The following is a 56,663-nucleotide window of genomic DNA, read 5'->3' on the forward strand; positions in this document are numbered from 1 at the left end:
CAACTCCAATGAGGTTCCGCATTCGTGTGGGCTCTCCGATCTTTGAAACCACGGCAGGAGACTGCGCGTGGACGGAAACATTGGGAGGGCCCCTGGCCGGAGGGGTATCTACAGACGAAGCTTGCCTTCCTCGCTCCAAAACCTTAGCTCCTGTACAACGACACCCAAGATTCCCGATGGCGCAGAAAACCTCTCTTTCCCGGCTCAAGCTCACCGATTTCCGCAACTATGCGGAAGCGACGCTCGTTCTCGACGGGCGCCACGTGGTGCTGGCGGGCGAAAACGGCGCCGGCAAGACCAATCTCCTGGAGGCGGTCTCCTTTTTCTCGCCGGGCCGCGGCTTACGCCGTGCGGTCCTGACCGATGTCGCCCGCGTCGGCGCTGCCGGCAGCTTCACGATCTTCGCCGATGTCGACGGGATGGAAGGCGAAGTCTCGATCGGCACGGGCATCGAACCTGCCGATGGCGAGAACGTCACCCGCAAGCTCAGGATCAACGGGACGCCTGCGAAATCAACGGAGGAACTGTCCGACCACCTGAGCGTCCTGTGGCTGACGCCGGCCATGGACGGACTTTTTACCGGCCCCGCCGCCGACCGGCGGCGCTTCCTGGACCGGCTTGTACTGTCTCTCGATCATGCCCATGGCCGCCGCGCCAGCGATTTCGAGCGCGCCATGCGAAGCCGCAACCGCCTGCTCTCCGAAGGCCGTTTCGATCCCGCCTGGCTTTCCGCGATCGAAGCGCAGATGGCGAGCCTCGGCATTGCCATGGCCGCTGCGCGACAGGAGATGCTCGGCCTCCTCAGGACATTGTCGGCCGGTTCCGGCGAGACGCCCTTTCCCACACCGGTGCTGGCGCTCGAAGGCTTCATGGATCACGCCACGGAGCGGCCCGCCGCCGAACTGGAGGACGAATATCTGCAGATGCTGCGGAATAGCCGCGGGCGCGACGCTGCTGCGGGTCGTACGCTGGAAGGGCCGCATAGATCCGATCTGCTTGTCCGCCATCGCGAAAAGGACATGGAAGCCGAACGCTGCTCGACCGGCGAACAGAAAGCGCTGCTGATCGGCCTTGTGCTTGCCCATGCCCGTCTCACCGCCGACATGACCGGTCATACGCCGATCCTGCTGCTCGACGAGATCGCCGCACATCTCGACGAAGGCCGGCGCGCGGCGCTGTTCGATCTTGTCCACGGGCTCGGCGGCCAGTCCTTCATGACCGGCACGGACAAAAGCATGTTCTCCGCTCTCGCCGACCGGGCGCAGTTTTTTACCGTCGCACATGGCAGCGTCACATCCTGAGTTACACGCCTCGTCTCGCGATGATATGATACCTTCATGGAAACCTTGACACCTGACGAGATCGAACGTTACCGCCGCCACATCCTGCTGCCGGAAATCGGCGGCACCGGTCAGCAGAAGATGAAGGACGCGCGCGTTCTGGTAATCGGCGCCGGGGGGCTCGGCACACCGGTCCTCGAATATCTCGCCGCGGCCGGCATCGGCACGATCGGCATCGTCGACGATGATCTGGTCTCGCTCTCAAACCTGCAGCGGCAGGTGATCCACGATACCGGCACGATCGGCGAGATGAAGACGAGAAGTGCCCGCGAGGCGATCGCGCGGCTCAACCCGCATGTGCGCGTCGTGGATTTCGAGGAGCGCTTTTCGCTCGAATGGGCGTCGCGGAACCTGTCCCGCTTCGACCTCCTCATCGATGGCTCGGATAATTTCGATACACGCTATGCGGCGGCGGACGCGGCGGAACTTGCGAAAATCCCGCTGGTGACGGGCGCCGTCGGGCGTTTCGACGGGTCCCTGACCGTGCTGAAACCCTATGAGACCGGCCCGGACGGTGCGCCTAATCCCACCTATCGCGATCTTTTCCCGGAAAAGCCGCCGGAAGGACTGATCCCCTCCTGCGCCGAGACCGGCATCGTCGGGGCACTGACCGGTGTCATCGGCACGCTGATGGCCATGGAAGCGATCAAGCTTATCGTCGGGATCGGCGAACCGCTGGTCGGCCGGCTGATGCTCTACGATTCGCTTGTCGCCCGCTTCGACATCATCAAATACAAACGCCGCACCGCAAGGGCTGCCGCCGAATGACCGACATCATCCGCATTGGAGAAGACTTCGGCCGCTTCGACGAACTTCTGGCGCTCATCCTCTCCTCCTTCGCCTATATGGACGGCGTCATCGACCCGCCCTCCTCCGCGCATCGGCTGACATTGGCGTCATTGGCCGAAAAGGCGAAAGATGAAATCGCCTTCGCCGCCGTCGAGGATGGCAAGCTCGCGGGCTGCGTCTTCCTGAAACCGGAGCCCGGCTTCCTCTATCTCGGCAAGCTCGCTATCGCGCCGGAATGTCAGGGCAAGGGTCTCGGCCGCCGGCTGCTGGCAATTGCCGAAGATGTCGCCCGAAAAGAGGGACTGCCTTCGCTCAGGCTCGAAACCCGCATCGAACTCGCCGGCAACCATGCGACATTCGCCAGATGGGGCTTTTCGAAAACCGCCGAAAATTCCCATCCGGGCTTTGAGCGCGTCACCTCCATCGAGATGCAGAAGCGGCTTGCATGATCAGTTGCGGCCCGGCAGCACCCGGTTCGGCGGACGGTGGCCGTCGAAGAAGGTGCGGATATTGATGATCACCTTGTCGCCCATGTCGATCCGCCCCTCGATCGTCGCCGAGCCCATATGCGGCAAGAGCACGACGCGGCCCTGATGGGCAAGCTTGATGAGCTTCGGGCTCACCGCCGGTTCGTTCTGATAGACGTCGAGGCCGGCGCCGGCGATCTTGTTGTCGCGCAGAAGCTGGATCATCGCCGCCTCGTCGATGATGTCGCCGCGGGCGGTATTGACGATGATCGAGCTCGGCTGCATCAGCGCCAGCCGGCGAGCCGAAAGCAGGTGGAAGGTCGCCGGCGTCGAGGGGCAGTTGACCGAGACGACGTCGACGCGGGCAAGCATCTGGTCGAGGCTGTCCCAATAGGTCGCCTCCAGTTCCTCTTCCGTCGCGGGATTGGCGCGCTTCCTGTTGTGATAGTGGATCGACAGGCCGAAGGCCTTGGCCCGACGCGCAACGGCCGTGCCGATGCGACCCATGCCGACGATGCCGATGCGCTTTCCCCAGATGCGGCGGCCGAGCATCCAGGTGGGGCTCCAGCCCGCCCAGTCGCCCGGATGATCGGTGAGCACGCGCGAACCTTCGACCAGCCGCCGGTTGACCGCGAGAATCAACGCCATGGTCATGTCGGCAGTATCTTCGGTCAGCACATTCGGTGTATTGGTGACGGTGATGCCCCGCTTTGCGGCCGCATCCACATCGATATGATCGAAGCCGTTGGAGAAGCTGGCGATCAGCTTGAGCTGCGGCCCGGCTTCGGCAATCAGCGCTTCGTCGATCCTGTCCGTGACCGTCGGCACCAGCACGTCCGCAAGCTTCATCGCGGCCGCCAGTTCGTCCCTCGTCCTTGGCGTATCGTCGATATTGAGCTCGGCATCGAACAGCTCTCGCATGCGGGTTTCCACCGCATCCGGCAGCTTGCGGGTGATATAGACCTTGGGTTTTTTCTTTGCGGTCATGAGTTTCGCTATCCGGCGCCCTTTAGGATGTCCTTAACCAAGTCGCGCGATATTCGGTTCATCCAGGGCGTTTTCTACCAGACCCGTCGGCGAAGACAAACAAAACCTCGCAGGGTCCGCGTGGCGCCCCACGGTCTTTCAGCCGGAACCAACCCATGCGCCGCGTTATCCTTCGTTCCTTCATTGCCCTGACTCTCGGTCTTGCCGCCTGCCTGTCCGTTTCCGCGCCAGCTTACGCTCAAGGCGCGAAGGGGCCTAGCGGCCTGCCGCTCCCCCGGTTCGTCAGCCTCAAATCGAAGAAGGTGAATATCCGTATCGGTCCGAGCACGGATTATGCCGTCTCATGGATGTATATGAAATCCGGCACGCCGATGGAGGTCATCCAGGAGTACGAGAACTGGCGGCGCGTCCGCGATGCCGACGGCACCGAGGGCTGGGTGAACCAGGCGCTGCTTTCCGGCGAGCGCACCGCACTCGCGGCACCCTGGATGCGCGGCAAGGGCAAGGACATCTACGTCAACATGCGCCGGGACCCGCAGAACAGCGCCGCCATCGTCGCAAAGCTGGAGCCAGGCGTCGTGCTCAAGATCAACGAATGCAATGGCGACTGGTGCCACGCGGAAGCGAGCGGCACCGAGGGCTGGATCGCACAGGGCGAGGTCTGGGGCGCCTATCCCGGCGAGGCCTTCAAATAAGGCTTTCCCGGCGAGGCCTTAAACAAGGCCTTCGCTTGCCGCCGCTTCCTTAAGCGATTCCATCGGACGCGGGCCTATCTGCTGAATGCAGATGGCGGCTGCCAGGCAACCGAGCTTGCCGCAATCTTCAAGCGAGCGTCCCTGGGTATAGCCGTAGAGGAAGCCGGCGGCGAAAAGGTCGCCTGCACCGGTCGTATCGACCAGTTCCCGGATCGGGTAGGCAGCGACCTTCACGCGCTCGGCGCCGCGGATGATGATCGCGCCCTCCTCGCTGAGCGTGACGGCAGCAAGCTTGCAGTCCTTGCCGATCTTTTCAAGAGCCAGCTCGAAATCATCCGTCTCGTAAAGCGAGAGCGCTTCCTGCCGGTTAGCGAAGACGATGTCGACCGTGCCGGAACGCATCAGGTCGAGGAATTCCGCACGGTAGCGGTCGACGCAGAAGGGGTCGGAGAGCGTCATCGAGACTTCGCGACCGTTCGCATGGGCGATGCGGGCGGATTCGCGGATCGCCTCCTTGGCGCGCGGCGGGTCCCAGAGGTAGCCCTCGAAATAGGTGACTTTGGATTCGGCCACCACATCCGCCTCGACATGCTCCGGACCGAGATCGACACAGGCGCCGAGGTAGGTGTTCATCGAGCGCTCGCCGTCCGGCGTGACGAAGATCATCGAACGGGCGGTCGGCGGATTGGTGCCTTCCGGCTTGGTCTGGTAGTGCACGCCCTGGGCGCGGATGTCGTGCTGGAAGATCTGGCCGAGCTGGTCTTCGGCGACCTTGCCGAAATAGGCAGCCCTGCCGCCGAAACCGGCAATCCCGGCCGCGGTGTTCCCGGCCGAACCGCCGGAGGCTTCCACCGCCGGCCCCATCTTCGAATAGAGAAGTTCGGCGCGCTCGGCATCGATCAGGTTCATCGCTCCCTTGATGATCGCATTCTCGCTCAGGAAACTGTCCTCACAGCGGGCAAGGATATCCACGATAGCATTACCGATGGTCAGCACGTCGAATTTGGGCATCCGGTCTTGATCCTCTTCAACAGGTTAGTCCGGGAAAACCGGTATTCGGGTTTTGACGTGATTGGAAGCGAAAATAACGACAATGCCCGTAAAACCAGGCCTTCCACCATCCGTCACGTCCCTGTCACGATCTACGTTTATGTGTTTGCCCATCCGGTTGCGTTGCCGACCACGGATGAACTGGCGGCAGACTTCCGGAATCCCGGCTGAGACCGGGAACGAAAGCGGGGATTGCCCCGCTTTTTTGTTTGGCACCCAGGCCGTCTCATTTCCTCCCTCGAAAGGCTCTTCTGCGGTAAACGCATTTGTCCTCACCCGCGACATGCGTTAGACGCATAAAACCTCCCTCTGCCGAAAGCCTCCTCCGTGTCCTCCGTCTTCGTGAATGTCGTGCCCGTCTTCGTCCTGATCCTCATCGGCTGGATGTCGGCGAAAACCGGAATATTGAAGGAGGAGACCGGCGACGCGCTCGGTGAATTCGTCTTCAAGATCGCCGTGCCCATGCTGATCTTCCGGACGCTGGCGGATGCGCATTTTGAAGGCGCTTCGCCGTTCCGGCTCTGGGCGGCCTATTTCCTGGCCGTCGCCGTCACCTGGACGGTCGGCCATCTCATCGCCACGCGCATCTTCCGGCGTGATGCGAAAGTCGGTGTCATTGCCGGAATGTCCGCCTCGTTCGCCAACAACGTCTTCATCGGCCTGCCGCTCGTCGCCCACATCGTCGGGAAAGATGGGTTGGTGGCGATCTCGATCCTGCTCGCCATTCATCTGCCGCTGATGATGGTGGCCGGCACCATCCTGATGGAGGGTGCCGCCTCGAAGGTCGATGGAGGGGAGAAACGCAGCATTCCAGCCATCCTGATGCAGATAGGCTCGAATCTTGCCCGCAACCCGCTGGTGATAGGGCTTTTTGTCGGCGTGGCCTTCAATTTGCTCGGCCTGCACCTGCCGCAGGCGGTTGCCGTGGTCGTGGACCAGATTTCCGCAGCGGCAAGTCCTGTCGCACTGATATCGATCGGCATGGCGCTGACGAAATATCCGATCCGCGGCGATATCGGGCTTTCCGGGATGTCGGCCGTCCTGAAGCTCACCTTGCTGCCGGCCGTCGTCTTTCTCATGAGCCACCTTCTGGGTCTTCCACAGGATTGGACCGCAGCACTCGTGCTGACCTCCTCGGTGCCTACCGGTATCAATGCCTGGCTGATTGCCCAGCGCTTCCGTTCCGGCCACAGCCTTGCGGCATCGGTTATCAGCATCACGACGGCCTTCGGCGTGATTACCGTCAGCTTCTGGGCCTGGCTGCTGAGTTGAGCAGCCCCAAATCGGAGACCCTCAACCACAAACGCAAAATGCCCGGGCGAAGCCGGGCATTTTCATTGGAAAACATGCCTGAACCGATCAGTTCGTCGCAGGCGGAGCGGCCGGCGCTGCATTCGGGTCCGGAAGCGGAGCCGGGCTGTCAGATTGTTCGCGCAGATAAGCGAGCAGGTTGGCCCGTTCGGTATCGTTCTTGAGACCCGCAAAGCCCATGGCCGTGCCCTTGATGAAGCTCTTCGGAGCCGTCAGGAAATGGTTGAGGTTGTCGAAGGTCCAGTGCTCCGAACCGCCCTTGGAGAAATCCTTCATGGCAGCCGAATAAGCGAAGCCTTCATGCGAAGCGACCGGACGGTCGACAACGCCCCAGAGATCGGGGCCGACCTTGTTCGGACCGCCCTTCTCGATCGAATGACAGCTCTGACACTTCTTGAAAACCGTCGCGCCGGCTGCTGCATCGGCACTTGCAAGAAGCTGTCCGACCGGAACTGCCGCCGGCGCCGCCTCAGCCGCTTCGCCCCCTGCAGGCTCCTCGGCCGCAACAATGGCAAAGCCTTCCTTTTCAGGGGTCGGTGAATGAAAAATGCCTTCCGAGGCAATCGACACCGACATCATGACGAAGACCGTAGCAAGCAGGGCGCCTGCCGCCATGTTTACGTAGGGGTTCATCCGCAACCGCTCCTTCGCAACCGCCTGTCCTAAGGCGAGCCATCTTGAAATTGCGCGGAACCTATGTCTTTTGCATCATTGTTGCAACACGATATTCATCCCGCGCGTGAGACTTTTTGACACTTTTCCCGCCGGGACAGAAGGGTCCCCCATGAAGAATTCGGCTTTTGACCGAACGCTGGTGCTGATCCCGGCCCGAATGGCCTCGACGCGCCTGCCAGGAAAACCTCTGGCTGATATTGCCGGATTGCCGATGATCGTCCAGGTAGCAAAACGCGCCCAGGAAGCGGAAGCCGGCCGAATCATCGTCGCGGTCGACCATCAGGACGTCTACGACGCGGTGGCGGCCGCCGGTTTCGACGTGGTGATGACCCGCCAGGATCATCAATCCGGTTCCGACCGCATCTTCGAAGCCGTCCAGAAGGCCGATCCGGACGCGAAGATGGATTTCGTCATCAACGTCCAGGGCGACCTGCCGACGATCGAACCGGAGGCGGTCCGTGCCTCGCTCCGCCCCCTCGAAAATTCCTCGACCGATATCGCGACGCTGACGGTCGAGATCACCGACGAACACGAGAAAACCAATCCGAATGTCGTCAAGATCGTCGGCTCTCCGCTTTCCGCCACGCGGCTGAGGGCGCTTTATTTCACCCGCGCGACGGCCCCATACGGCAACGGCCCGCTCTATCACCATATCGGGCTCTATGCCTATCGCCGCGCCGCGCTCGAAAAATTCGTGTCGCTCGGACCGTCGGTGCTCGAAAAGCGCGAATCGCTCGAACAGCTCCGGGCGCTCGAAGCGGGCATGCGCATCGATGCCGAAATCGTTGACTCCGTGCCTCTGGGTGTCGATACTCCGGCCGACCTTGAAAAGGCGCGCGCGATCCTTTCCGCCCGCGCTTCCTGACGGATGTTTCCCATGAACGCTCCCACCAATAGCATCGCCTTCCAGGGCGACTTCGGCGCCAATTCCGACATGGCCTGCCGCGACATGTTCCCGACCATGGAACCGCTGCCCTGCGCAACCTTCGAGGATGCCTTCCAGGCGCTCGAAAACGGCGACGCCGATCTGGCGATGATCCCGATCGAGAACACGATCGCGGGCCGCGTCGCCGACATCCACTATCTGCTGCCCGAATCGCGGCTGCATATCGTCGGCGAATATTTCATGCCGATCCGCTTCCAGCTCATGGTGCTGCCGGGCGTGAAACATGAGGAAGTCCGCACCGTCCACAGTCATATCCATGCGCTCGGCCAGTGCCGCAAGATCATCCGCGCCAATGGATGGAAGGCGGTCGTGGCGGGCGATACGGCAGGTGCTGCCAAGCTGATCGCGGAAAAGGGCGACCGCTCCATGGCCGCGCTCGCGCCCCGGCTTGCGGCGGAACTCTACGGCCTCGAAATCATGGCCGAGAATGTCGAGGACACGGAAGACAACATCACCCGTTTCGTGATCCTGTCGCGCGACGAAAAATGGGTGCAGCGCAACGATCCGACCGATGTGATCGTGACGACGTTCGTATTCAACGTCCGCAATATTCCGGCCGCGCTCTACAAGGCGCTCGGCGGGTTCGCGACGAACGGCATCAACATGACCAAGCTCGAAAGCTATCAGCTCGGCGGCAAGTTCGTGGCCACCCAGTTCTATGCGGATATCGAGGGCCATCCGGACGACGCTCCGGTGCGCCGGGCGCTGGAGGAACTCCGGTTCTTCTCTGAAAAGGTCCGCATCCTTGGGACCTACAAGGGCCATCCGATGCGCGGAGCACTGCAGAAGGGATGACGAACGGTCCGGCGTGAACTCGTGCATAACAAAGGACGGATTCCCCCCTTGGCGACAGTCGGAATTTCAAGTTCGGCCGGGACACGTCGGGTGCCTTGATTTAAGTTTTTATAAGTGACACACGACGTGTCCCGTTCAGTGTTCTTGTGCTGCGCAACTCCGGTTCCTCTGCGGCGATATGGTCTTACGTCCTTGCAGATGCCATACCGGGTTGGGTGCGACACACGCACGCCCCGCCTTGAGGCGAGAGGGGGACCATTTTCTGCGCAGCCCCTGACGACCCGCCTGCATCAACGGCAGACCGAAAGGGCACCGGTCCCATCTCGCCGGCGATGCTTGAACCGGTGTAGCCGAAACGGGACGCGAAGATTGTAGGCATGGGTTGAAAGGGCGGGGATGAACGGGAGTGATTTTTCCTGTCGATTTTTGCCAAGGTTTTGATTTGCCTCGCCATACCCCCTCTGCCCTGCCGGGCATCTCCCCCACGGGTAGGGAGATCACAAGTGGCGTGATCCTCGCTTCCAAACTGCCGTTGCAAACGCGGGACGCTCACTCGGGACACTCGATGAAAGGCTGTGAGCAGGCGTCCAGCCAATCTCCCCCCTTGTGGGGGAGATGCCCGGCAGGGCAGAGGGGGGTGCCACGCCCGCCGCTGCCGAGCGCCTTTCGCGCTTACTCCGCGCTCATCGAATAGACCCGCAGGCGATGGCCGTCCGGATCGGTCATGACGAAGGTGTAGCCGAAATCCATCTGCACCGGCGTTTGCAGCACCCGCATGCCGCGTTTCGCCCAATCCGCATAGATTCTGTCGACATCGGCCGCATTTTCGCGCCTGAAGCAGATCTCCATCCCGCCGCTGCCGTCTGTGACAAGCGGCTCAGCCGTGTGCCGTGACCAGAGGCCGACCTTGAGACCGGTCGGCAGGACGAAAAGGGCGAAAGTCGCCGAACGTTCGACGGGATCGACGACGAAGAGAGACTGATAGAATTCCGCGCTTGCGAACGGGTTGTCGACGAAGAGAATAACGAAATCGGGATGAACCATGTCAGTGCTCCTGTGCTTGAGACCGACGCAACGCTATCGCACCCTGCTGTCAGATAATGGCAGCAGCGATCACCGCTCTTCGGGAATCCCCTGCATCTCGCGCCACGCCTTCACCAACACCTGCCGGCGGCGGGGATAGCGCTGTTCCGTCGACGTGACGGAAATCATACGATCGGTGCGGAAATGCCGAAAATCCTGCCTGAGCTCACACCAGGCAACCAGAACCCGGACGCTGTCGAAGAAGCCGAGCGCGAAGGGCCAGACTTTCCGGGTCGTCAGTGTGCCTTTGTCATCCTCATAGGAGAGTTCGAGAATGTGTTCGGCCCGTATCGCCTTGCGGATCAGGCCGAGATCCGCCTTGTCCTCCTGCCGGCGCGGCGCGCCGACAAGCAGGGTCGAGGTGTCGAGCTCCTGCTTGAGCTCAGGCGGCAGGACAGCGGCGATCTTGGCAAGCGCATCCACGGCACCGGCGGCCAATCGCGGATCGGCTGTCTTCGCCACCCAGCGGGAGCCGAGCACCAGTGCCTCGATCTCCTCTTCGGAAAACATCATCGGCGGCAGCATGAAGCCCGGCTTCAGCACATAACCGAGGCCCGCCTCCCCCTCGATGAAGGCGCCCTGTGCCTGAAGGCTGGCAATGTCCCGATAGAGCGTGCGCAGGCTGACGCCGGTTTCGGCAGCGAGCTTCGCACCGCTGACCGGCTGGCGATAGCGGCGGAGCACCTGAAGGAGAGCAAGCAGACGTTCCGAGCGGGCAATGGTCATGAAGTTGAAACCTCAACGAAGGCAAAGGGCTAGATTGCCACCCCCCTCACCAACAAAATCTAACACTTAGCTAAAGCTAAGATGTTGATTTTGTAACCTCTCCCACCAAGGGAGAGGTAGGCCCGCGGCGGCGCGGCATTTCTATCTCTCCCCCTGTGGGAGAGAAAGCAATTTCAGCACCTTAGCAAAGCTAAGTGCTAGAAATTGCAAGTGAGGGGGTAGAGAGCAGTCAGGCATAGCCTGACGCTCTGCCCTTCGGAATGATTCACCTGATCATTCCGTAGGCTGCGCCTGACCGCTCCAGCCCTTCGCTTGAGCTCAGGGCGTTCCTCGCTGCAATCGATCCAGTGAATCGATTGCTCAGGCTGCGCCTGACCGCTCGTCACTCCACTCGATCCAGTCGCGCAGCAGGCGGTGGGCGATCGCGCCCTTCGCCGGGGCAAAATGGGGGCTGTCCGGCCCGGCATCCAGCATCGCGGCGACCTCCGCGCGCTCGAACCAGCGGACGTCCGCCATTTCCTGCGGATCGATCTTGATCTCGGTGGACGTCGCTTCGGCATAGCAGCCGATCATCAGCGAATGCGGCATCGGCCAGGGCTGGGAGGCGTGGTAACGCACCCTTCCCACCTCGATGCCGGATTCCTCGAAGGTTTCGCGGCGGACCGCGTTCTCGATCGTTTCGCCCGGCTCAACGAAACCGGCAAGACAGGAATACATCCCTTCCTGGAAATGGTGACTGCGGCCAAGCAGGCAACGGTCCCGCTCGATATCCACCGTCAGCATGATCACCACCGGATCGGTACGCGGAAACGTCATATGCTGGCATTGGGTGCAGACGCGCTTGTAGCCGCCGATCTTCGGCTCAGTCGGAGAACCGCATTTGCCGCAGAAGCGGTTGGCGCCGTTCCAGTTGAGGAGCGCTACGGCCTGCGCGATCTCGCCCTGCAGTTCGCCCTCGATCAACGAATCACGGAAGAGTGCCCGCGCCTCCGTCGGTTTGTAATGGCTCGCCAAGTCCTCGACCGGGATCAATACCGGCACGGCAATCCGCGGCTCACCATTCTCCTTGTAGCCGAGCAGAACGGCGTTATCGAAATCAGGTTCGAGTTCAGCGAGTTCGTAAGGCGCGAACAATGGATCGAGGATCTGGCCGTCGTGCTTCAGGATCAGCCGGCTGCCGGTGAAGGCGAAGATATGCATGCCCTCGACCGCGAGCGCTTTCTCCAGGCAGTCGTCGTCACGATATTCGGCCTGCCGGTCCAGCTTGTTGCCGGAAAAGGCGGTGAGTTCGCTCGGTTCTGGATGCGGTGCGTCGGTTTGGAAAAGAGTTGCGGTCATGATCAGAGAGCTTCAATGAGTTTCTTGAGGAAATCCTGCTTCTGCGGTTCGTCATAAGGCACCGCCTGACCGAACCCCCAGACGGGACCGGGCCAATTGGGATCGCCCTCGAACCGAGCTATGACGTGGACATGCAGTTGGCGAACGATATTGCCAAGCGCGCCCACGTTGACCTTCGTCGCGCCGGTTGCCTCTTTCAGCGCCGCAGCCACCGTATTCGTCTCGAAGGCCAAAAGCGCCTGGTCGAGCGGAGTGAGATCGAATATCTCGACCATGCCGTTGCGTTGCGGCACCAGCATCAGCCAGGGCCAGCGGCTGTCTTTCAGGATACGGAGCTGGCAGAGACCCAGCACCGTCACGAGATCCGAATCCCGAGCGAGTCTCCCGTCCAATTCGAAATCGCTCAAGCTCTCCTCCCGTTTGTTTTTCATTCGATAGCAGTTTTTGCCGATCCGGCGGTCCGGTTCCAACATCTGCATATCCTTGGCGCACCTTCGCAAGCAAATGTTGGAATCACAAGGACCACAAGCAAGCATATGATTTCCAGTGGAATTTTCGGATCGATATCTGATCTGAAAAGGGCCGCGAACGAGATTCGAATGTCAAATTCATTCCACCAGCTTGCATTTGTAAGCGTTATTGCCGATATGTGCGACGGGAGGTTGGTGGTGGACGAGCCACTCGCCAACCGGGTCAGGTCCGGAAGGAAGCAGCCCTAACGAGCCCGGCACGGGTCGCCGTGCCAGCCTCCCACCTCAATTCGATACCATCTTGGTCAGCTTCCGGTCCGGTCAAGTGGCTGGAACGGCCCGCGCAGGCTGGCAGGACTTTATGAGCGATACCGGGCCCACACAGACGAGCACCCCCACCGGAAACGGATACCGGGTGCTCGCCCGCAAATACCGTCCCAAGGATTTTTCGGACCTCATGGTCGGCCAGGAGCCGATGGTCCGCACGCTGACCAACGCCTTCGAAACCGGCCGCATTGCGCAGGCCTATATGCTGACCGGCGTACGCGGTGTCGGCAAGACGACGACCGCCCGCATCCTCGCCCGCGCGCTGAACTACAAGACCGCGGAAATCGACAAGCCGACGATAGACCTTCGCATTCCCGGCGAGCATTGCCAGGCGATCATGGAAGGCCGGCATGTCGACGTGATCGAGATGGACGCCGCCTCGCATACCGGCATCGACGACATCCGCGAGATCATCGAGCAGGTGCGCTACCGGCCCGTCTCGGCGCGCTACAAAGTCTATATCATCGATGAAGTGCACATGCTCTCGACGCAGGCCTTCAACGGCCTGTTGAAGACGCTCGAAGAGCCGCCGGAACATGTGAAATTCATCTTCGCGACGACGGAAATCCGCAAGGTTCCGATCACCGTGCTTTCGCGCTGCCAGCGATTCGATCTTCGCCGCATCAGCGCCGCCGATCTCGTCGGCCTGTTTTCGACCATCCTGGAAAAGGAAGGCATCCCCGCCGAACCGGAAGCGCTCGCCATGGTCGCTCGCGCCGCAGAAGGCTCGGCGCGCGACGGGCTGTCGCTGCTCGACCAGGCGATCGCCCATGGCGGCGGCAGCGTGCAGGCCGAAACAGTGCGCGGCATGCTGGGCCTTGCGGACCGCGCCCGCATCGTCGACCTCTTCGAGCATATCGTGCGCGGTGACGTGACGGCGGCACTTTCCGAGTTCGGCGCGCAATACGAAGCCGGCGCCAATCCGGTGGTGGTGCTGACCGATCTCGCCGACTTCACCCATCTCGTCACCCGCTTCAAATATATTCCCGATGCGGCAAACGACCCGTCGCTCAGCGAAATCGAGCGCGTACGCGGCCAGGAATTCGCCGACAGCGTCGCGGTGAGCACGCTGTCGCGGATCTGGCAGATGCTGCTCAAAGGCATTCCGGAAGCGGAAAACTCTTCGCGTCCCGCCGGTGCGGCCGAAATGGTGCTGATCCGGCTTACTCATGCCGCCCATCTGCCTTCGCCGGAAGAGGCCGCACGCCGGCTGGGGGATTTCTCCGGCAGCGGTGAAGGCCAACGCCCTGCCCCATCCCCGAACGGCAATGGCGCCAATGGGGGCGGAAGCCGGCCAGTTTCGCCGCAGCACGCATCGGTCAATGCCCGCGGCACGGAGATGTCGGCGCCACGCGTGCCGGCCGAAGTCTCAGGACGTGGGCCTACCGCCATGCTGCAATCGGTTCCGACGCCGGAGCGGCAGGAAGTGCCGGTCGGACGGATCGAGGAACAGCCCGCAGAGAAACCGCAGCCGAAAGTGCCGGTCAATTCGCTGCAGGACATCGTCGAGCTTTGCACCCAGAACCGCGATCCGAAGCTGAAGGCGCTGGTGCGCAATTTCGTGCGGCTGGTGAAGCTGGAGCCGGGGCGGCTCGAGATGCGACTGGTGGATGGCGGTCCGAACACGCTGCCCGGCGAGCTTGGCGTCAAGCTCAAGGAATGGACCGGCATTCACTGGATCGTCAGCATCAGCAAGGAGGAGGGCGCGCCGACGCTGGTCGAGGCGGATAACAATGCCCGCGAAGCCCGCCTTACGGATGCCCGCGCCGACCCGGACGTGGCGGCGATCCTCGCCCAGTTTCCGGGGGCCAAGATCACCGACGTGCGTATCCGCGCCGCAGAAGAAGAGAACGAAACCGAGGAAGCGCCGGCACCGGCGACCGCGGAATCCGAAGAGGGCGACATCCTGCCCGGCGACGACATCGAGCTATAGAAGAAGAGGACAGAGAGATGCGCGACATCATGGGCATGATGGGCAAGGTCAAGGAAATGCAGGCCAAGATGGAGAAGATGCAGGCGGAGATCGCCGCTCTCGACGTCGAAGGCACATCCGGCGGCGGCCTCGTCACCGTCAGGCTCAACGGCAAGGGCGAAATGCTCGGCCTCAAGATCGACCCGTCGCTCTTCAAGGAAGACGATGTCGAAATCCTCGAAGACCTGATCGTCGCGGCCCACAAGGCCGCCAAGGAACGCGCCGAGCAGCTTGCCGCCGAAAAGACCAAGGAACTGACTGCCGGCCTGCCGATCCCGCCCGGCATGAAATTGCCGTTCTGATCATTCCATCGGAGGGATAGGAGGCTCCAATGACACTGACATCGCTTCTGGTCTTCGCGGCGGCGCTGTTCGTCGCCGCGGGTTCGCCAGGCCCGAGCATTGCTGCGCTCGTCGCCCGCGTGCTTTCCAAGGGCTACCGCGACGTGCTGCCCTTCCTGGCGGCGATGTGGGTGGGCGAAGCCGTGTGGCTCTCCTTCGCGGTGGCCGGCCTTGCTGCGATTGCTGAGAGCTTCCACATCGTCTTCGTGGCGATCAAGTGGATCGGCGTCTGTTACCTGCTCTATCTTGCCTGGAAAATGTGGTTTGCCGAACCTGCCGGCCCCGGTGAGGCCCTCCCCGAAAGCCGCTCGGCGCTGAAGATGTTCTTTACCGGGCTGACCGTGACGCTCGGCAATCCGAAGATCATGATGTTTTACGTAGCGCTCCTGCCTTCAATCATCGACCTCGGCGGCGTGACGCTGACCGGCTGGCTGGAACTGGTTGCCGCGATGTTCATCGTCCTGGTCGTGGTCGACCTCGCCTGGGTGCTGCTCGCCGCCAAGGCTCGGCAGTTCCTGAAAAGCCCGCGCGCCGTCAGGATCGCCAACCGTTTCTCGGCCGGAACGATGGCGGGTGCGGCAGCGGCCATCGCGGCGCGTTGAAACACGGCTTCCGGTTCGGCCACAGGTTTTGTGGAGCGCCGGTTCCTGGGCGATTCCGTTTTACCGGCATTTGAGGTACAAGCGCCGCATGGCAAAGCGAGTCACCGGCCCCGAAATCGAAAAACTCATCCAGCTTCTGGCGAAGGTCCCGGGCCTCGGGCCCCGCTCCGCACGCCGGGCGGCGCTGCATCTCATCAAGAAGAAGGAGCAGCTTCTCGGTCCCCTGTCGCATGCCATGGGCGAGGCCTATGACAAGGTGAAAATCTGCTCGCGCTGCGGCAATGTCGATACCGTCGATCCCTGTAGCGTGTGCACCGACGAGCGGCGCGACCAGTCGGTCCTGATCGTCGTGGAGGACGTGTCCGACCTCTGGGCGCTGGAACGCGCCGGCGCGATGAATGCCGCCTATCACGTGCTCGGCGGCACGCTCTCGCCGCTCGATGGCATCGGCCCGGACGATCTCAACATCCGCGGGCTGATCGACCGGGTGAACGAGGGCGGCATCCGTGAGGTCATCATCGCCGTCAACGCCACCGTCGAGGGGCAGACGACGGCGCATTACATCACCGACCAGCTTTCCGGCATCGACGTGAAGATCACACGGCTTGCGCATGGCGTGCCGGTCGGCGGCGAGCTCGACTATCTCGACGAGGGCACGCTGACGGCGGCGCTCAGGGCACGGACGGCGATATAGAGTTTCGGAAGGAGACCGATGAGCAAGCTCGCCCCCCTCTGGCCTGCCGGCCATCTCCCCCACAGGTGGGGAGATCAGCAAGATGCTCCCACACCGCTCCAATCGCGAGGTTTGAGGTGGGCGAGACGTAGCACCAAATCGATCTCCCCCCTTGAGGGGGAGATGGCCGGCAGGCCAGAGGGGGGTGTTTTCAGACGCATGGCCGCGTTGCTTTTCGCGGCAATGGCGATGCTTTTTCCCCTCCCCTCCCTCGCGCAGAACCGGCCGGACATCGAAAAGCAATTCCAGCGGTGGATTGTCAGCGACCTTGGTCCTGACGCGAAGAGGGCGGGGATTTCCGAGAGGACGCTGAAGGCCGCATTCCGGGGCATCGCTCTGAACTGGACCCTGCCCGATCTCCTGCCGCCAGGCACGAAGCCTCCGAAACAGCAGGACCAGAGCCAGGCGGAGTTCTCATCGCCGGGTGCCTATTTTTCGGAGAAGCGGCTGCAGGGTCTGACGGCGACCGGGCGCGGGCTTTTTTCCACCCATGCAGCAACGCTGAAGAAGATCGAGGCGGCTTATGGCGTGCCGGGCGAGATCGTCGTGGCCATCTGGGGCCGCGAGTCAGGCTTCGGGCGCGCAAAACTGCCCTATTCCGCCGTGCAGGTGCTCGCAACCAAAGCCTTCATGTCGACTCGCAAGCAGATGTTCCGCGAGGAACTGATCGCCGCGCTGACGATGATCGAACGCGGCGATGTCGATGCGGCGACCATGAAAGGATCGTGGGCGGGCGCGCTCGGCCAGCCGCAGTTCATGCCGTCGAGCTACCTGAAATATGCCGTCGACTTCGATCGCGACGGGCATGCCGATATCTGGAATTCGGTGCCGGACGCGCTCGCCTCGATTGCCCATTACCTGCAGAAGGAAGGCTGGCAACGCGGCCGCGACTGGGGGTTCGAGGTCACCATTCCGGCCAATGTCTCATGTGCGCAGGAAGGGCCTGACCTTGCAAAGCCGGTCTCGACCTGGGTGGCGGCCGGCATCACCCGCATTTCCGGGAAGGCGTTCCCTTCCGCCGATCTCAAGGCTGCCGGAATGATGCTGCTTCCCGCCGGGCGGCACGGGCCGGAATTCATCGTCACGCCGAATTTCTACGTGCTCAAGCAATACAATAATTCCGACCTCTACGCGCTCTTCATCGGCAACCTGGCCGACCGCATCGCCAATGGTGGCGGACCGTTCCGGGCAAGCTGGGGCGATGTCGGAAAAATGCTGCGTTCGGACGTGCTCGCCATGCAGAAGGCGCTGGTCGCCAGGGGATATGATGTCGGCAATGTCGACGGTCTGCCAGGCTACAAGACCCGCCGCTCGCTGGGCGACTGGCAGGCGAAGAACGGGCTTCAACCCACCTGCTTCCCCGACCCTTCCCTCAAAGGAAGGATCAGGTAGTCAGAGACTGCGTTTCAGTCCTTCATGGCTCGCGGTGAAACCGAGCTTCTCATAAAACCGGATGGCGTCGGGCCGCGCCTTGTCGGAGGTCAGTTGCACCAGCTTGCAGCGGCGCTCCGCCGCCTGTTGTACCGCCCATTCGATGAACTGCGATCCAAGCCCGCTGCCACGCTGATTAGCTGCGATACGCACGCTCTCGATCTGACCCCGCCACATGCCGGCGCGCGAGAGGCCGGGAATGAAGGAGAGCTGCAGGCAGCCGACCACCCTGTCCCCATCATCCACCGCAACGGCGAGAAGCTGGTTTTCATCCATTTCGATCGCCGCGAAAGCCTGCTCATAGCAGGGATCGACCGGATCGGAGACAATTTCGCGCGACCGGCCGAGAGGATCGTCAGCCAGAAGGCCAACGATGGAGGACAGATCGGAATGGCTCGCTTTTCGAAAGGAAAACATACGCCCGTGCCTCAGTGATGCAGATCAGGTGGTGATTTGTGGAACACGTCATTTCGCGGCGGGATGGTCTGGCGTTCGATCATGCGGTGGGCGCGCGGGCCCTCCTCGCCGCGATGGAGACGGCGGATCGCATCCCATACCTCGGCATCCGCCTGGGTCCTGCGCTGGTTATGCCTGACGTAATCGGCCCAGGTCGCCGTGTGATACGTCTCGGTCCAGATCTCCGGATGTTCGAGATCCCGCATCAGCGCCCATTGCCGCGCGCCATCACGAATGCGAATGCGCCGCCGACGCGACATGAGGGTCAGGAATTCAGGCACGTCCTCGTCGGCGATGGTGTAGTCCACCAATGATACGATCGGCCCGCTGCGCATCTGCAGATCGAGCCTCAGCGATGGGGCGCTGAACCGGTTCACCGGATCGAGGTTGAGATCAACGAACTGCGGCAGGGCGAGACGAAGCCCGATCACCACCCCCACCAGCATGGCAAGGCTGGACAGTGTCAATGCGATCGAAACTCCTAATGTCTCCGACAGGACGCCCCATAGCCAGCTCCCCCCGGCAATACCTCCGAAGGCTGCGGTTTGATAAAACGAGAGCGCCCGTCCGACCACCCAGCGCGGCGTGGAAAGCTGTACGGTCGTATTGAAAAGCGAGAGCGCCAGGACCCAGCAAGCCCCCGGAACGAGAAGGGCAAACGTCGTGACCCAGGCGCTTGAGCTCAGGCCGATGACGGCGGCGCTCGCCGCGAAGCCGAGGAAAGACAGCCGGACGATCATTTCGCTCGACATCTTCTCGCGCAGGCGTGAATTGGCCATGGCGCCGGCGATCGCGCCGACCCCGAAAGCGCCGAGCATGATGCCGTAGGTGAGCGGGCCGCCGGAGACGAGGTCGCGTGCGACGATCGGCAAAAGCGCTAGGATGGCGCTTGCCGAGATGCCGAAGACCAAGGCGCGAAACAGAACGTTCAGGATGTTCGGCGACATAACCACGTAGCCGAAACCAGCCGAAAGCGCGCGTAAAAGCGTTTCCCGCGGCAGCACGTCGTCGCGCTTTTCAGGTTTCCACCGCAAAAGCGCATAGATCAGTGTGAAATAGCTGCAGGAGTTGACGGCAAATGCCGCAGCAGCCCCCCCTGCAGCGACGATCGCACCGCCGATCGCCGGGCCGAGGCTGCGGGTGATGTTGAAGCCGACGCTGTTGATCGTCACCGCCGCCGGAAGGACTTCGCGCGGTACCATATCGCCGACGGATGCCTGCCAGGAAGGATTGTTGAGCGCTACGCCACAGCCGAGCAGGAAAGTGAAGGCAAGCAGCAGCCAGGGGGTGAGCAGGTCGAGATAGGCGAAGACCGTGAGCGTTATCGAAACGACGAGCATGAAGACCTGCGCCGTCAACATCAGGCTGCGCCGGTTGAAATTGTCGGCGAGCGCGCCGGCGATCATCGAGAAGAGCATGATCGGCAAGGCGGTCGAGGCCTGGACCAGCGCAACCATGTCTTGCGATTCGGATATGGACGTCATCATCCAGGCGGCGCCGACGGCCTGGATGAGGCTGCCGAAATTGGATGCGAGGCTGGCGATCCAGATCGTCCTGAATGTTTGGTGCCGGAAGGGAGCGAGAGTCGATATCCGATCGGGCACTTTGCATCCTCGTTCTTTCGTGCGTCGTTACAAACGGTTATAGACCGAGCTTATGCAAATTCCAGCGGTTCGGACCAACGAAAGAGGCAACTCTTGCAATCCGGGGCCTGAGAGCGTATATGCAAGCCATATTCTTGATCGTCCGATGAAGAGTGGGCCCGGCCGGACCCGCTCTTTTTTGTTAGGCGATCGCTCCAACCTCGGCCGGAACGCTGGACGAGGGCAATGAACCGGAGAGCTTATGCCACAAACCGAAACCGAGCCGCGTCTCATCATCGAGACCGGGCTCGACCTCAGGATCGCCGAAATCATCGAGCCGGTGCTGACCGCCATGGATTACCGGCTGGTTCGCGTGCGTATGCTGAACCAGAACGGCCTGACGCTGCAGATCATGGCCGAGCGCAACGACGGAACCATGGATGTCGAGGGTTGCGAAGCCGTATCCACGGCCATTTCGCCCGTTCTGGATGTGGAAGATCCGATCGATAAGGCGTATCATCTCGAAGTATCCTCGCCGGGCATCGATCGCCCGATGGTCCGCAAGTCGGATTTCACCCGCTGGAAGGGCCATCTCGTCAAATGCGAAACGTCGATCATGATCGACAATCGCAAGCGGTTCCGCGGCAGGATCACGGAAACGGATGCGGAAGGTTTCACACTCGAGCGGGACCAGGTCGCCTATGGTGAGGAACCACGAGTGACAATCCCCTTTTCGGCGCTGGCCGAGGCAAAGCTCATTCTGACCGACGATCTGATCCGCGAAGCGCTGCGAGCCGACAAGCTCGCCAAGACGCAGGCCGCGAACCAGAACGACGAAGACGACGAATAACCGAACAAGACACAATGGCCCTTCAAGAAGAGGCCATAACAAGCGACCTACGGAGACCAACGACAATGGCAGTGAGTGCGAACCGGCTTGAACTTCTGCAGATCGCGGATGCAGTGGCGCGCGAAAAGGTCATCGACCGCGAAATCGTGCTGGCCGCGATGGCCGACGCCATCCAGAAGGCTGCCCGCTCCCGCTACGGTTCGGAAACCAATATCCGTGCCGACATCAATTCCAAGACCGGCGAAATCCGACTGCAGCGCCTCCTGGAAGTGGTGGACCACGCCGAGGACTATTCGACCCAGATTCCGCTGGCGCTTGCCCGCGACCGCAACCCCGACGCCAAGATCGGCGACTTCATCGCCGATCCGCTGCCGCCGATGGATTTCGGCCGCATCGCCGCGCAGTCTGCCAAACAGGTGATCGTACAGAAGGTCCGTGAAGCCGAGCGTGACCGTCAGTTCGACGAGTTCAAGGACCGTGTCGGCGAGATCGTCAACGGTACCGTCAAGCGCGTCGAATACGGCAACGTCATCGTCGACCTCGGACGTGGCGAAGGCATCATTCGCCGCGACGAGATGATCCCGCGCGAGAACATGCGCTACGGCGACCGTGTGCGTGCTTATGTCTACGACGTCCGCCGTGAGCAGCGCGGCCCGCAGATCTTCCTGTCGCGCACGCATCCGCAGTTCATGGTCAAGCTCTTCACCATGGAAGTGCCGGAAATCTACGACGGTATCATCCAGATCAAGTCGGTCGCTCGCGATCCGGGCTCGCGCGCCAAGATCGCCGTCATCTCGAACGATAGCTCGATCGATCCGGTCGGTGCCTGCGTCGGTATGCGCGGCTCCAGAGTCCAGGCCGTCGTCGGCGAACTGCAAGGCGAGAAGATCGACATCATTCCGTGGTCCGCAGATCCGGCGTCCTTCATCGTCAACGCGCTGCAGCCGGCCGAAGTCTCCAAGGTGGTTCTCGACGAAGATGCCGAGCGCATCGAAGTCGTGGTTCCGGACGAACAGCTCTCGCTTGCCATCGGCCGCCGCGGCCAGAACGTCCGTCTTGCCTCCCAGCTTACCGGTTGGGACATCGACATCATGACGGAACAGGAAGAGTCCGAACGTCGCCAGAAGGAATTCAACGAGCGCACCGCCCTCTTCATGGAAGCGCTCGACGTCGACGAGATGATCGGCCAGGTGCTGGCCTCGGAAGGCTTTGCGCAGGTCGAGGAACTGGCCTATGTCGATCTCGACGAAATCTCCTCGATCGAAGGTTTCGACGAGGACACGGCGACGGAAATCCAGACGCGCGCCCGCGACTATCTGGAGCGGATCGAAGCGGAAAACGATGCGAAGCGCAAGGAACTCGGTGTGTCCGACGAGCTTCGCCAGATCAACGGCATGACCGCGCAGATGATGGTCGCGCTCGGTGAGGACGGCATCAAGACGATCGAGGACTTTGCCGGCTGTGCGGCCGACGACCTCGTCGGCTGGACCGAACGCAAGGACGGCGAAACGAAGAAGTTCGAAGGCCTGTTCTCGAAGTTCGACGTTTCCCGCACCGAGGCCGAGAACATGATCGTGCAGGCTCGTCTGCTCGCCGGCTGGATCACCGAAGAGGATCTTGCCCAGCCGGAGTCGGAGCCGGAACCGGAGACCGAGGAGGCGGACGCCGCAGAACAGGAATGATGCCGCTACGGGAGACGCCGGACGCCGACGGCGATGGCGAGTGGGACGAGATCATCGTGAACGACCGGACCTGCATCGTCACACGCGAGACTGCACCGCCGGAAACCCTGATCCGCTTCGTGGCCTCTCCAGACGGGCGCGTCGTGCCCGACCTGAAGCGGCAGCTTCCCGGCCGCGGTTGCTGGATCAAGGCGGAACGGACACTTGTCGACCGGGCGGTGAATAAAAAGCTCTTCGCCCGGGCGCTGAAGACCGAGGCGAAGGCCGATGCCGATCTCGGTGCACTCGTCGACCGGCTGCTCGCGGCCGATCTGGTGGGGATGATGAACTTGGCCCGCAAAGCCGGTCAGTTCATCTCGGGCGCCACGAAAGTGGATGCCGCCGTGCGTTCGGGCGCGGCAATCGCCGTTTTCCATGCCGCCGATGCGGCACCGGACGGCGTCAGAAAAATAGACCAGGCCCGCAAGGCCTGGAAGCTCGGCTCCGATGCCGAGGAGGACATTCCGTCCTTTTCGTTCTTTACCGGAGCGGAATTGGACGAAGTGATGGGCCAGAATGCTTTTATCCATGCTTGCGCGCTTGCAGGGCAGGCGGGTGAGGGTGTAGTGAAGCGCGCAACCATGCTCGAAAAGTACCGCGATGTCGGTCAATCCGGAGCAAATGGCGGCGCTGGCCGGCGAGAACAATGACGCGGTCACCGGCGAAGGCCGGCCGCCATTTTGGAATGTACGGATTAAACGACAGGTTCTGATGGCTTCCATCCGTTCCTGTCCGAAGGAACAGGAACGGAATGACCGATAATAAAGACGACAAGACACTCGGCGTAAAGAAGACCCTCACCCTGAAGCCATCGGGGATGAGCCAGGGTACCGTGCGCCAGGACATGGGTCGCGGTCGCACGAAGGCGGTCGTCGTCGAGACGGTGAAGCGGCGGCCAACCCGGCCGATGGACGAAAAGCCAGCCTTTACTGCGCCCGCCCCCGCCCAGCAGCGTCCGGCCGAGACCGCGCAGCCGGTGCAGCAACGCCCTCAGGCGGCCGCGCCGCAACCCCGGATCCACCAGCCGGCGCCACAGAGCCAGCGCCCGCTTCCGCAGCAGGGCCAGCGCCCGTCCGGCGGTCCGTCCGGTCAGCCGCAGCGCCAGCAGCCCCAACGCCCACAGGTCCTGCACGATCTCTCCGCCGGAGAGATGGAGGCACGCCGTCGCGCACTGATGGAAGCCCAGGCCCGCGAGGTCGAAGAAGCCAAGCGTCGCGCCGAGGAAGAAGCACTCCGCAAGGTGGAGGAAGAACGCCGCAAGGCGGAAGAAGCGGAAGAAGCCGCCCGTCGTGCGGAAGAAGCCAAGCTGCAGCCGCCGGCCGCCGAAGAACCCGCTCCGGCCGGAGTTCCTGCTTCGGCGCCTGCGGCTGCCGAGAGGCCGGCCGAACGTGCTGCCGCTCCGGCTGCCCGGCCCCAGGAAGCCCGCCCGCAGGCCCCGCGTCCCGCAGGTGCTCCGGCGCCCGCGGGCGTTCAGCCGGCCGCCGGTCGTGGTCGCCGTGCCAATGAGGAGGAGGAGGAGGATCGCGGTCCGCCGCGGGGCGTCCCCAATCGTGGCCGCGTGGCGGCTCCGGCACCTGCCAAGGTTCCGGCACGACCGAAGACAGAGGAAGAGCGCCGCCGCGGCAAGCTCACCATCACCACGGTGAGCGGTGAAGACGACGAGGGCAGCTCGCGCGGCCGTTCGCTCGCCGCCATCCGCCGCCGGCAGGAGAAATTCCGCCGCAGCCAGATGCAGGAGCCGCGTGAAAAGGTCGTCCGCGAGGTCATTCTTCCGGAGACCATCACCATTCAGGAACTGTCGCAGCGCATGTCCGAGCGCGCCGTCGACGTCATCAAGTTCCTGATGAAGGAAGGCCAGATGATGAAGCCGGGCGACGTCATCGACGCCGACCTTGCCGAACTCATCGCCGGCGAATTCGGCCATACCGTGAAGCGCGTCTCCGAATCGGACGTCGAAGAAGGCATCTTCGACGTTGCCGACAACGAAGGCGAACTGGTGTCGCGTCCGCCGGTCGTTACCATCATGGGCCATGTCGATCACGGCAAGACCTCGCTGCTCGACGCGATCCGCCATGCCAACGTCGTCGCCGGCGAAGCAGGCGGCATCACCCAGCATATCGGCGCCTACCAGGTGGAGCAGAACGGCCAGAAGATCACCTTCATCGATACGCCCGGCCACGCCGCCTTCACGGCGATGCGCGCCCGTGGTGCCCAGGCGACGGACATCGCCATCCTGGTGGTCGCGGCTGACGACAGCGTGATGCCGCAGACGATCGAATCGATCAACCACGCCAAGGCGGCAGGTGTTCCAATCATCGTTGCGATCAACAAGATCGACAAGCCGAGCGCCAATGCGCAGAAGGTCCGCACGGAACTGCTGCAGCACGAAGTCTTCGTGGAAAGCATGGGCGGCGAGACCCTGGATGTCGAGGTTTCGGCCAAGAACGGAACCAATCTCGACAAGCTGCTCGAAGCGATCCTGCTGCAGGCGGAAATTCTCGACCTCAAGGCCAATCCGAACCGGACGGCCGAAGGCACGGTGATCGAAGCCCAGCTCGACCGTGGTCGTGGCTCGGTCGCAACCATGCTGGTGCAGAAGGGGACCCTGAGGCCTGGCCAGATCATCGTGGCCGGCGATCAGTGGGGCCGCGTGCGCGCGCTCGTCGACGACAAGGGCGAGCATGTCAAGGAAGCGGGGCCCGCCACGCCGGTCGAAGTGCTCGGTCTTTCCGGCACGCCCCAGGCAGGCGACAAGTTCGCCGTTGTCGAGAACGAAGGCCGCGCCCGCGAGATCTCCGAATACCGCCAGCGGCTCGCCCGCGACAAGGCGGCGGCTCGTCAGTCGGGTTCACGCGGTTCGCTGGAACAGATGATGACCCAGCTCCAGACTTCCGGCGTGAAGGAGTTTCCGCTGGTCATCAAGGGCGACGTGCAGGGCTCGATCGAAGCGATTGCCGGTGCGCTCGAAAAGCTCGGCACCGACGAAGTTCGCGCCCGCATCGTCCATTCGGGCGCAGGCGGCATCACCGAGTCGGATATCTCGCTTGCCGAGGCCTCCGATGCGGCGATCATCGGCTTCAACGTGCGTGCCAATGCCCAGGCACGCGCCTTCGCCGAGCGTCAAGGTATCGAGATCCGCTACTACAACATCATCTACGACCTCGTGGATGACGTGAAGGCGGCAATGTCGGGCCTGCTCTCGCCGGAACGGCGCGAGACCTTCCTCGGCAATGCCGAAATCCTGGAGGTGTTCAACATCACCAAGGTCGGCAAGGTTGCGGGTTGCCGCGTCACGGAAGGCAAGGTCGAGCGTGGTGCGGGCGTCCGCCTCATCCGCGACAACGTCGTCATCCACGAAGGCAAGCTCAAGACGCTCAAGCGCTTCAAGGACGAAGTCTCGGAAGTGCCGGTCGGCCAGGAATGCGGCATGGCCTTCGAGAACTACGAAGACATCCGCGCCGGCGACATCATCGAGTGCTTCCGCGTCGAACACGTCACGCGCACGCTTTAAGCACTGGCTCGATAATGCTACGAACCGCCGGGGAGAAATTCCCGGCGTTTTTTTATCTTGGTGGAGGAAGACAGGATATGGCTATTTCATTCGACCTGACCGGCAAGACGGCAATTGTCACCGGCGCCAATACAGGTCTTGGCCAGGCGATCGCAGTGGCGCTGGCCGGAGCCGGAGCGGATGTAACCTTGGTCGGCCGATCCTCCATGGCCGAGACGGAAGCGGCGATCAGCGCCGCAGGCGGGCGGGCCAAATCGATCCAGGCGGACCTTGCCACGATCGAGCCGGTCGACCGGGTAATCAGGGAAACGCTCGACTGGACGGGCCGAGCCGATATCCTCGTCAACAATGCCGGTATCATCCGCCGCGCCGATGCGATCGATTTCACCGAAGCCGACTGGGACGCGGTCATGGACGTGAACCTGAAGACGGTCTTCTTCCTCTCCCAGGCCTTCGCGCGTCATCTGATTGCAGAGGGCAAGGGCGGTAAGATCATCAACATCGCCTCTCTCCTGTCCTTCCAGGGCGGCATCCGCATCCCCTCCTACACGGCTTCCAAGAGCGGGCTTGCCGGCCTCACCCGGCTGCTTGCCTGCGAATGGGCGAGCAAGGGCATCAATGTGAACGCCATCGCCCCCGGTTACTTCTCGACCAACAATACCGAAGCGCTGCGGAACGATCCGGACCGTAACGCGGCGATCCTCGGTCGCATTCCGGCCGGCCATTGGGGCCAGCCCGAGGAGCTCGGAGGCGCTGCCGTCTTCCTCGCCGCACCGGCTTCGGATTATATCCACGGCATCGTTCTGCCGGTCGACGGCGGCTGGCTGGCACGATAATCCCGTCTGTTTTATGGCATACCGAGAACGATCCCCGTGCCGGCGGCATAACTGCCGCCGTGTAAGGTGAATTTGATCGGCATTCTCAAGATTTATTAGTTGCCATTCCCACTCATGTTTATTATCGGGTAGCAGCAACATCGCGAATGCATCGGCTGTGGCCGACAGCGTTCCGATGTCTTCGTTTCCGTCAATGCCGATCCGCGCCCATGCGCGGTCTGCCTTGCTGAATAGTCCGGAGTATCGCCTGTTATGTCCGTTATCCTGAAGCCCGCTTTTTCCATGCGCCAGCCGATCAGGAGCCGGCTCCCGATGACGCTCACGATACTGGCTGCCACGCTGCTGGCCGTCCCGACGGCGATGGCTCAAGCGCCCGCCCCGGATGCCACGATGCAGCCGGCAACGCCGCCGCGGGCAACGGCGCCGACGCAATCGGCTGCCCCGCAAGCAACCGAGCCCGCTCAATCCGTCGCTCCGGCTCCTTCTGCCCCGTCCGTCGCTACGACCGAAACGCAGACTGCACCTGCACCATCCGGCACAGCACCGAACGAAGTTCGACAGGCAACGACACCCTTGCAGCCAGAAACCTCAGCGCCTGCTTCTTCGACCGTGCAGCGCGACACAGACAACGGTGCGCAGCCGACGGCCGACGAACAGGAAGAACAGCCGGTTGCGCGAGAGCCCGTCGATGTGTTCACACAGTTCCTCGAACCGGAACGCCGCTCCGACCTGCCGCATGATCTTTCACCGTGGGGCATGTTCATGGCGGCCGACTGGGTGGTCAAGGGCGTGATGCTGGGACTTGCCTTCGCCTCGCTCGTCACCTGGACCGTCTGGCTTGCCAAGACGCTTGAGCTTGCCGGCGCCCGCGCCCGCGCAGGCCGGACTTTGAAGACCATCCGCACATCCCGCACACTTTCGGAAGCGGTCAATGCAGCCGGCAGCCGCGGCGGGCCTGCCGCACTGATGCTACGCGCCGCCGCCGAGGAGATGCAGCTATCCGAAGCCGCGCTCGACCATGCTCACGGCGACGGCATCAAGGAGCGCGTCGGCTCGGTTCTTTCCCGCATCGAGGCCTATGCCGGCCGGCGTATGTCGCGCGGCACCGGCGTGCTTGCGACGATCGGCTCCACGGCACCCTTCGTCGGCCTGTTCGGCACGGTCTGGGGCATCATGAATTCCTTCATCGGCATCTCCCAGTCCAACACGACCAATCTGGCCGTCGTCGCACCGGGCATTGCGGAAGCCTTGCTCGCGACCGCAATCGGCCTTGTCGCCGCCATTCCCGCCGTCGTCATCTACAACGTCTTCGCCCGCTCCATCACCGGTTACCGGCAGCTTCTGGCGGACGCGGCCGCCGGCGTCGAGCGGCTGGTCAGCCGCGACCTCGATTTCCGCAAGATCCCGCCGGGAGCCCGCAAGACGCCGGTCTCGCTGGTGGCAGGAGGCTGATCGACCATGGCCGGCGGCATTCGCGAACATCATGGCGACGACCTTTCGGAGAACCACGAAATCAACGTGACGCCGTTCATCGACGTCATGCTGGTGCTCTTGATCATCTTCATGGTGGCCGCGCCGCTTGCGACCGTCGACGTCAATGTCGACCTCCCTGCCTCGACCGCCAAGCCGGCCGAACGGCCGGACGAGCCCCTCTACCTGACCGTGAAGGAGGATCTGAGCCTCAACATCGGCAATGATGCCGTGGCCCGCGACCAGCTGGCGGCAGCGCTCGGTGCTGTGACAGAGGGCGACAAGGATACGCGGATCTTCCTGCGTGCCGACAAGGCCGTCGACTACGGGCAGTTCATGGAAGTCATGAACCTCCTGCGGGACGCCGGTTATTTGAAGATCGCGCTGGTGGGGCTCGAAACCGTCCCGGTACAGCCCACACCATCTGCCGGTGCTACCGAAGCGCCATCTCCGCAGCCGCAGGCTCCACCGGCCACGCCCTCCCCGGGAGCTGCACCATGAGCCTCGTCGTCTCGCAGGCAGGCCCGAGCGGGCGCGCCGGCGAACTGGCGCTGTGGAGCGTTGCCGGGCTGCTGATGCTTTCGGTGCATATCGGCGCTGCAGCGCTTCTCATGCAGGAAACGCCGGATGCGCCGGCCGACAATTCGCCGCCGGCCGCGATCATGATCGAGCTTGCTCCGGAACCCGAGGCCGTCAATACCGAAGAGGACCAGATTTCCCCCGACCAGCAGGATCAGGAGGAGGTCAAGAGCGAGCAGACGGAGCCGGCCGAGGAACCGCAACCCGAACCCGCACCAGAGCCGACGCCGGAACCGGTCGAGCCGCCGCAGCAGCAGATCGCGGAGCCGGTGGAGCCAACGCCGGCCGAACCCGTGATCGAAGAACCGCCTCGGGAAATGCCGGAGCCGGAACCCCAGATCACCCAGACCATTCCAGAGCCGCCACCGGAGCCTGTCGAAGAGATCGACCCGATCGAGGAGCAGATGACGGCTGCGCTGGAAAATGTCGAGGTGCCGTTGCCGATGATGCGGCCTGAGCCGCCAAAACCGGATGAAGCGAAGAAACCCGAGCCCAGGAAGGAACAGGCCAAGAGGACCCAGAAGCCGAAGCAGCAACAACAGCAGGCTCGCCAGGATATGGCCGAGGCGAAAGTTCAGGCCAGGCAATCGGACCGCACCGCCGCCAGCCAGAACTCGGCAGGCTTCTTCTCGCAATCGATTTCGCCGGCCAAGTGGAAATCCCGTGTGCAGGCGAAGCTCGCCAGAACAGCGCGCAGATGCCCGGGCGATGGCACAGGGACGGCGGCAGTACGCTTCAGCTTCGATGGCCGCGGCAACGTCACCAGCGTCTCGCTCTCTCGCTCCTCCGGCGATTCCGCGATCGACAGCTATATCATCTCGGCCGTGCGGCGCGCCTCCCCGATCCCCGCGCCGCCTTCGGGTGTGGCAAGTTATCTCGATCAGGCACTAACCTGCCTGTGATTATCGGGCTATATGCAGGATAACCATCCGTAACCAGCCTGGATATCCTTTCATGCACATGACCCTCGAAGAAACCGAAGCGCTCGTGAAGAGCGTTTTCGAAGCCAATGGCGTCCTCACCGAGACCGCCCGTTCCGTCGCACGCGCGCTCGTGCATGCGGAGGCCGCCGGGCAATACGGTCATGGGCTCAGGCGCATTCCGGCCTATATAGGCCAGGCGCGCAGCGGCAAGGTGGACGGAAAGGCAAGGCCGGTCGCCACGCGACCCCGGCCGGCGGTGCTTTCTGTCGACGCTGCGCTCGGTTACGCCTATCCGGCCTTTGACCTTGCCGTCGCGGAATTGCCCGCAATCGCCCGCAAGCAGGGCGTCGCGCTTGGCCTCGTCCATCGCTCGCACCATGCCGGCGTCATGGCGCTGACAGTCGAGAGGTTTGCCGAACTGGATCTCGTGGCGCTGATGTTCGCCAATGCGCCGGCCTCCATGGCCGCTTGGGGCGGGAGGAAACGCCTGTTCGGCACCAACCCGATTGCGTTTGCCGCGCCGGTAGCAGGCGAGGACCCGCTGGTCATCGATCTGGCGCTCTCCACCGTGGCGGCCGGCAAGATCATGGCCGCCAAGCAGAAGGGCGTGGACATTCCGGAAGGCTGGGCCTTCGACCGGGAGGGCAGGCCGACGACCGACCCTAACGAAGCGTTGAAGGGCCTCATGGCGCCTTCCGGCGGAGCCAAAGGCGCGGCGCTGGCGCTGATGGTGGAAATACTTGCGGCGGGCCTGACGGGATCGAATTTCTCCTACGAGGCCAGTTCGTTCATGGAGGAGAAAGGCACGCCGCCTTCCGTCGGGCAAATGCTGATCGTTATCGATCCTTCTGCCGGGACCGGATCGGCCGCCGAACGGATCGCCGAACTGGCGCGAGAGATGACAGCCGAAGAGGGTGTTCGCCTGCCCGGCCGGCGCGGCCAGACCTCCCGCCGAACGGCGATCGAACAGGGCCTCGATATCGAGGACGAGCTGATCGCATCGATCAGGGCGTTGGCTTAAGCACGAAGGGCTGTTGCCGGCGACTGGCGATAGGCCAGGATTGCCGGTACGGCCGACAGCACGGCCGAGACGCCGAGGAGGACAAGCGCGAGCTGCAGATCCTCATAGGTGAATTCGACCGGCAACACGATGCCGCTCTCGGCCGTGAAGAGACCGGCAATCACCTCGGCGGCGACCAGACCTGCCAGGAAACCCAGGCCGATGCCGAGCGCGACCAGGGAAAAGAGTTCCAGCCAGACGATCGCGAAGACCGAAAGCCGTGGCGCTCCGAACGCCCGGAGCGCACCGATCTGGCGTCGCCGCTGGCCGATATGCGTGACGGTGACGAGAACCAGCGCCGCCGCCACGAGGCCCTGCGAACCCGCTGCCACGGCGCTCAAGACCAGTTTGGCATCGCCGAGCGTGGCATAGAGGCCGGTCAGCACTTCGCCTGGAAAAACGGCCAGCGTATTGCCACTGCGATATTCCTGCCGCAGCTTGTAGGCGTCCGCAATCGTCTTCGGCTTCACCAGCACCGCAGGGAGGCCTGGAGTGTCGGCGGAAAAATCTTCAACGATCGGGGCATCCCCGTCGAGGGCATGGTCGTCGTGGTCCTCATCATGCTCTTCGGCGGCTGCCACCTCGTTCTCGTGATCGTGTTCCTGCGCGGCTTCCAGAGGGCTATGGCCGTGCTCATCGGTGGCTGCGGCAGCGGGCGTCACTTCAGGCGCGTCGCCTTCGTGATGTTCTTCCTCTTCGTGTCCATGCTCGTGACCGAGTCCATGGACATGCCAGACGGCCTGGATCGGCACCAGAATGGCGCGGTCCCACGGCGTGCCCGTTGGCCGCAGTTTACCCGCGACATGATAGACGACGCCCGCATGGGTCTCTCCGCCCGTCGCAGCCGTGCCGTGCATCGGCTTGATTTCTGCACCGACCGGCAGCTTGACGGCCGCACCCAGCACGGCTTCGCCTTCCTGCTCGAACATGCGGCCTTCCGCAAAACCGGAGACGGTGCTGGAAATCAAGGCGCGCGTCGTGCCAACCAGCGGATAGCCGGCGAAGGAGTCCCCGAAGCCCACGGGCGCTGCCCAGGCGACCCGCGAATCCTTCGAGAGCTTCGCCAGGACTTCGCCCGGCATCAGCGGCAAGGGAGCGGGCTGGAGGAAAACGGAGGACAGGACAAGCTGGGTTTCGCTCCCCGCCGCGCCGATGACGAGGTCGAACTTGTCCGCCGCCCGGGCACTGCCCAGACGCAAAGCCCGCTCTTGCAGCGTGACGGTGACGCCCAGCGCCGTCGCAAGCGCCACGAGGAGTATCACGACGGCGGCACCGGCCCAGAGACGGCGCAGATCGGACAGGATGAAGCGAATCATGCCGCCACCTCTTCACGCATGCTATCGGCGACGATACGTCCGGCACGGAGGGTGAGGCGACGATCCAGCCGATCGGTCAGGCGTTGGTCGTGTGAAACTACGATCAGCGTACTCTTCGTCTCCGCTGCCATGTCGAGCAGCAGCCGGCCGACGGTCTCGCCCGCCTCCGCATCCAGACTTGCAGTCGGTTCATCGGCAACGATCACGCCCGGCTTGCGCAGAAGCGCGCGGGCGATCGCCACGCGCTGCATCTCGCCGCGCGACATCGTCTCGATCTTCTGATCCGGCCGGGAAAGGCCAACGGTCTTCAACAATTCATGGGCCCGGGTGACCATCGCCGCATCGGCGACGCGCGCAAGCCGCGCCGGCAGAAGCACGTTCTCAACGGCGGAAAGGCCCGGGAACAAGTGGAAATCCTGCATGACGAGGCCGACATGCTCAGCCCGCCAGCGATCGCGCGATGTTTCCGAGAGCCGAGCGATATCTCGCCCGTTCCAGACGACCTTGCCGGTCGTAACCCGTTCCAAACCGGTAACGACATTGATGAATGTGCTCTTGCCGGAACCGGAGCCGCCGGTCACGGCAACTCGATCTCCGGGAGAGAATGCCAGGGAATCTATCCGAAGGACAGGGCCATCCAGCCCGGGAAACGACTTGATCAGGCCATCAATATGCAACGAAAGCATGTTCAGACCGCCTGGTATGCGGCGTCGCGGATTCTCAGGCGACTGACGAACCCGGTATCGGGATCGGTCCATGAGCCGACCTCAAGCGTGCCGCGCACCTCGATCGTCTCGTTCGGCTGTGTGAAGGTCTGTTTGCGGTTGAGGTAGACGACGACGATATTGTCGGGCCAATCGGAATCGGACGAACAAAAGGGGCAGATGGACATGGGCACTTCGGTCAGCACGAAAAATTGCGCTTCTGCTTTCAGCGGTGGCGCCATGAAGCCGCGCATCGCAACCGGCTTTCCGGCAAGCTCCTTTACCTTTTCGGAGAATTCGAGCCCCAGAACGCTGATCTTGCCGTAGAGCTCATCAAAGGTCAGGTCATCGGAAGCTTCGCCCCTGCCCCCCATCATCAACAATGGCAGACCGGCCACGAAACCCAGTGTCCGACGGCGGCTCAATTGCGCCCCAAACGACTTTTTCATGCCGCTCTCCCTCAATCCAGATCACGTTACTTATCTTCTTCTTTCCGACCGGCAAAGCAAGCGGCCAAAGGAAGCGGCAGGCGGCACGCCAAATGGGCATGCCGCCATTGCCATTCTAGTTCGTCTGCTTCACGCCGAGCGCGAAGGCGTCGGCGAGGACCTTGTAGACGTCGCTCTGCTCCATGTAGCCCTTGAAGTTCTCCGAAGCGGGACCGGTTGCCTGCAGCACCACGTCATCGACCGTATGGGCGCCCGAGCTCGCATCCTTCGGCAAGTTGCCCTGGACGAAGACTGCGCCGGGAACATCCTTGTACGCCTCGTTCGCGACGTATTCCTTCTTGTCGTTCTGAACAGCCGGGCTGAACGGACCGTCGAGCTTCGGGCGGAAGGTCTCGTAATGGTCCGGATAGTTGCTGACGAACATGGCAAGACGCTTCGTCACGTCGACGCTGTCCGGATAACCGTCCTTGTTGGCATCGACATAGTTCGGGAAGCCGCGCACGCCGACCTTCTCGCGCATTTCGGTTCCTTCAGCATCATCGTCGATCATGCCCACAATGGTGATGCCATGCGTATGGTCGCCGGTCACGACGAGCAAGGTATCCGGGTTCCTGGCGACGAAATCCTTGGCCACACCGACCGCCTGATCGAATTCGATCGTGTCAACGACCGCACGTTCATTGTCGAGGGGATGCGTCATCTTGTCGATGTTGGCGGCCTCGACCATCAGGAAGAAGCCTTCCGGGTTCTTCGAGAGCTGATCGATCGCCGTCTTCGTCATTTCGACGAGGCCCGGCTGATTGGGGAACTTGCCGACGGTGCCCTTCTTGAGGATTTCCCGGTCGAGGGCCACATCCATGTTGCCGGTATGGAAGAGGCCGAGGATCTTGTCCGCGTTCGTGGCGGCGGCCAGTTCGTTCTTGTCGGTCGCAAGCTTGTAGCCTGCATCCTGGAACATCTTGATATAGTCCTTGTCGTCCTTGCGCTTGGAGCCATTCGTCGCCTGCGGAAGGAAATAAGCGGATCCGCCGCCAAGAATAACGTCCGGCTTCACGTCGAGCATCATGCCGACGATCTCTGCCTTGTCGTCGCGGCGACGGGTATGTGACACGATGGCTGCCGGCGTTGCATCTTCGATTTCCGAGGTAGCAACGATGCCGATCGACTTCTTCGTCTGGCGGCGCAGCGCCTCGCCGATGGTCTCGACGCGGGGATCGTCCAGGGTATCCGCGGTGCGATCGGCGTAGACGCCGAGCGAATTGATGGCACCCTTGTGCCCGGTCATGTAGGCCGACATGGTATTGGCGCTGTCGGTGGTGATCGAGTCGGCTGCCGAGGTGCCGATGAAGGCCATGCGATCGAGATCGTCCATATTGAGGCGGCCGTTGGCCTTGCCTTCGGTCATCCCCTTGGACATGAGGCGAGCGGCAGTCCGGTGCGCCACGGAAAGACCGTCGCCAAGCATGAAGATGATGTTCTTCGCCTTCGGGGTCGTACCGGTGTTATAGACGTTCCAGGTAACGCTCTTCGTTTCGGAGCCTGCGGAAACCTCAACCTTGTAGTCGCCTGCATTGGCAATCGTCAGACCGCGCAGGATGACGGCAGAGCCGGCAACCTTGTCCTTCACCTTCTCTTCGGCGACGAACTGGACATCCTTGCCGAGAACGGCCTTGTAGTCCTGGCCATTGACGGTGATCTTGACGTCCTCCGGCTTCACGACGCTGCTGAACTCAACCTTGAAGTCGAAAGGGGAGCCGGCGAGGATCGTCGCACGATCCAGCGGATAGACGGTAGCGGCCTGGGCAGCACCGGCGAGTGCGGTCGAAACGACCAGGGCAGCAAAAAGCTTGCGCATAGTAAACCTCACGAAAAGTTCAAAAGGGAAGGCGAGGATTGCTATATCGGCGGCCCGTGACACGCACGTGACGTTATCGCCATATCGTTCGGCAGACCCGGACGAGTCCGTCCGACGCAACAACGTGTCGATCAAAGGGTATCGGAGGAGAAGGCTAAAAATAGAAAAGCCTGGCGCGGGAGGAGGATGCGCCAGGCTTTAAACTTGATCGACAACTGGGAGGAGGAGGTGTTGTCGATCCGTATCAAGCGACACTGGGAGGAGGAGTGCGTCGCTCGATGCCCATTGATATAGGATAATCGATTAAGCGTGCCAATCCATTCTGTTGCAATGCAGCAATGCATTGAGCGCAAAGCTGAGCATTTGCTCAGGCTTGAACTTCTCGCTCGGCAGCAGGCTTTTCGGCGGTCCGGGCCTCCCCCTCCCGAAGATGACGGTATCCTTGGCGAAAAACGTGGTCTATAGCGGATGGCCGAACATAGGCGACGGAGACGGACATGGCAGAGATTCGATATCATGAAGGCGATATTCCGGCGGCTGATGCAGCCCGCTACACGGGTGCTATCGCCATCGATACGGAAACACTCGGCCTCGTTCCGCGCCGCGACCGGCTCTGTGTCGTGCAGCTTTCGCCGGGCGATGGCTCCGCCGACGTGATCCGCATCGCTGCAGGCCAAAGAGAAGCGCCGAACCTTGTCGCCATGCTTGCCGATCCATCCCGGCAGAAGATCTTCCACTACGGCCGTTTCGATATCGCCGTTCTGTTTCAAACATTCGGGGTGACCACGACACCCGCCTTCTGCACCAAGATCGCCTCGCGCCTGACACGTACCTATACCGACCGGCACGGCCTCAAGGACAACCTCAAGGAACTGCTCGATATCGACGTATCGAAAGCGCAGCAGCAGTCCGATTGGGCTGCAGAGGTACTCTCGCCGGCGCAGCTCGAATATGCCGCTTCCGACGTGCTATACCTGCACGCACTGCGCGATAAACTGAACGAGCGGCTCGTGCGCGACAACCGCCTCGAGTTTGCCCAGGCCTGTTTCGACTTCCTACCGACCCGGGCAAAACTTGACCTGCTCGGTTGGGAAGAGACGGACATCTTCGCCCACAGCTGATGGAACGGCGTTTCCCAGAACGTCCTCAGGCGCATGAGACGGGGCCTTATCTCGAACCGCTGCGCCTTCTCGTTCGCGGTGCGCTGGCGCCACTTCCCTGGTGGCTTTCCGAGTTCATCCTTTTCGGGCTGAAACAGGCCTGGGCCTGCCTGTTCGCGGCGATCATGCTCACCCTGCTGCTCGTCACCAAGTTCGTCTGGCAGCCGGACTGGGCGCTTTACCGCTACGATTTCCTGTTCATCGCTGCACTGGCAATCCAATTCCTGTTTCTGCGCTTCAGGATGGAAAGCTGGGACGAGGCCAAGGTGATCCTAGTCTATCACGTCACCGGCACCGTCATGGAAATCTTCAAGGTGCATATGGGATCATGGGCCTATCCGGAACCCGCGATCATTCAGATCGCCGGCGTGCCGCTGTTTTCCGGCTTCATGTATGCCTCCGTCGGTTCCTTCATGGCCCGCACGATCCGCATCTTCGACATGCGTTTCACCCGCTATCCGCCGATGTGGCTCACCGGATTGCTGGCGATCGCGATCTACGTCCATTTCTTCAGTCATCACTACCTGCCGGATCTGCGTTATCTTCTGTTCGCAGCAACTGTCGTCGTCTTCCGGCGCGTCGACATCCATTTCACGATAGACCGGACGACACTGCGTATGCCGCTGGTCGTGGCAGCGTTCCTCTCATCCGCCTTCCTGTGGGTTGCGGAGAACATCGGCACGCTGACCGGGACCTGGATCTATCCGACGCAGAAGACCTGGCATGTGGTTTCATTCGGCAAGCTCGGATCCTGGTACCTGCTTCTTTACGTCAGTTTTGTGCTGGTCACGCTGGTCCTCAAGCCGCGGCCTCCAACTCTCGTTGGGACAAGTCCTAATCAGCCGGCAATAATTCGTTAACCTTCGAAACCTATCGTCGCCTCCGGCATATCTCTCAATGAGACCGGATAATCGGGCATGTTGCTTCCAACACAGCAGACCTACGGACTTGCGGCAACCAACGTGATGCAATCGATGCTCGACAGCATCGAGGAACAGCGCAAGGAAGAGGAAGCCGAACGGTCCGGCAAGGAACGCGATCCGGTCACGGAGGCGCGGGTCAGCGCCAGCGAGGAGGCCAAGCGCGCCAGGGAGAAGATTACCTCCGCGCTGTTCGGCACCAACCGCACAGATCCCAACGAATTGAAGATCGATCTCATCGACCGCCTGGCCAAGAAGCTCGGCCTCGATACCGACGAGGCCCGCTCGAACTATCGGCTGGGCGAAGCGCTTGAAGATCTGCTCAAGCCGATGGATCTGAGCCAGATCAGCAAGTTGGAGGAGGATCTCGGGCTCAAGGATATCGGCATCTCCATCAAGACGCTGCTGGCGGCAATCCAGAATCCCTACGGCGACGACAACCAGCGCCTGATGGACGCCTTCACCAAAAAGGCCAATGGCGGCAAGCTCGGGGCGGAAGTCGACCGCGTGGTCCAGCGGCTTGAGGACGTTGCCGATCCGAAGACCCTGGAAGAATTGAAGCTCGGCCCGCAGGGTTACGATCCCACTCGCGTCGAGGACGAGGAAACCCGCGCCGAGCGCCTGGAAGACATCGAGGCCGCGGAAGCCGGCAAGAAGCTCGAAGACGTCCAGAAGGTCCAAGACGTCATCGAGAAGACGAACAAAAATGATGGAGCGGACGTGGGCGGCGACGGCAAAACCGACGCTGCTTCCGTCGACACGCAGACGCTGCTGAGCGTGTTTGCCGCTGCAGCCGAGCAGGTCGCTCTTTCCGATTCGTCCGAGCCGGGCGGCGACACTCCGGCCGTCGACGAGGCAACTTCTGCGGAAGATCAGAACCAGACCAGCAAGATCCTCGTTGCCGGCGAGGCGCCCGCGAGCGAATTCACCGCCGATGCCGTGGAAACGCTGCTCGAAGGCCAGGCAGTCGAGGCAACCACGGTTGGCGGAATCCTGCCGGTCCGCGTGGACGAGATCGGCATTTATGAATTGTTGAAAAAGAAACTGGCCGCGTGATCCCGCAATAATCCGGACTGTCCGCTTACTGTGCCGTCCAAGATCATTCTTCGCCCGCATGTTAGCGAGACGTTAACCTTTTTGCCGGAGATTGATTGCCAGCTATCGGCATTGGGAACGCCATGAGGCGTTACGGTCGCAACGCCGTTCCGTTGCGAAAACACACAATCGCGTGGCCGAACTGTCCTGTCGTCACAATCAGACATGGAGCGGACAATGCTGCCTCCGGTTCGTGCCACGTTAAGTTCATTCATCGAATACCAGAACCCATCGCAGCAGCTGGCCCTGCGCCAGCGCATCAATGTCGCCAACAATTCCGCAAATGCCGAGACCATCGCGTCCTCGTCCCTGTCAGGCGGCAGGCTGGACATTCTCTCGCTTTCGGCCCAGATCCAGCTCGCGCAGGGTGCCTCGATCTTCGCGGAGACCATCGGCAAACTGATCAGAGTTCCTCGCCGTGAGGGGGAAGCCCTGCTCGATTATGCCAGGCGTCTTTCGGAAGCGGTCAAAGCGATGAATCCGGCTGAACGTGCTGTGCTCGAGCGCATGCTCAATCAGCTCGTCAAGGGTGTTTCGCTGCGGTTGCTGGCCGAAATTCTCACCAATCCCACAGGGCCGGATGCGGCCCGGCTCGCCTTGCGGATGGAAACCGCTCAATTGCTCGATCGCGATCTCGCCGCCAAAGCGGTCGTCAGTTCCTATCGCCAGAATGCCGGGACTGAGCAGGTACTCAACCCGCCGTCGCGACCTGCCAATACCATCCCGGTCCCGCCCGATCAGACTGTCGGAACGAACTTTTCGTCCGGGGCAGAGTCGGTCGCGGCTTCGGCGCCGCCGTCAGATGACGCCAGCAGCGTTCCAGCCGGTCAACGCGACAATATCGGTACGAAGGCCACCGGTAGCGGCGAGGCGTCAGCACAGCAGGCCGCCGCGGCTTCCATTGAGGCGGACGAGATACTTTCCGCTCCCGAATCGAGCATGCTCTCGACAGATACGGAAATCACGACCTCCGCATTGCCCGAGGAAAGCGTGCCGCACGCGGAAAACAATGCTGAAGGCGAGGTCGCCAAAGCAGCTACGGTCGAGCAGGAGGCCGCGGCGGAAGTTGCAGAAGGCGACCGCCCCGATCTCTCTGCGGGCCTGGCGGAGGAGACGCCGGAAACTCCGCCCACGGCACGGCGTCCCGGGAACGGCGAAGGGAACAACGCACGCCCTGCTTCGATTGAAGGACGCACCTCGTCTGCTATCTATGACGGCCCGGCACTTGCCCGTCTTTCGCAGCGAAACCTTGAACAGACGCATCTTTCAGTCATATCGAACAAGGCGACGCCTGCAGCCATGACCGAGTGGCTTGCCGAGGTCTTCGCGGAAGGCAACAGCGAACTCCTGGAACCGCTGCCACCCGCAGCGAGGCCTTTGCCGGAGCATCAGGAACTGGAGGAACGGGCCGACGGCCAATCCCCTGCAAGACCTGATCCGCTCACCAAAGAAGCCGCAGCCGATCGTTTGCCGAGGCCTGCCGCGCCCCGCCTCTCGGAACCGGACGTTCCGGCTCCGGCGACCCGTCCGGCCCTCCCCCAGGCGAACACAAGCGGCCAGCCCGCCAGTGCGTCGCAGTTCCCGGAACAATTCGCCCTCCCCCTGCCAATACCGCTGCGTGAGGGCATTCCCCTGCCCTTTGTCCCCTATCCGCCCGAAGAGCGGGAAAAGGACCCGGAAGAACGCAAGACGCGGGAAATATCGAAAACCGACGAGGATGGTGAAGAGCAGCATTCGCCCGAGGACCAGGCGTTTCACGAGAACAAGTCGACCGAGGATCAGGACGAGGAAACAGGCGAGGACACGACCGACGAGGATGCCGGCCGGGCCAACGATCTTTACTGGCGTATGGCCGGATGGACCTGATCCTCGGGTCTCAACCCGAGGACGACAGCTGGAAGGGCATGAAAAAACCGCCGGACCTTCGATCCGGCGGTTTCAATTTCTGCAAGACGTCGATTACTCGGCGTTGTTGCGGTTCTTCAGAGCCGCGCCGAGAATGTCGCCGAGCGAAGCGCCCGAGTCGGACGAACCGAACTGAGCGACGGCTTCCTTCTCTTCAGCGATTTCCAGAGCCTTGATCGACAGCATGACCTTGCGATCCTTCTTGGAGAAGTTGGTCACGCGGGCATCGACGACCTGACCGACCGAGAAACGCTCCGGACGCTGTTCGTCACGGTCGCGGGAAAGATCGGCGCGACGGATGAACGACGTGATGTCCTCGTGGTTGACGAGCTTCACTTCGATGCCGCCATCGTTGACGGCGATGACTTCGCAGGAAACGACGGCATTCTTGCGCAGGTCGCCGGAAGCGGCTGCTTCGCCGACCGAGTCACGGCCGAGTTGCTTGATGCCGAGCGAGATGCGTTCCTTCTCGACGTCCACATCGAGAACGACGGCCTTGACGACGTCGCCCTTGTTGTATTCCTCGATGACCTGCTCGCCCGGGCGGTTCCAGTCGAGGTCGGAGAGGTGAACCATGCCGTCGACGTCGCCTTCGAGGCCGATGAACAGGCCGAACTCGGTCTTGTTCTTGACTTCGCCTTCGACTTCGGTGCCGGCCGGGTGGCTGTAGGCAAATGCCTGCCACGGGTTCTCGAGGGTCTGCTTGAGACCGAGGGAGATGCGGCGCTTGGACGGATCGACTTCGAGAACGACTACGTCAACGTCCTGCGTGGTGGACAGGATCTTGCCGGGGTGAACGTTCTTCTTGGTCCAGGACATTTCCGAGATGTGGATCAGGCCTTCGATGCCCGGTTCCAGTTCGACGAATGCACCGTAGTCGGTGATGTTCGTGACGGTACCGGAAATCTTCTTGCCGACCGGATACTTGGCGGCAATGCCATCCCACGGGTCCGACTCGAGCTGCTTCATGCCGAGCGAGATACGATGGGTTTCCTGGTTGATGCGGATGATCTGAACCTTGACCTGCTGGCCAATGGACAGGATTTCCGACGGATGGTTGACGCGACGCCACGCCATGTCGGTAACGTGCAGCAGGCCGTCGATGCCGCCGAGGTCGACGAACGCACCGTAATCGGTGATGTTCTTGACGACGCCTTCGACCACCTGGCCCTCTTCGAGGTTCTGAACGATCTCAGAACGCTGCTCGGCGCGGGACTCTTCGAGAACCGTGCGGCGCGAAACCACGATGTTGCCGCGACGCTTGTCCATCTTGAGGATTTCGAAGGGCTGCGGGTTGTGCATGAGCGGAGTGACGTCGCGGATCGGACGGATGTCGACCTGCGAACGCGGCAGGAAGGCAACGGCGCCGTCGAGATCGACGGTGAAGCCACCCTTGACCTGGTTGAAGATGACGCCTTCAACGCGCTCGCCGGCCTCGAACTTGGCTTCGAGCTTGACCCAGCTTTCTTCGCGGCGCGCCTTCTCGCGCGAGAGAACCGCTTCGCCGAGTGCATTTTCGATGCGCTCGACATAAACTTCGACTTCGTCGCCGACCTTCAGCGATCCGTCCTTGCCCTTGGCGCCGAATTCCTTCAGCGCGATGCGACCTTCGACCTTGAGGCCGACGTCAACAACCGCGACGTCCTTTTCGATCGCCGTCACAATGCCCTTGGCGACATAGCCTTCAGCAAGGTCGGTCTTGGAAAAGGACTCTTCGAGGAGGGCTGCGAAGTCCTCCCGCGTGGGGTTAGATACTGCCATGAAATCTCCTAGAGTGCCTCTAAACAGGCACGTATGCGCCGGTGGTTCGTGTTACACATGCCTGAGCATCAGGTCCGCCTCCTCTGTAGAGGCCAATCCGGCGCGGGGACCGAGCGTCAAGCGGGTTCTCAAAGACGAAGCCGGACGCAAACCGGCTCACATCGTCAAGTCATCTTCAAGGCGGCGTCGATGACAACCTTCGCTGCCTGAAACGCGGCCTCTATACTCATTTCCGACGTATCAAGCAAGTACGCATCCTCGGCAGGCTTCAGAGGGCTATCGGCGCGGCCCATATCCCGTTCGTCACGCTTCTTCACGTCGGCGAAAATCGCCGCATAATCCGCCATGCCGCCCTTGGCGAGAATCTCGTCATAACGACGTCTCGCCCTCACTTCCGGCGAAGCGGTCACGTAAAGCTTCACCTGCGCATTCGGGCAGACGACCGTTCCGATATCCCGGCCATCCAGCACCGTTCCCGGCTCTCTTTGCGAGAAATCACGCTGCGCCTCGACCAATGCCCGGCGGACGGAAGGCATGACGGCAATTTTCGAGGCCGCCTCGCCGATCTCATGGCTGGACAATATATCGCGATCAAGCCCCGCCAGTTCAACGCCTTTTGCCACTTTCTCGGCGACCTTTTCATCATCGAGCGGCAGACCGGCATCGATCAACGCCTTTGCGGTGGCACGGTAGGTGAGGCCGGTGTCGAGATGGTGAAAGCCGTATTCTTCTGCGAGGCGGCGGGAAAGCGTGCCCTTGCCGGAGGCGGCGGGTCCGTCGATAGCGATGATCATTCCAGACGTCAATTTCCCAAACTCAAGCTTCGCGCGCTGCGCCATAATGGCGGACGAGTTCCGCCATATCGTCCTGTCCGGGCATTTCATCAAGCCCCGCCGCAACACCTTTGCGATCGGCGACCGGGCGGTTCTGGCTTACCTTCCACTTGCCTTCGATCTCGGCGATCTCAATCTCCACGCCGACGATGCCCTTCAGCTGCGCGCGAATGAAATCTTCCGGCGCATCGCCTATCGACCAAGGCAAGGCGCGCTTGCCCTCATGCTGGTTGGTCATGGCATTGATCTGGGCAAGCAGCCAATCGGCATCCTCCATAACCCGGGCGGGCCCTCTTGCCTGGACGATCGCGTAATTCCACGTCGGCACGACTTTGCCGGTCTCGCGCTTGGTCTGGTACCATGAGGGCGTAACATAGGAATCCGCACCTTGGAAAACAGCGAGAACCGGCGCTCCGTCTCGGATATCCTTCCACTGGCCGTTCGCGCGGGCAAGATGCAGCCTCAGCGTTCCCTTTGCCGAGGCATCGGCATCCAGATGGAATGGCACCGGATTGGCAATGAGGCCGGAATTGCCGGAGGTAATCAAAAGGCCGAGCGAATGCGCGCGGATCAATGCATGCTGGGTGCCCAGGTCTTCTTCTCGAAAATGCGGCGGTTGATACATGGGCGGCTTCCTTCCATCCTGACGGGGTGACTATCATAAAGCTGCCGGACGGTCACCGGGGACGCGTTGATGCAATCCATGAAAGTTTGTCTTTGACATCACGGGGTACAAGCCTTATGGGGACCGGCTTAGTTTTTCACCCAATAGAGCCGCTTTCCAAGCGGCGCGCCGATCTACTCGGCCATCCCTCATGAGGCTCTGACTGTGGCAAAAGCGGAACTCGGAACCAAACGCACCGATCCGGATACCGGCAAGAAGTTCTATGACCTGAACCGCGACCCGGTGGTCTCCCCCTATACCGGCAAGTCCTGGCCGCTCTCCTTCTTCGAAGAAAACAGCGTAGCTGTGAAGATGGAACAGGCCGAGGAAGAGGACGTCCAGGAAGTCGATACCGAAAATCCGGAAGTCGAACTCGTTTCGCTCGAAGAAGGCGACGAGGCCGCCGGCGGCGATGACCTGCCGGATATCGGCGACGACGATGTCGATCTCGGCGATGACGACGACGATACCTTCCTTCAAACCGATGAAGACGATGAAGACGACGATATGTCGGGCATTATCGGCGTCACCGGCGACGACGACGAAGTCTGATCGGATTCCACACCAAGGCCCGGCAATTCAATAAAAGTTGCCGGGCCGACAAATTTCGGCTTGCACTCTCCGAAAACCGGAAGTAATAAGCCGCCACTCCGCGAGGCGCAGCGCCTAGGAGTTTCCCAGGACCGGAAAATGCCGGACCACCCTGATGGGGCTATAGCTCAGCTGGGAGAGCGCTTGCATGGCATGCAAGAGGTCAGCGGTTCGATCCCGCTTAGCTCCACCAAATCTTTCCTCTCAATAAATTCCTTTCAGCGGGAATTGAAGCGCGTGCTTCAAGACAAAAACCGTCACATCGTCAGCACAGAGTGCGAATGATCTGACGGCAGTCGGGGCGTGGGCTTTCGGGAGGTTGCAACGCCACGCGACAGCCGCACCTTGCGCGACCCCTTATCGTCAAACTCGCGCTGTCGGGCGTATGCAAGGTTATTGGCTGCCATTTCATCGCGATAATGCTGCCGATGGGCATCAGCCATCTGCCTGATGACGACCGTAAATACGCCGGCCAGAACCGTGACGCAGGAAAGAATGACGAATAGAGCGGCCATAGGCGCCTCCTTGTCTCTTTGTAACGACAAGGCCGGCAGAAAGTTCGACAACGAGGGTCTGATCCCGCTCACATTGGTTCACATCATCTTGCGCACAGCACGAGCGCGGCGCTGCTCAAGCCAAGCTGCTCCTTGAAGCGAGGCAAGTATGATGACCACTCCGGCCACCACCCGAACCTCCGGCACCTCGCCGAAGAAGACGTAACCGACGACCGTCACGAATACGATCGAGAGGTAGCCGACCGGCGCCAGCACGCTGGCATCGGCGATGCGGTAGGCCCGCAGGAAGCAGTATTGTCCCAATTGGGCGAGAAAGCCGATGCCGAGCAGCGGAAGCCAGTCGAACCGAGCCACCGGCTGCCATGTGAAGATGGCCGGCACGGCGGTGATGACGGCAAGGCCGACCGTGTAGAAAACCATCATCACGGTGGTATTCTCATCCTTCAGCGCGCGGGTCTGGATAATTGCCAGCGAACCGAAGACGACAGAGATCAGGACAACCAGGACCTCGATATCAAAGCTCTCGGTGCCCGGCGCCATGACGATCAATACGCCACCAAAGGCTACGGCCGCGCCAAGCCAGCGGATACGGCTCACCGTCTCGCCAAGCAAGGCGACCGCCATGGCCATGGTAATCAATGGCCGCGAAAAGCCGACGGCATTGACCGTGGCGAGCGGCAGCATGGTGATCGCCAGGAAATTGCTGGTGAGCGCGATCGCATTGCATGAGATGCGGAGAATATTCCGCCATGGGTGCTTGATGCGGACCATCTCCTCCCGATGGTGCCAGATGAGCGGCAGGATGAAGAGAAGTCCGATCATCGCCCGGATAAAGACGAGCTGGAACGCCGGGTAGGTTGCCCCTTGCGCCTTGACCAATGCCGTCATGCCGCCGGAAACCAGTGTCATGTCGAGCAGCAGCCAGCCGATCCCGATGCGGGCGTTTGATGCCTGCTCCTGGTCTGTTTCTATCGCCCCTTCCGTGCTCACGCCGGCTGCACGAGGTTCGCCATCAGCCGGAAGGCGCCGGGGACCAGCTTGTCGAGCTGGTGATGCAGCACGAGGCTAGTATGAGTGTGACGCCCCCTGCCGATCGCACCGGAGATCAGCGCGCCCTTCAGCGGCTGTTCGTTGACGTCATGCATGGCGAGCAGCGGTTCGTAGGCGTCATCCCAGCGGGAGACGAAATAGAGCCCGCGCTCCTTGTCCCATCCCTGCCAGTCTTCCGGGCCGATGACGTTGGGGCCTTTCAGGAGGACATGTTCCGGCGCAAGCACAGCAACTTCGGCGCGCGGATCGGTGACGCGCCAACGCAGCGAGGGCGAGCCGATATCGATGCGGCGGACCGGCGTTTCCTCCGGATTCCAGCCGTCGGTCGGCCGGTGATAGAGAGTGACGAGATGGCCGCCCTCTTCCACGAAGCGATGCAGGCGGCCAGTCGCGGCGGCGAGATCCTTGCGGATGCCGAAGGCGAAGATGCCGACGACGATGGTGGTGAACCGCGAAAGATCGCCGGACAGCGCCTGCGCATCGAGTTCGGTGACGTCGAGCCCCATGCGGGCGAGCCACAGGCCGGCGCGATCCGCTCCGCCGCCCACGTAGCCGACGCGGGCGCCTTCCGGTAGCTTCAAGTCGAGCGAGAGGATTTTCAGCATCGCCGGGGCGCGGAAGCTCGCGCGGCCGATATGCCTGTAGGCGATCGGCGTGACTTGGAAGGCAGGGCGGCCATCGACCTGCGGTTCGATTTCGACGAGGCCGGGCCTGACGGCATCGGTCGCGGACGCGATCCAGTCGCCGTCGGCCTTCTTCATCGTCCAGCCGGCCGGCGTCCTGAAGGAGACCGGCGCGTCGACGCCGGAGATATCCGCCTTGACCAGCCATTCGGTCTGCTTCGTGCCGAGCGGAACCACCAGCGCATCGGGCAGCAGGGTCAGCGACTGAGCAGGTGCGACCGCGAACGGTTCTTCCAGATCGAAGGTGCCGGTAACGGTCCGGCCGGCGATTTCGGCCGAGACCTTTACATGCGCATGGCCATTGCCGCCCATCGCCGACCAGGCGGGAAGGTAAAGATCGGAAAGCGGCGCGTCGGAGGCGGCGGTCAGCGCGAAAAGCCGGTCATGGGTGAACGACTGAACGGACGACGAGACACCGGCCGGCAGAACCGGAACGACATCGACCTTGTGATCCGAAGCGCCTTCCCCGAGTTCGACGGTGAGTATCGCTGCACCGCCGGGCGATATGACGGAAGGCACGGCATAGGCGCGCTCGAAGACTGCAGCCGCATCCAGGATCGCCGCATCGACTTCCATCTGCTTGCGCGCGATACGGTGGCCATGCAGGGCCATGAATTCTTCCGGCGCGGAGGAAGCAACAATGTCAAGCCAGCCGGCCGCTTCGGCCAGCGCCTTGATGATTGCATCGCGATCCGGAAAGGCCGAAATGGCCACCGCAATCGCACTATCCGCCGATCGCAACGCATTCGCCGCATCGCTCGGAAGATCGGAAAAATCGGCAAGCGCTGAAAGCGAAGTCGGCAGGTTTTCAAGAACGGACTGTTCAGCCACCGAACCGGCGGCGGAGAGCTTCAGATGCAGCTCCCATTGCCGCTCCGGCCGTTTCGGCCAATGCCCCATGCCCTGGGAGGCATGATAATAGCGCGACCATTCGCCGATCCGGTCGTATTCAGCACCTGTCGCAGGCTCGCGGCCTTCCGCCAGCACCGTCACGGTCGTATCCGGCGGCGGCACCTCGTCGTCGTAAGTGTCACCGCCTCCCGACCACGCCGGCAGGTAATATTTCGCGACCTGCCAGGGCCTCAGGCCCTCGGCGAAATGCTCCGGATAGGCATTGGGGTCGGCGGCGAGTGCAATCGCCGCCTCGGCGGCCCGCGTCATGGCACGGTGATGGCCGTGCTGGCCCGGCACATCGAGGAATGTCGGAATGACAATATCCGGCCGCTCCATGCGGTAGGCGCGCACCAGACGCTCCACCGTGCGGGCTTCGCCCCAGCGGATGAACGTGGCGTCGCCATCCTTGGAGAAGCCGAAATCGTGGACCGGATCGGATGGACCATGGCCAAGCCAGGAAACATCCGAGTCAATCGCGCGGGCCGCTTCCTCAAGTTCGCGGGAGCGCAGCACGCCGAGCGGGCCGAGCCGCTCAGGACCCAGCGCATTCTGGCCGCCCTCGCCGCGGGTCGAACAGGCGATGATGACGCGCATGCCGAGGCCGAGGCGAAACCAGGCGAGCATGCCGTTCTGCTCGTCGTCCGGATGCGCCCCCGTGTTCATCATCGTGACCGTCGCTTTCAGCCGCGAAAGCTTGCGATGGAGCCGGACGAGCGAGGGATCGGCCATCTGCCGTTCAATGCGTTCGCGGGCGGTCAGCATGAAATCTTCTCCCAATATGTCAGACAGGAATATCGGCAAGCCCCGCAAGCGAAGTCTCGAGCTTGGGTGTCACCATGTCGAAAAGCGGAAGGGCCGCAGCGCCGAGCGCGGCCGTCAACTGGCCCGTCTTTCCGCGCAGCACGCGCGGCAGGGCGCGCTGGCGGCGGCTGGCGACCGAGGTGGGCAGGTTGTTGCCCAGGCGGGTGATGATATCGTCAATGACGACGTCCGGAAGCGCGCCGCCCAGGATCACCGTCTGCGGGTCAAGGATGTTTTCGAGCATCGCCACCATCGGGCCGAGATAGGTGGCAGCCTCGTCCACCCACTCCTCCACGACCGGATGATTTGCGGCATGAAGCCTCTCGATATCGGCGAACTCGCATTCCGGGATACCGGCGCAGCCAAGTTTCTCCTTCAGCACATAGACGGAGGCGTAACCTTCCAGGCAGCCGAGCTGACCGCAGGAAGGGCAGGGTCGTCCCTTGGGAACGACGGTCACGTGGCCGATTTCGCCGGCATTGCCGAAGGCACCGCGATAGGGCGCGCCGTCCTGAATGATCCCCAGCCCGATGCCGACGCCGAAATAGATCATGCAGAAATTGGATATCGTCAGCCCCGCGCCAAACAGGCGTTCGCCGACGGCGGCGGCGGTCGCATCGTTTTCGACCACGACCGTATGTCCGCAGGCCTCGCCCAGCGCCTGCGCCGCATCGAGGCCGGCCCAGCCGGGAAGCGTGGTCGGACCGACCGACGTCATGCCGTCGATCTCGAAGGGGCCCGGCATGACGACGCCGGTGCCAAGCAATTTCGACCCCACAGATTTCTCGACGGTCGAAAGTTCCGACGTAAAGGCCGAAAGAATATGCTCCGGTGTCGTGTCCTTAAGGGAAGTGATCCGCTTCTCCCTTAGCCTGCCGGACAGATCGAGGGCGACAGTGACCATGCGGTCGGCAGCGATTTCCACGCCGATCGTCGCGCCACCCTCCGGATTCACCGCAAACTGGATGGGCGGTTGGCCGCGCCCGGAACGCAGGCGTCCCATTTCCATCAGCAGCCCCTCGCCCACCAGCTCGTCGACGATATTGGCAACGGCCTGGGGGGTGAGCTGCGTGATCTTGGCGATATGGGCGCGTCCAAGCGAACCGTGCCGGCGCACCACATCCAGCACGACGCGGCGGTTGTGATCGCGGCTTCGTTCGGGGTTCTTGCCGATGGCCACCGGGTGCGTGCCGATCGTGTGTATCGTCATGTCGCCGACCTTCCGTTCCAGGCGATTCATAGCGCCGGAAATCGGTTTCCGGCAATAGAATAATTCAAGTAAATTATCTTATTGACAAACGGCCTCAGTCGGGGAACCGTAAGGAAAGGGCTGAGGCGAAGGGGTCGCAGCACTTCAAACGGGAGGCATCGAAGCGATCCTTCCGGAAACCAAAAAACGCATCGGATCGCGCAATGCGGCCGAATGCAGGGAACAATCAAACCCCAAGACCGGCGGACCCGGCGGGGCAAATGGAGGCTCACATGCGCAAGGCAACCTTGTTCGCCGGTCTCGTCGCCGGCTTCAGCACGTTCGCATTCAACGCCGCGCAGGCGGTCGAAATCGAATACTGGCAATATGTGTTCGATACGCGCGTGAAGGCGATGGACCAGCTTATCGCCGAGTTCCAGAAGGCCAATCCGGATATCACCGTCAAGCAGGTCACCTTCCCCTATGCCGATTACCAGACCCGCGTGATCGCCGCCAACATGTCCGGCAACGGCCCGGACGTCATGCAGCTCTTCTATGGCTGGCTCGACAAGTTTGCGGCCGGCGGCATCCTGCAGCCGCTGCCGACCGACGCCTTCCCGCATGACAAGATCGAGAGCGAGTTCTTCCCGATCGTGACCGCGATGAAGCGCGGCGACGACTATTACGGACTGCCGACGGCCGTTCGCTCGCTCGCCCTTTTCTACAACAAGAAGCTCTTCACAGAGGCCGGCCTCGACCCGAACAACCCGCCGAAAACGCTCGATGAATATGTCGCCGCGGCCGAGAAGATCGCCAAGCACGATGCCGCGGGCAACCTGACGGTGGCCGGCTCCACGCTCGACATGGGCGGCCAGGACCACCAATGGTGGCGCGAGGTGCTGATCCGCCAGTTCGGCGGCGTTCCCTATACCGACAACGACCAGAAGGTTGCCTATGACAGTGAGGCTGGCATCAAGGCGCTGAAATTCTACACGAGCCTGCAGCTTGAAAAGAAGATCGGTCAGGCCGGTTTCATGGACGAAGGCCAGGCCGCCTTCCGCGGCGGCAAGGCCGGCATGACGATCGACGGCACGTTCCGCCTCGGCTCCTTCCGGACCATCAAGGATTTCGAATGGGGCGTGACCGAACTGCCCGCCAATGCCGAGGGCGTGCGCTCCAATTATGCCAGCTATTTCGCAAACGGCATCGGCGCCAAGACCACGGGCGAGGAACTCGAAGCCTCCAAGAAATTCCTGGCCTATATCTCCTCTCCGGCAGCCATGGACATCTGGCTGAAGACGGTCGGCGAACTGCCGGCACGCCGTTCCGCCGCTCTCACCGAAGCGAACCTCAAGGACCCGATCTACGGACCATTCCTGAAGGGCCTGGAATACGCCCATACCACGCTGTTCCTAGATGAAGCCGCCCAGCGCCAGAATGCCATCGACATGGCAAACCGCGTGCTGCTCGAAGGCCAATCCGTCGAGGATTCCATCAGCCAAGCGGCGCAGGCCGAGCAGGAAATCATCGACTCGGCCAAGCCGTAATCCCTGGAGCCGGTCATGGCATCGATCGAACAGCGGGGGACGGCATCCGGCCGTCCCGGCGGATCTCCAGGGATATCCTTTGGGGACCGCCTTTCCATGCGGACGAAGCGGCTTCTCTGGGTCTGGGGATTCCTGGTTCTGCCTATCCTCTTCTATGCGGTCATCCGCTTCTATCCCACCGCGCAAGCCTTCTGGCTGTCCTTCACCAACTGGGACCTGCTCCGGCCGGCGAAATTCATCGGGATCGCCAATTATACCAAGCTGTTCAAGGACCCGCAGTTCTGGAAGGTGTTCCGGAATACCTTCACCTACCTGATCATCGGTATGCCGATCAGCCTCGTGCTCTCCTTCACGATCGCCTTCTTTCTCGACCGCGTGCGCTTCATGCACGGCTTCATCCGGGCGCTCTATTTCCTGCCCTATCTCACGACCGCCGCGGCGATGGCCTGGGTCTGGCGCTGGTTCTACCAGCCGCCGCCGATCGGCATCATCAACGACGTGTTCGGCATGCTCGGCATTCCGCAGCAGCCCTTTATCCGCTCCGTGGACCAGGCGCTCTATTCGATCATGATCACCGCCATATGGGCGGGTCTCGGCTTCCAGATCATCATCTTCATGGCCGGGCTTCGCGCCATCCCGACCACCTTCTACGAGGCCGCCCGTATCGACGGCCTCGGCGAATGGGCGATCCTGCGCAAGATCACCCTGCCGCTCCTCAAACCCACGACCGTATTCCTGGTGGTCTTCTCGTCGATCGGCTTCCTGCGCATCTTCGACCAAGTCTACAACATGACCACCAACGACCCCGGCGGGCCGCTGGGGTCGACCAAGCCGCTGGTGCTTATGATCTACCAGACAGCCTTCAACTCCTATGCCATGGGCTATGCCGCGGCGCAGACGGTGGTGCTCTTCTCCATCCTGCTTGTCGTATCGCTGCTGCAGCTCTTCATCCTGAGGGAAAAGAAATGAGCGACGCTGCACCCTCCCCGCCGCTCTACAAGGCCGATGTCCGCCCCGGCAGGATCATTGCCTGGACACTGCTCTTCATCGGCGGGCTGATCATGGTCTCGCCGCTCGCCTTCATGTTCTCCACCTCGCTGAAGACGGCCGACCAGGTCTACGACCTGCGCCTCATCCCTGCCGCGCCGACGCTCGCCAACTATATCGCCGTTCTGGCGGACGGGCGCTTCATGCGCTGGTTCTTCAACTCGATGCTGGTCGCCACGATCGTCACGCTGTCCAACTGCTTCTTCGACAGCCTGGTCGGCTATACGCTCGCCAAGTTCGAGTTCCGCGGCCGCTATTTCATCTTTCTCGCCATCCTCTCGACGCTGATGATCCCGACCGAGATGCTGGTCATCCCGTGGTACCTGATGTCGAGCCAGCTCGGGTGGCTCGACAGCTATTGGGGCATCATGTTTCCCGGCATGATGACCGCTTTCGGCACCTTCCTGATGAAGCAGTTCTTCGAAACGGTGCCGAACGACTTCATCGAGGCGGCCCGCGTCGACGGTCTCAACGAATTCCAGATCTGGTGGAAGGTCGCCATGCCGCTCGTCACGCCGGCGCTCTCGGCGCTCGCCATCTTCACCTTCCTCGGCAACTGGACGGCCTTCTTCTGGCCGCTGATCGTCACCACCAGCAAGGAACTCTATACGCTGCCGGTCGGGCTTTCGAGCTTTGCCGTGGAGCAGCAGATCCAGTGGGAAATGATCATGACGGGGGCGGCGATCGCCACCATTCCCACGCTCATCGTCTTCCTCGTCCTGCAGCGCTACATCGTCCGCGGCGTCATGCTGGCGGGCCTGAAAGGATAATGCCATGGCGGACATCAACCCACGCCTTTCCGACACCAGCAAGTTCCCCGATCCGGTCTACAAGGAGACCGTGCTCAAGCCGCTCTTCGACGGCGCCAAGAGCCATCACGTCGACGGTTTCCGCCGCATCGACCGCGCCCATCTCGTGATGCTCGTCGAGACCGGCATCCTTGATCTGGACCTTGCCGGCAAGATCGCCGATGCACTGGAAGCGATCGACAGGGAGATCGATCCCTCGACACTCGTCTATACCGGCGAAGTGGAGGACTTCTTCTTCCTGATCGAGAAGGAGCTGAAGGCCCGCATCGGCGTCGACATCGCCGGCCGGCTGCACACCGCCCGCTCCCGCAACGATATAGACCACACGCTCTTCAAGCTCGGCCTGAAAGACAAGATCGACGTGCTGATGGGCAAGACCAGGCTGTTGCTTGCCGCGATGATCGATGCGGCCGGGCGCGAGAAATCCACCCTGATCGTTGCCTATACACATGGCCAGCCCGCCCAGCCGACGACCTTCGGCCATTATCTCTCGGCGGCAATCGAAGTGCTGATCCGCGATATCGAGCGCTTTGCCGAGGCCCGCCGCATCGTCGACCTCTCGCCCATGGGGGCTGCGGCGATCACCACGTCGGGCTTCCCGATCGACCGTGCCCGCGTCGCCGAACTGCTCGGCTTTTCCGCGCCGCTGCGCAACTCCTATTCCTGTATCGCGGCGGTCGACTATACGACCGCCACCTATTCGGCCATCGAGCTGATGTTCCTGCATCTCGGCCGCCTCATCCAGGACTTCCAGTTCTGGACGAGCTTCGAAGTGGGCCAGATCTACGTGCCGAACGCGCTGGTGCAGATTTCCTCGATCATGCCGCAGAAGCGCAATCCGGTGCCGATCGAGCATCTGCGCCATCTCGCCAGCCAGACTTTTGGGCGAGCGCGGACCGTGCTCGACGTGATGCACAACACCCCTTTCACCGACATGAATGACAGCGAAGGCGAGACGCAGGGCATGGGCTACGAGGCCTTCGCCTCCGCCTCGCGCGTGCTCGATCTGCTGGCAGCCCTGATCAGCCAGATCAGCATCGACCCGGAGCGCGTCGACCAGAACATCCGCCGATCCTGCATCACCATCACCGAGCTTGCCGACTCGCTGGTGCGGATCGAAGGCCTCTCCTTCCGCGAGGCGCACGAGATTGCCGCAGCGACGGCGAAACGCGTCGTCGCCGCCAAGGGCGATCTTACCAATGACGGTTACGAGCCCTTTCTCAAGGCCTTCGAACATTCGGTAGGCCGCAAGCCTTCGGTCGATCTCGCGAAGTTCAGGGAGATCGTCTCGCCGGAACATTTCGTCGCCGTGCGCGCCCGATTCGGCGGCCCGGCACTCGAGCCGATGCAGGATGCGCTCAAGGCCTATCGCGAAAAGCTCGCGCTCTTCGAAGCTGCGGCGAAGGAAGCTGCCGATCATGAGGCCGCTGCTGCTGCGGAATTGAAAGAAAAGTTCACCGCGCTTACGGGAGCCCGCTGATGGCGACGATAGAACTTGAAAAACTCGTAAAGCGCTACGGCAAGGTCGAAGCCGTCAAGGGCATCGATCTTTCGATCGCCGATGGCGAATTCGTCGTCTTCGTCGGCCCGTCCGGCTGCGGCAAATCGACAACGCTCAGGATGATCGCCGGCCTTGAGGAGATTTCGGACGGCACGCTGAAGATCGGCGATGCGGTGGTCAACCAGCGCGAGCCGAAACAACGCAACATCGCCATGGTGTTCCAGAACTATGCGATCTATCCGCATATGACGGTGCGTCAGAATATCGGCTTCGGCCTCTACACGTCGAAGCTCAGCAAGGCCGAGAAAGACAAGCGGATCGAGGAAGCGGGCAAGATCCTCGGGTTGGAAGCCCTGCTCGACCGCCGGCCGGCCGCGCTTTCCGGCGGCCAGCGCCAGCGCGTCGCGATCGGCCGCGCCATGGTGCGCGATCCGGCCGCCTTCCTGTTCGACGAGCCCCTGTCCAACCTCGACGCTCAGCTTCGCTCGCAGATGCGCATCGAGATCAAGCGCCTGCACCAACGGCTGAAGACCACCACCGTCTATGTCACCCACGACCAGATCGAAGCCATGACCATGGCCGACCGGATCGTGGTGATGAAGGACGGTAATATCCTGCAGGTCGGCACGCCGTCGGAACTCTATGAAAGCCCGGTGGACGTCTTCACCGCCCGCTTTATCGGCAGCCCGTCGATGAACCTCGTGCGCGGCAGGCGCAACGGCTCCGGCGTGGACATGGCTTCCGCAGGCGATATCCTGATCGGGGTCAGGCCGCACGACCTGATCGCCCATGCCAAGACAGTAGACAGCGATGGCTTCAGACTGACGGGAACGGTAACCGCCGTGGAGCCACTGGGACCTGAAACACTGGTTCATCTGGACATTGCCGGCGCCTCGGTGATAGCGACGGCGCGGGACAAATCCATACCGGCCGTCGGCAGCGAGTTCACCTGCGAAGCCGCGCCCGGCAGCCTTTACCTCTTCGATGCCAGCACAGAGAAATTTCTGGGCCGTTCATGATGACGCATACAGAGACTAGATCCGCGGTGCTCAGCATCGGGCGGGTCTATTGCGACCTTATTTTCACGGGCCTCGATCACCTGCCGGTGTTGGGGCGCGAGCTTTTTGCAAGTGGCATGGAGATCGCGGCGGGCGGCGGCGCCTTCATCGCCGCAGCGCATATGGCGCATGCCGGGCGCAAGGTGGCGCTCGCCGCACGGATTGGCATGGATTCGCTGTCAGCCGGTGTCGAGGCACAGCTCCGCGAGAGCAGGGTCGACCTGCGTTTCGTCGAACATGCCGGGGATGCCGGCCCGCAGATTACCGTGGCCGCCGTCGTCGGGCAGGACCGGGCCTTCCTCACCCGCCGGGCCGGGCCGGCACTGCCCGCGACGCTTGATGCCGCGCTCGATTGGGAGGAGGCATGCCATCTTCACATTGCCGAGTATGCGACACTGCATGAAATCCCCGACCTCGTCTCCCGCGCCAAGGAAAGGGGGCTGACCGTCTCGCTCGATCCGAGCTGGGATGCGACCCTGATCTATGACCGCGGCCTGCTTCGCGCCTGCGAGGGCGTCGATCTCTTCCTGCCGAACCTGGAGGAAGCGGAGGCGATCACCGGTTCGGCCGATCCCCAGGTTGCGATCCGCAAGCTGTCGCTCGCCTTTCCACTGGTGGTCCTGAAGGGTGGCGCTGAAGGCGCCTGGGTGATGTCAAGCGGCCGGATGCTGCATGCGCCGGCCGAGACCGTGCCGGTCATTGATACGACCGGTGCCGGCGACGCCTTCAATGCCGGATTCATCAACGCCTGGCTGAATGGAGCCTCGGAAGAGATATGCCTTCGGGCCGGCATCCGTTTCGGCAGCCTGGCGGTCCAGGCGGCCGGCGGCGCCAGGCTGCTCACGACCGCGGAATAAACTCAGGCGATTGCGCGGTCGTTTGCGTCGAAGCGATGCAGGCTTGCCTTGTCGGGCGTGGCGAACACCACGTCGTCCGGCATGTGGCGATGTTCCCCGAACAGGCGGACGGTCAAGAGGCCAGTCGCCTCGGTCTCCAGATAGACGATCGTATCGGCGCCCAAGTGTTCCACATGGATGACCTTGCCCTTCCAGTCGCCGTTTTCACGCGAGAGGGCTATATGCTCCGGGCGGATGCCGATGGTCTTGGCGCCGGCGTCGCCCAGCTTTTCGGCCGGGATGAAGTTCATCTGCGGTGAACCGATGAAGCCGGCCACGAAAATATTAGCCGGCTTATTATAAAGCTCCATGGGTGAGCCAACCTGCTCGATCGTGCCGGCATTCAGCACGAC

At 62.1% G+C, this 56,663-nt stretch carries 53 protein-coding genes, 1 tRNA gene and 1 other RNA gene (1 of these 55 cut by a window edge); 34 read left to right on the forward strand and 21 right to left on the reverse strand.

Going from position 1 to position 56,663, the window contains the following annotated elements; genetic code table 11:
* Positions 1-176: 176 nt before the first annotated feature.
* The 3 genes from recF to JL39_RS14305 are packed head-to-tail and all read left to right on the forward strand — an operon-like array spanning position 177 to position 2,578.
* Entirely contained in the window at positions 177-1,301 is a 1,125-nt protein-coding gene (recF, locus tag JL39_RS14295; protein WP_037151602.1) for a DNA replication/repair protein RecF, read from the forward strand.
* Positions 1,302-1,337: 36 nt separating this feature from the next.
* Positions 1,338-2,108: a molybdopterin-synthase adenylyltransferase MoeB gene (locus JL39_RS14300; RefSeq protein ID WP_037151605.1), complete on the forward strand. Its 771-nt coding sequence runs from the start codon at positions 1,338-1,340 to the stop codon at positions 2,106-2,108.
* On the forward strand, positions 2,105-2,578 hold the full coding sequence (locus JL39_RS14305; RefSeq protein ID WP_037151608.1) for a GNAT family N-acetyltransferase: 474 nt from the start codon (positions 2,105-2,107) through the stop codon (positions 2,576-2,578). Before JL39_RS14300 ends, JL39_RS14305 begins: the two co-directional genes overlap by 4 nt.
* Here the strand turns inward: JL39_RS14305 and JL39_RS14310 are convergent, their stop codons facing one another.
* A complete protein-coding gene (locus JL39_RS14310) occupies positions 2,579-3,583 on the reverse strand; it encodes a D-glycerate dehydrogenase (RefSeq protein ID WP_037151610.1) in 1,005 nt (334 codons plus the stop codon).
* A gap of 155 nt (positions 3,584-3,738) precedes the next feature.
* Between JL39_RS14310 and JL39_RS14315 the strand changes: the two genes are divergently transcribed.
* The gene (locus JL39_RS14315; RefSeq protein WP_037151613.1) at positions 3,739-4,278 is read left to right on the forward strand and encodes an SH3 domain-containing protein; all 540 of its coding nucleotides are present in this window, start codon (positions 3,739-3,741) and stop codon (positions 4,276-4,278) included.
* Positions 4,279-4,296: 18 nt separating this feature from the next.
* Here JL39_RS14315 and JL39_RS14320 read toward each other — a convergent pair whose 3' ends face one another.
* Positions 4,297-5,289, reverse strand: a complete 993-nt coding sequence (locus JL39_RS14320; RefSeq protein ID WP_037151617.1) for an adenosine kinase — start codon at positions 5,287-5,289, stop codon at positions 4,297-4,299.
* 366 nt (positions 5,290-5,655) lie between these two features.
* Between JL39_RS14320 and JL39_RS14325 the strand changes: the two genes are divergently transcribed.
* Complete coding sequence (locus tag JL39_RS14325; protein ID WP_037151620.1) at positions 5,656-6,600, forward strand: AEC family transporter; 945 nt, start codon at positions 5,656-5,658, stop codon at positions 6,598-6,600.
* An 87-nt stretch (positions 6,601-6,687) separates the two neighbouring features.
* Here the strand turns inward: JL39_RS14325 and JL39_RS14330 are convergent, their stop codons facing one another.
* On the reverse strand, positions 6,688-7,272 hold the full coding sequence (locus JL39_RS14330) for a cytochrome c family protein (protein WP_037151623.1): 585 nt from the start codon (positions 7,270-7,272) through the stop codon (positions 6,688-6,690).
* 151 nt (positions 7,273-7,423) lie between these two features.
* Here JL39_RS14330 and JL39_RS14335 point away from each other — a divergent pair, with 151 nt between their 5' ends.
* Together JL39_RS14335 and JL39_RS14340 are read left to right on the forward strand one after the other, a co-directional pair.
* Positions 7,424-8,179, forward strand: coding sequence for a 3-deoxy-manno-octulosonate cytidylyltransferase (locus JL39_RS14335; protein ID WP_037151626.1), 756 nt, complete (start codon positions 7,424-7,426; stop codon positions 8,177-8,179).
* A gap of 12 nt (positions 8,180-8,191) precedes the next feature.
* The gene (locus tag JL39_RS14340) at positions 8,192-9,055 is read left to right on the forward strand and encodes a prephenate dehydratase (protein WP_037151629.1); all 864 of its coding nucleotides are present in this window, start codon (positions 8,192-8,194) and stop codon (positions 9,053-9,055) included.
* A 672-nt stretch (positions 9,056-9,727) separates the two neighbouring features.
* Here the strand turns inward: JL39_RS14340 and JL39_RS14345 are convergent.
* From JL39_RS14345 to JL39_RS14360, 4 genes are all read right to left on the reverse strand, one after another.
* On the reverse strand, positions 9,728-10,099 hold the full coding sequence (locus tag JL39_RS14345) for a VOC family protein (protein ID WP_037151631.1): 372 nt from the start codon (positions 10,097-10,099) through the stop codon (positions 9,728-9,730).
* A 69-nt stretch (positions 10,100-10,168) separates the two neighbouring features.
* A complete protein-coding gene (locus tag JL39_RS14350; RefSeq protein ID WP_037151636.1) occupies positions 10,169-10,864 on the reverse strand; it encodes a YafY family protein in 696 nt (231 codons plus the stop codon).
* Positions 10,865-11,224: 360 nt separating this feature from the next.
* The gene (gene nudC, locus JL39_RS14355; protein WP_037151638.1) at positions 11,225-12,202 is read right to left on the reverse strand and encodes an NAD(+) diphosphatase; all 978 of its coding nucleotides are present in this window, start codon (positions 12,200-12,202) and stop codon (positions 11,225-11,227) included.
* A gap of 2 nt (positions 12,203-12,204) precedes the next feature.
* Complete coding sequence (locus tag JL39_RS14360; RefSeq protein WP_037151879.1) at positions 12,205-12,633, reverse strand: HIT family protein; 429 nt, start codon at positions 12,631-12,633, stop codon at positions 12,205-12,207.
* A gap of 226 nt (positions 12,634-12,859) precedes the next feature.
* Here JL39_RS14360 and ffs point away from each other — a divergent pair.
* From ffs to JL39_RS14385, 6 genes are all read left to right on the forward strand, one after another.
* An RNA gene (gene ffs / locus JL39_RS31035) (signal recognition particle sRNA small type) lies at positions 12,860-12,956 on the forward strand.
* A 77-nt stretch (positions 12,957-13,033) separates the two neighbouring features.
* A complete protein-coding gene (locus JL39_RS14365) occupies positions 13,034-14,932 on the forward strand; it encodes a DNA polymerase III subunit gamma/tau (RefSeq protein ID WP_037151641.1) in 1,899 nt (632 codons plus the stop codon).
* Between the two features lie 17 nt (positions 14,933-14,949).
* Complete coding sequence (locus tag JL39_RS14370; protein ID WP_037151643.1) at positions 14,950-15,273, forward strand: YbaB/EbfC family nucleoid-associated protein; 324 nt, start codon at positions 14,950-14,952, stop codon at positions 15,271-15,273.
* Between the two features lie 29 nt (positions 15,274-15,302).
* On the forward strand, positions 15,303-15,914 hold the full coding sequence (locus tag JL39_RS14375; protein ID WP_037151648.1) for a LysE family translocator: 612 nt from the start codon (positions 15,303-15,305) through the stop codon (positions 15,912-15,914).
* Between the two features lie 88 nt (positions 15,915-16,002).
* On the forward strand, positions 16,003-16,608 hold the full coding sequence (recR, locus tag JL39_RS14380) for a recombination mediator RecR (protein ID WP_037151651.1): 606 nt from the start codon (positions 16,003-16,005) through the stop codon (positions 16,606-16,608).
* 198 nt (positions 16,609-16,806) lie between these two features.
* Positions 16,807-18,039 carry a lytic murein transglycosylase gene (locus JL39_RS14385; protein WP_037151654.1) on the forward strand — a complete coding sequence of 411 codons (1,233 nt, stop codon included), beginning with the start codon at positions 16,807-16,809 and terminating at the stop codon, positions 18,037-18,039.
* Here the strand turns inward: JL39_RS14385 and JL39_RS14390 are convergent, their stop codons facing one another.
* Both JL39_RS14390 and JL39_RS14395 read right to left on the reverse strand, forming a co-directional pair.
* On the reverse strand, positions 18,040-18,495 hold the full coding sequence (locus tag JL39_RS14390) for a GNAT family N-acetyltransferase (protein ID WP_037151656.1): 456 nt from the start codon (positions 18,493-18,495) through the stop codon (positions 18,040-18,042).
* A gap of 11 nt (positions 18,496-18,506) precedes the next feature.
* Positions 18,507-20,138 (reverse strand): MFS transporter, encoded by a 1,632-nt coding sequence (locus tag JL39_RS14395; RefSeq protein WP_037151659.1) that lies wholly within the window; start codon positions 20,136-20,138, stop codon positions 18,507-18,509.
* A gap of 241 nt (positions 20,139-20,379) precedes the next feature.
* Here JL39_RS14395 and rimP point away from each other — a divergent pair, with 241 nt between their 5' ends.
* From rimP to JL39_RS14440, 9 genes are all read left to right on the forward strand, one after another.
* The gene (gene rimP / locus JL39_RS14400) at positions 20,380-20,967 is read left to right on the forward strand and encodes a ribosome maturation factor RimP (RefSeq protein ID WP_037151662.1); all 588 of its coding nucleotides are present in this window, start codon (positions 20,380-20,382) and stop codon (positions 20,965-20,967) included.
* A 65-nt stretch (positions 20,968-21,032) separates the two neighbouring features.
* On the forward strand, positions 21,033-22,649 hold the full coding sequence (gene nusA, locus JL39_RS14405) for a transcription termination factor NusA (RefSeq protein WP_037151664.1): 1,617 nt from the start codon (positions 21,033-21,035) through the stop codon (positions 22,647-22,649).
* Positions 22,649-23,338, forward strand: a complete 690-nt coding sequence (locus JL39_RS14410; RefSeq protein ID WP_037151881.1) for an RNA-binding protein — start codon at positions 22,649-22,651, stop codon at positions 23,336-23,338. Before nusA ends, JL39_RS14410 begins: the two co-directional genes overlap by 1 nt.
* A gap of 101 nt (positions 23,339-23,439) precedes the next feature.
* Positions 23,440-26,199, forward strand: a complete 2,760-nt coding sequence (gene infB / locus JL39_RS14415; RefSeq protein WP_037151667.1) for a translation initiation factor IF-2 — start codon at positions 23,440-23,442, stop codon at positions 26,197-26,199.
* A 77-nt stretch (positions 26,200-26,276) separates the two neighbouring features.
* On the forward strand, positions 26,277-27,035 hold the full coding sequence (gene kduD, locus JL39_RS14420; RefSeq protein WP_037151668.1) for a 2-dehydro-3-deoxy-D-gluconate 5-dehydrogenase KduD: 759 nt from the start codon (positions 26,277-26,279) through the stop codon (positions 27,033-27,035).
* Positions 27,036-27,287: 252 nt separating this feature from the next.
* Positions 27,288-28,487: a tonB-system energizer ExbB gene (exbB, locus tag JL39_RS14425; RefSeq protein ID WP_244446890.1), complete on the forward strand. Its 1,200-nt coding sequence runs from the start codon at positions 27,288-27,290 to the stop codon at positions 28,485-28,487.
* A gap of 6 nt (positions 28,488-28,493) precedes the next feature.
* The gene (gene exbD / locus JL39_RS14430; RefSeq protein WP_037151671.1) at positions 28,494-29,006 is read left to right on the forward strand and encodes a TonB system transport protein ExbD; all 513 of its coding nucleotides are present in this window, start codon (positions 28,494-28,496) and stop codon (positions 29,004-29,006) included.
* On the forward strand, positions 29,003-29,986 hold the full coding sequence (locus tag JL39_RS14435) for a TonB family protein (protein ID WP_037151673.1): 984 nt from the start codon (positions 29,003-29,005) through the stop codon (positions 29,984-29,986). Before exbD ends, JL39_RS14435 begins: the two co-directional genes overlap by 4 nt.
* A 52-nt stretch (positions 29,987-30,038) precedes the next feature.
* Complete coding sequence (locus JL39_RS14440) at positions 30,039-31,028, forward strand: Ldh family oxidoreductase (protein WP_037151675.1); 990 nt, start codon at positions 30,039-30,041, stop codon at positions 31,026-31,028.
* Here the strand turns inward: JL39_RS14440 and JL39_RS14445 are convergent.
* The 4 genes from JL39_RS14445 to JL39_RS14460 form a co-directional block, all read right to left on the reverse strand.
* On the reverse strand, positions 31,025-32,383 hold the full coding sequence (locus JL39_RS14445; RefSeq protein ID WP_037151676.1) for an ABC transporter permease: 1,359 nt from the start codon (positions 32,381-32,383) through the stop codon (positions 31,025-31,027). The two genes, JL39_RS14440 and JL39_RS14445, sit on opposite strands and share 4 nt — an antisense overlap.
* Complete coding sequence (locus JL39_RS14450) at positions 32,380-33,069, reverse strand: ABC transporter ATP-binding protein (RefSeq protein ID WP_037151677.1); 690 nt, start codon at positions 33,067-33,069, stop codon at positions 32,380-32,382. Before JL39_RS14450 ends, JL39_RS14445 begins: the two co-directional genes overlap by 4 nt.
* Positions 33,070-33,071: 2 nt before the next feature.
* The gene (locus JL39_RS14455; RefSeq protein WP_037151678.1) at positions 33,072-33,536 is read right to left on the reverse strand and encodes a hypothetical protein; all 465 of its coding nucleotides are present in this window, start codon (positions 33,534-33,536) and stop codon (positions 33,072-33,074) included.
* Between the two features lie 115 nt (positions 33,537-33,651).
* Positions 33,652-35,391, reverse strand: a complete 1,740-nt coding sequence (locus JL39_RS14460) for an alkaline phosphatase (protein WP_037151680.1) — start codon at positions 35,389-35,391, stop codon at positions 33,652-33,654.
* A gap of 497 nt (positions 35,392-35,888) precedes the next feature.
* Between JL39_RS14460 and JL39_RS14465 the strand changes: the two genes are divergently transcribed.
* From JL39_RS14465 to JL39_RS14480, 4 genes are all read left to right on the forward strand, one after another.
* A complete protein-coding gene (locus JL39_RS14465) occupies positions 35,889-36,512 on the forward strand; it encodes a ribonuclease D (RefSeq protein WP_037151681.1) in 624 nt (207 codons plus the stop codon).
* On the forward strand, positions 36,512-37,411 hold the full coding sequence (locus JL39_RS14470) for a DUF817 domain-containing protein (protein WP_052182870.1): 900 nt from the start codon (positions 36,512-36,514) through the stop codon (positions 37,409-37,411). Before JL39_RS14465 ends, JL39_RS14470 begins: the two co-directional genes overlap by 1 nt.
* A 57-nt stretch (positions 37,412-37,468) precedes the next feature.
* Complete coding sequence (locus JL39_RS14475) at positions 37,469-38,527, forward strand: hypothetical protein (RefSeq protein WP_037151683.1); 1,059 nt, start codon at positions 37,469-37,471, stop codon at positions 38,525-38,527.
* A 216-nt stretch (positions 38,528-38,743) separates the two neighbouring features.
* Entirely contained in the window at positions 38,744-40,432 is a 1,689-nt protein-coding gene (locus JL39_RS14480) for a hypothetical protein (RefSeq protein ID WP_037151684.1), read from the forward strand.
* A gap of 93 nt (positions 40,433-40,525) precedes the next feature.
* Here the strand turns inward: JL39_RS14480 and rpsA are convergent, their stop codons facing one another.
* From rpsA to JL39_RS14495, 3 genes are all read right to left on the reverse strand, one after another.
* Positions 40,526-42,232, reverse strand: a complete 1,707-nt coding sequence (rpsA, locus tag JL39_RS14485; RefSeq protein WP_037151685.1) for a 30S ribosomal protein S1 — start codon at positions 42,230-42,232, stop codon at positions 40,526-40,528.
* 164 nt (positions 42,233-42,396) lie between these two features.
* Positions 42,397-43,026 (reverse strand): (d)CMP kinase, encoded by a 630-nt coding sequence (gene cmk, locus JL39_RS14490; protein WP_152601135.1) that lies wholly within the window; start codon positions 43,024-43,026, stop codon positions 42,397-42,399.
* Between the two features lie 22 nt (positions 43,027-43,048).
* The gene (locus JL39_RS14495) at positions 43,049-43,690 is read right to left on the reverse strand and encodes an FMN-binding negative transcriptional regulator (RefSeq protein WP_037151688.1); all 642 of its coding nucleotides are present in this window, start codon (positions 43,688-43,690) and stop codon (positions 43,049-43,051) included.
* A 204-nt stretch (positions 43,691-43,894) separates the two neighbouring features.
* Between JL39_RS14495 and JL39_RS14500 the strand changes: the two genes are divergently transcribed.
* Positions 43,895-44,281 carry a TIGR02300 family protein gene (locus JL39_RS14500; protein WP_037151690.1) on the forward strand — a complete coding sequence of 129 codons (387 nt, stop codon included), beginning with the start codon at positions 43,895-43,897 and terminating at the stop codon, positions 44,279-44,281.
* Between the two features lie 156 nt (positions 44,282-44,437).
* A tRNA-Ala gene (locus JL39_RS14505) sits at positions 44,438-44,513 on the forward strand.
* A 64-nt stretch (positions 44,514-44,577) separates the two neighbouring features.
* On the opposite strand, the gene JL39_RS14510 is transcribed toward JL39_RS14505, so the two are convergent.
* The 4 genes from JL39_RS14510 to JL39_RS14525 form a co-directional block, all read right to left on the reverse strand.
* Positions 44,578-44,835, reverse strand: a complete 258-nt coding sequence (locus JL39_RS14510; protein ID WP_037151693.1) for a hypothetical protein — start codon at positions 44,833-44,835, stop codon at positions 44,578-44,580.
* A gap of 78 nt (positions 44,836-44,913) precedes the next feature.
* Positions 44,914-45,825, reverse strand: coding sequence for a DMT family transporter (locus JL39_RS14515; RefSeq protein ID WP_037151696.1), 912 nt, complete (start codon positions 45,823-45,825; stop codon positions 44,914-44,916).
* Complete coding sequence (locus JL39_RS14520; RefSeq protein ID WP_037151698.1) at positions 45,822-48,224, reverse strand: PIG-L family deacetylase; 2,403 nt, start codon at positions 48,222-48,224, stop codon at positions 45,822-45,824. The genes JL39_RS14515 and JL39_RS14520 overlap by 4 nt, the downstream gene beginning before the upstream one ends.
* 19 nt (positions 48,225-48,243) lie before the next feature.
* On the reverse strand, positions 48,244-49,473 hold the full coding sequence (locus tag JL39_RS14525; protein ID WP_037151891.1) for an ROK family protein: 1,230 nt from the start codon (positions 49,471-49,473) through the stop codon (positions 48,244-48,246).
* Positions 49,474-49,733: 260 nt separating this feature from the next.
* Here JL39_RS14525 and JL39_RS14530 point away from each other — a divergent pair, with 260 nt between their 5' ends.
* Genes JL39_RS14530 through JL39_RS14555 form a run of 6 tightly spaced genes read left to right on the forward strand, consistent with a single transcriptional unit; the run spans position 49,734 to position 56,271 of the window.
* Positions 49,734-50,999, forward strand: a complete 1,266-nt coding sequence (locus tag JL39_RS14530) for an extracellular solute-binding protein (RefSeq protein ID WP_081952845.1) — start codon at positions 49,734-49,736, stop codon at positions 50,997-50,999.
* Between the two features lie 15 nt (positions 51,000-51,014).
* Entirely contained in the window at positions 51,015-51,968 is a 954-nt protein-coding gene (locus JL39_RS14535) for a sugar ABC transporter permease (protein WP_037151704.1), read from the forward strand.
* Positions 51,965-52,816: a carbohydrate ABC transporter permease gene (locus tag JL39_RS14540; protein ID WP_037151707.1), complete on the forward strand. Its 852-nt coding sequence runs from the start codon at positions 51,965-51,967 to the stop codon at positions 52,814-52,816. The genes JL39_RS14535 and JL39_RS14540 overlap by 4 nt, the downstream gene beginning before the upstream one ends.
* Positions 52,817-52,820: 4 nt before the next feature.
* Positions 52,821-54,335, forward strand: coding sequence for an argininosuccinate lyase (gene argH, locus JL39_RS14545; protein ID WP_037151711.1), 1,515 nt, complete (start codon positions 52,821-52,823; stop codon positions 54,333-54,335).
* Positions 54,335-55,375: a sn-glycerol-3-phosphate ABC transporter ATP-binding protein UgpC gene (gene ugpC / locus JL39_RS14550; protein WP_037151715.1), complete on the forward strand. Its 1,041-nt coding sequence runs from the start codon at positions 54,335-54,337 to the stop codon at positions 55,373-55,375. Before argH ends, ugpC begins: the two co-directional genes overlap by 1 nt.
* Positions 55,372-56,271: a PfkB family carbohydrate kinase gene (locus tag JL39_RS14555; protein ID WP_037151718.1), complete on the forward strand. Its 900-nt coding sequence runs from the start codon at positions 55,372-55,374 to the stop codon at positions 56,269-56,271. Before ugpC ends, JL39_RS14555 begins: the two co-directional genes overlap by 4 nt.
* A gap of 2 nt (positions 56,272-56,273) precedes the next feature.
* Here JL39_RS14555 and JL39_RS14560 read toward each other — a convergent pair whose 3' ends face one another.
* On the reverse strand, positions 56,274-56,663 hold the 3' portion of the coding sequence (locus JL39_RS14560; RefSeq protein WP_037151720.1) for an ABC transporter ATP-binding protein. Its footprint extends 612 nt past the window's final position; 390 of the gene's 1,002 nt are visible here — the last part of the coding sequence; its start codon lies beyond the right edge, outside the window; the stop codon is at positions 56,274-56,276.

It is taken from the genome of Rhizobium sp. YS-1r (assembly GCF_000757525.1).
Classification (GTDB): Bacteria; Pseudomonadota; Alphaproteobacteria; order Rhizobiales; family Rhizobiaceae; genus Neorhizobium; species Neorhizobium petrolearium.

Excerpts from the sequence above, each read along its gene's own strand:
- recF (WP_037151602.1), top strand. The coding sequence starts at position 177 with ATGGCGCAGAAAACCTCTCTTTCCCGGCTCAAGCTCACCGATTTCCGC.
- JL39_RS14300 (WP_037151605.1), top strand. The coding sequence starts at position 1,338 with ATGGAAACCTTGACACCTGACGAGATCGAACGTTACCGCCGCCACATC.
- JL39_RS14305 (WP_037151608.1), top strand. The coding sequence starts at position 2,105 with ATGACCGACATCATCCGCATTGGAGAAGACTTCGGCCGCTTCGACGAA.
- JL39_RS14310 (WP_037151610.1), bottom strand. The coding sequence starts at position 3,583 with ATGACCGCAAAGAAAAAACCCAAGGTCTATATCACCCGCAAGCTGCCG.
- JL39_RS14315 (WP_037151613.1), top strand. The coding sequence starts at position 3,739 with ATGCGCCGCGTTATCCTTCGTTCCTTCATTGCCCTGACTCTCGGTCTT.
- JL39_RS14320 (WP_037151617.1), bottom strand. The coding sequence starts at position 5,289 with ATGCCCAAATTCGACGTGCTGACCATCGGTAATGCTATCGTGGATATC.
- JL39_RS14330 (WP_037151623.1), bottom strand. The coding sequence starts at position 7,272 with ATGAACCCCTACGTAAACATGGCGGCAGGCGCCCTGCTTGCTACGGTC.
- JL39_RS14335 (WP_037151626.1), top strand. The coding sequence starts at position 7,424 with ATGAAGAATTCGGCTTTTGACCGAACGCTGGTGCTGATCCCGGCCCGA.
- JL39_RS14340 (WP_037151629.1), top strand. The coding sequence starts at position 8,192 with ATGAACGCTCCCACCAATAGCATCGCCTTCCAGGGCGACTTCGGCGCC.
- JL39_RS14345 (WP_037151631.1), bottom strand. The coding sequence starts at position 10,099 with ATGGTTCATCCCGATTTCGTTATTCTCTTCGTCGACAACCCGTTCGCA.
- JL39_RS14350 (WP_037151636.1), bottom strand. The coding sequence starts at position 10,864 with ATGACCATTGCCCGCTCGGAACGTCTGCTTGCTCTCCTTCAGGTGCTC.
- nudC (WP_037151638.1), bottom strand. The coding sequence starts at position 12,202 with ATGACCGCAACTCTTTTCCAAACCGACGCACCGCATCCAGAACCGAGC.
- JL39_RS14360 (WP_037151879.1), bottom strand. The coding sequence starts at position 12,633 with ATGAAAAACAAACGGGAGGAGAGCTTGAGCGATTTCGAATTGGACGGG.
- JL39_RS14365 (WP_037151641.1), top strand. The coding sequence starts at position 13,034 with ATGAGCGATACCGGGCCCACACAGACGAGCACCCCCACCGGAAACGGA.
- JL39_RS14370 (WP_037151643.1), top strand. The coding sequence starts at position 14,950 with ATGCGCGACATCATGGGCATGATGGGCAAGGTCAAGGAAATGCAGGCC.
- JL39_RS14375 (WP_037151648.1), top strand. The coding sequence starts at position 15,303 with ATGACACTGACATCGCTTCTGGTCTTCGCGGCGGCGCTGTTCGTCGCC.
- recR (WP_037151651.1), top strand. The coding sequence starts at position 16,003 with ATGGCAAAGCGAGTCACCGGCCCCGAAATCGAAAAACTCATCCAGCTT.
- JL39_RS14385 (WP_037151654.1), top strand. The coding sequence starts at position 16,807 with ATGGCCGCGTTGCTTTTCGCGGCAATGGCGATGCTTTTTCCCCTCCCC.
- JL39_RS14390 (WP_037151656.1), bottom strand. The coding sequence starts at position 18,495 with ATGTTTTCCTTTCGAAAAGCGAGCCATTCCGATCTGTCCTCCATCGTT.
- rimP (WP_037151662.1), top strand. The coding sequence starts at position 20,380 with ATGCCACAAACCGAAACCGAGCCGCGTCTCATCATCGAGACCGGGCTC.
- nusA (WP_037151664.1), top strand. The coding sequence starts at position 21,033 with ATGGCAGTGAGTGCGAACCGGCTTGAACTTCTGCAGATCGCGGATGCA.
- JL39_RS14410 (WP_037151881.1), top strand. The coding sequence starts at position 22,649 with ATGCCGCTACGGGAGACGCCGGACGCCGACGGCGATGGCGAGTGGGAC.
- infB (WP_037151667.1), top strand. The coding sequence starts at position 23,440 with ATGACCGATAATAAAGACGACAAGACACTCGGCGTAAAGAAGACCCTC.
- kduD (WP_037151668.1), top strand. The coding sequence starts at position 26,277 with ATGGCTATTTCATTCGACCTGACCGGCAAGACGGCAATTGTCACCGGC.
- exbB (WP_244446890.1), top strand. The coding sequence starts at position 27,288 with ATGTCCGTTATCCTGAAGCCCGCTTTTTCCATGCGCCAGCCGATCAGG.
- exbD (WP_037151671.1), top strand. The coding sequence starts at position 28,494 with ATGGCCGGCGGCATTCGCGAACATCATGGCGACGACCTTTCGGAGAAC.
- JL39_RS14435 (WP_037151673.1), top strand. The coding sequence starts at position 29,003 with ATGAGCCTCGTCGTCTCGCAGGCAGGCCCGAGCGGGCGCGCCGGCGAA.
- JL39_RS14440 (WP_037151675.1), top strand. The coding sequence starts at position 30,039 with ATGCACATGACCCTCGAAGAAACCGAAGCGCTCGTGAAGAGCGTTTTC.
- JL39_RS14445 (WP_037151676.1), bottom strand. The coding sequence starts at position 32,383 with ATGATTCGCTTCATCCTGTCCGATCTGCGCCGTCTCTGGGCCGGTGCC.
- JL39_RS14450 (WP_037151677.1), bottom strand. The coding sequence starts at position 33,069 with ATGCTTTCGTTGCATATTGATGGCCTGATCAAGTCGTTTCCCGGGCTG.
- JL39_RS14455 (WP_037151678.1), bottom strand. The coding sequence starts at position 33,536 with ATGAAAAAGTCGTTTGGGGCGCAATTGAGCCGCCGTCGGACACTGGGT.
- JL39_RS14460 (WP_037151680.1), bottom strand. The coding sequence starts at position 35,391 with ATGCGCAAGCTTTTTGCTGCCCTGGTCGTTTCGACCGCACTCGCCGGT.
- JL39_RS14465 (WP_037151681.1), top strand. The coding sequence starts at position 35,889 with ATGGCAGAGATTCGATATCATGAAGGCGATATTCCGGCGGCTGATGCA.
- JL39_RS14470 (WP_052182870.1), top strand. The coding sequence starts at position 36,512 with ATGGAACGGCGTTTCCCAGAACGTCCTCAGGCGCATGAGACGGGGCCT.
- JL39_RS14475 (WP_037151683.1), top strand. The coding sequence starts at position 37,469 with ATGTTGCTTCCAACACAGCAGACCTACGGACTTGCGGCAACCAACGTG.
- JL39_RS14480 (WP_037151684.1), top strand. The coding sequence starts at position 38,744 with ATGCTGCCTCCGGTTCGTGCCACGTTAAGTTCATTCATCGAATACCAG.
- rpsA (WP_037151685.1), bottom strand. The coding sequence starts at position 42,232 with ATGGCAGTATCTAACCCCACGCGGGAGGACTTCGCAGCCCTCCTCGAA.
- cmk (WP_152601135.1), bottom strand. The coding sequence starts at position 43,026 with ATGATCATCGCTATCGACGGACCCGCCGCCTCCGGCAAGGGCACGCTT.
- JL39_RS14495 (WP_037151688.1), bottom strand. The coding sequence starts at position 43,690 with ATGTATCAACCGCCGCATTTTCGAGAAGAAGACCTGGGCACCCAGCAT.
- JL39_RS14510 (WP_037151693.1), bottom strand. The coding sequence starts at position 44,835 with ATGGCCGCTCTATTCGTCATTCTTTCCTGCGTCACGGTTCTGGCCGGC.
- JL39_RS14520 (WP_037151698.1), bottom strand. The coding sequence starts at position 48,224 with ATGCTGACCGCCCGCGAACGCATTGAACGGCAGATGGCCGATCCCTCG.
- JL39_RS14525 (WP_037151891.1), bottom strand. The coding sequence starts at position 49,473 with ATGACGATACACACGATCGGCACGCACCCGGTGGCCATCGGCAAGAAC.
- JL39_RS14530 (WP_081952845.1), top strand. The coding sequence starts at position 49,734 with ATGGAGGCTCACATGCGCAAGGCAACCTTGTTCGCCGGTCTCGTCGCC.
- JL39_RS14535 (WP_037151704.1), top strand. The coding sequence starts at position 51,015 with ATGGCATCGATCGAACAGCGGGGGACGGCATCCGGCCGTCCCGGCGGA.
- JL39_RS14540 (WP_037151707.1), top strand. The coding sequence starts at position 51,965 with ATGAGCGACGCTGCACCCTCCCCGCCGCTCTACAAGGCCGATGTCCGC.
- argH (WP_037151711.1), top strand. The coding sequence starts at position 52,821 with ATGGCGGACATCAACCCACGCCTTTCCGACACCAGCAAGTTCCCCGAT.
- ugpC (WP_037151715.1), top strand. The coding sequence starts at position 54,335 with ATGGCGACGATAGAACTTGAAAAACTCGTAAAGCGCTACGGCAAGGTC.
- JL39_RS14555 (WP_037151718.1), top strand. The coding sequence starts at position 55,372 with ATGATGACGCATACAGAGACTAGATCCGCGGTGCTCAGCATCGGGCGG.